General features: G+C 59.0%; 55 protein-coding genes (2 of these 55 running past the window's edge). 19 read left to right on the forward strand and 36 right to left on the reverse strand.

From position 1 onward, the window contains the following. The 3 genes from GYM47_RS12665 to GYM47_RS12675 form a co-directional block, all read left to right on the forward strand. Window positions 1-1,342, forward strand: partial view of a transglutaminase family protein gene (locus tag GYM47_RS12665; RefSeq protein ID WP_139526645.1) — the end only. Its footprint begins 2,009 nt before the window's first position; only the last 1,342 of its 3,351 coding nucleotides appear in the window; the start codon falls outside the window, past its left edge; it ends in the stop codon at window positions 1,340-1,342. Window positions 1,343-1,417: 75 nt separating this feature from the next. Beyond that, window positions 1,418-3,826, forward strand: coding sequence for a circularly permuted type 2 ATP-grasp protein (locus GYM47_RS12670; RefSeq protein WP_139526643.1), 2,409 nt, complete (start codon window positions 1,418-1,420; stop codon window positions 3,824-3,826). Then, window positions 3,823-4,701 carry a transglutaminase family protein gene (locus GYM47_RS12675; protein WP_044629241.1) on the forward strand — a complete coding sequence of 293 codons (879 nt, stop codon included), beginning with the start codon at window positions 3,823-3,825 and terminating at the stop codon, window positions 4,699-4,701. The genes GYM47_RS12670 and GYM47_RS12675 overlap by 4 nt, the downstream gene beginning before the upstream one ends. Window positions 4,702-4,719: 18 nt before the next feature. On the opposite strand, the gene GYM47_RS12680 is transcribed toward GYM47_RS12675, so the two are convergent. The 4 genes from GYM47_RS12680 to GYM47_RS12695 all read right to left on the reverse strand — a co-directional run bounded on the left by GYM47_RS12680 (window position 4,720) and on the right by GYM47_RS12695 (window position 8,385). Then, window positions 4,720-5,985, reverse strand: coding sequence for a TRAP transporter large permease (locus GYM47_RS12680; RefSeq protein ID WP_137093494.1), 1,266 nt, complete (start codon window positions 5,983-5,985; stop codon window positions 4,720-4,722). Next, a complete protein-coding gene (locus tag GYM47_RS12685; RefSeq protein WP_137093496.1) occupies window positions 5,982-6,518 on the reverse strand; it encodes a TRAP transporter small permease in 537 nt (178 codons plus the stop codon). Before GYM47_RS12685 ends, GYM47_RS12680 begins: the two co-directional genes overlap by 4 nt. 24 nt (window positions 6,519-6,542) lie before the next feature. Further along, entirely contained in the window at window positions 6,543-7,529 is a 987-nt protein-coding gene (locus tag GYM47_RS12690; RefSeq protein ID WP_044629244.1) for a TRAP transporter substrate-binding protein, read from the reverse strand. 148 nt (window positions 7,530-7,677) lie between these two features. Then, complete coding sequence (locus tag GYM47_RS12695) at window positions 7,678-8,385, reverse strand: DUF3581 family protein (RefSeq protein ID WP_044629245.1); 708 nt, start codon at window positions 8,383-8,385, stop codon at window positions 7,678-7,680. A 107-nt stretch (window positions 8,386-8,492) separates the two neighbouring features. Here GYM47_RS12695 and GYM47_RS12700 point away from each other — a divergent pair, with 107 nt between their 5' ends. Continuing rightward, entirely contained in the window at window positions 8,493-11,444 is a 2,952-nt protein-coding gene (locus GYM47_RS12700) for a translocation/assembly module TamB domain-containing protein (protein ID WP_153842676.1), read from the forward strand. On the opposite strand, the gene GYM47_RS12705 is transcribed toward GYM47_RS12700, so the two are convergent. Continuing rightward, window positions 11,441-12,154, reverse strand: a complete 714-nt coding sequence (locus tag GYM47_RS12705; protein ID WP_153842727.1) for a trimeric intracellular cation channel family protein — start codon at window positions 12,152-12,154, stop codon at window positions 11,441-11,443. The two genes, GYM47_RS12700 and GYM47_RS12705, sit on opposite strands and share 4 nt — an antisense overlap. 234 nt (window positions 12,155-12,388) lie before the next feature. Between GYM47_RS12705 and GYM47_RS12710 the strand changes: the two genes are divergently transcribed. The 5 genes from GYM47_RS12710 to GYM47_RS12730 all read left to right on the forward strand — a co-directional run bounded on the left by GYM47_RS12710 (window position 12,389) and on the right by GYM47_RS12730 (window position 18,102). Further along, on the forward strand, window positions 12,389-14,461 hold the full coding sequence (locus GYM47_RS12710; protein WP_153842675.1) for a type VI secretion system Vgr family protein: 2,073 nt from the start codon (window positions 12,389-12,391) through the stop codon (window positions 14,459-14,461). Next, on the forward strand, window positions 14,458-15,321 hold the full coding sequence (locus tag GYM47_RS12715; protein WP_153842674.1) for a DUF4123 domain-containing protein: 864 nt from the start codon (window positions 14,458-14,460) through the stop codon (window positions 15,319-15,321). The genes GYM47_RS12710 and GYM47_RS12715 overlap by 4 nt, the downstream gene beginning before the upstream one ends. Before the next feature lie 92 nt (window positions 15,322-15,413). Continuing rightward, complete coding sequence (locus GYM47_RS12720; RefSeq protein WP_231125569.1) at window positions 15,414-15,791, forward strand: DUF3304 domain-containing protein; 378 nt, start codon at window positions 15,414-15,416, stop codon at window positions 15,789-15,791. A gap of 63 nt (window positions 15,792-15,854) precedes the next feature. Beyond that, window positions 15,855-16,316, forward strand: a complete 462-nt coding sequence (locus GYM47_RS12725) for a DUF3304 domain-containing protein (RefSeq protein ID WP_153842672.1) — start codon at window positions 15,855-15,857, stop codon at window positions 16,314-16,316. Next, window positions 16,309-18,102, forward strand: a complete 1,794-nt coding sequence (locus tag GYM47_RS12730; protein ID WP_153842671.1) for a DUF2235 domain-containing protein — start codon at window positions 16,309-16,311, stop codon at window positions 18,100-18,102. The genes GYM47_RS12725 and GYM47_RS12730 overlap by 8 nt, the downstream gene beginning before the upstream one ends. A gap of 9 nt (window positions 18,103-18,111) precedes the next feature. Here GYM47_RS12730 and copM read toward each other — a convergent pair whose 3' ends face one another. After that, window positions 18,112-18,327: a CopM family metallochaperone gene (gene copM / locus GYM47_RS18595; protein WP_399464973.1), complete on the reverse strand. Its 216-nt coding sequence runs from the start codon at window positions 18,325-18,327 to the stop codon at window positions 18,112-18,114. 380 nt (window positions 18,328-18,707) lie between these two features. Here copM and GYM47_RS12740 point away from each other — a divergent pair, with 380 nt between their 5' ends. Next, on the forward strand, window positions 18,708-19,202 hold the full coding sequence (locus GYM47_RS12740) for a nodulation efficiency, NfeD-like protein (RefSeq protein WP_153842669.1): 495 nt from the start codon (window positions 18,708-18,710) through the stop codon (window positions 19,200-19,202). Window position 19,203: 1 nt separating this feature from the next. Continuing rightward, window positions 19,204-20,253, forward strand: a complete 1,050-nt coding sequence (locus tag GYM47_RS12745) for an SPFH domain-containing protein (protein WP_044629248.1) — start codon at window positions 19,204-19,206, stop codon at window positions 20,251-20,253. A gap of 39 nt (window positions 20,254-20,292) precedes the next feature. Here GYM47_RS12745 and GYM47_RS12750 read toward each other — a convergent pair whose 3' ends face one another. The 3 genes from GYM47_RS12750 to GYM47_RS12760 form a co-directional block, all read right to left on the reverse strand. Then, complete coding sequence (locus tag GYM47_RS12750; protein WP_153842668.1) at window positions 20,293-21,621, reverse strand: DUF2252 domain-containing protein; 1,329 nt, start codon at window positions 21,619-21,621, stop codon at window positions 20,293-20,295. A gap of 64 nt (window positions 21,622-21,685) precedes the next feature. After that, the gene (locus GYM47_RS12755; RefSeq protein ID WP_153842667.1) at window positions 21,686-23,176 is read right to left on the reverse strand and encodes a sodium:solute symporter family protein; all 1,491 of its coding nucleotides are present in this window, start codon (window positions 23,174-23,176) and stop codon (window positions 21,686-21,688) included. Further along, window positions 23,169-23,396 carry a hypothetical protein gene (locus GYM47_RS12760; protein ID WP_139526622.1) on the reverse strand — a complete coding sequence of 76 codons (228 nt, stop codon included), beginning with the start codon at window positions 23,394-23,396 and terminating at the stop codon, window positions 23,169-23,171. Before GYM47_RS12760 ends, GYM47_RS12755 begins: the two co-directional genes overlap by 8 nt. A 103-nt stretch (window positions 23,397-23,499) precedes the next feature. Between GYM47_RS12760 and GYM47_RS12765 the strand changes: the two genes are divergently transcribed. Continuing rightward, window positions 23,500-24,678, forward strand: a complete 1,179-nt coding sequence (locus tag GYM47_RS12765) for a glycosyltransferase (RefSeq protein WP_231125563.1) — start codon at window positions 23,500-23,502, stop codon at window positions 24,676-24,678. 12 nt (window positions 24,679-24,690) lie between these two features. Here GYM47_RS12765 and GYM47_RS12770 read toward each other — a convergent pair whose 3' ends face one another. The 8 genes from GYM47_RS12770 to GYM47_RS12805 form a co-directional block, all read right to left on the reverse strand. Next, window positions 24,691-25,719 (reverse strand): methionine synthase, encoded by a 1,029-nt coding sequence (locus tag GYM47_RS12770; protein ID WP_153842666.1) that lies wholly within the window; start codon window positions 25,717-25,719, stop codon window positions 24,691-24,693. Between the two features lie 25 nt (window positions 25,720-25,744). Further along, window positions 25,745-26,722 (reverse strand): DUF1852 domain-containing protein, encoded by a 978-nt coding sequence (locus tag GYM47_RS12775; RefSeq protein WP_153842665.1) that lies wholly within the window; start codon window positions 26,720-26,722, stop codon window positions 25,745-25,747. Between the two features lie 246 nt (window positions 26,723-26,968). Continuing rightward, window positions 26,969-27,394, reverse strand: coding sequence for a GNAT family N-acetyltransferase (locus tag GYM47_RS12780; RefSeq protein WP_139526618.1), 426 nt, complete (start codon window positions 27,392-27,394; stop codon window positions 26,969-26,971). Between the two features lie 49 nt (window positions 27,395-27,443). Further along, window positions 27,444-28,793, reverse strand: coding sequence for an N-succinylarginine dihydrolase (gene astB, locus GYM47_RS12785; RefSeq protein WP_153842664.1), 1,350 nt, complete (start codon window positions 28,791-28,793; stop codon window positions 27,444-27,446). Further along, window positions 28,790-30,262, reverse strand: a complete 1,473-nt coding sequence (gene astD, locus GYM47_RS12790; RefSeq protein WP_153842725.1) for a succinylglutamate-semialdehyde dehydrogenase — start codon at window positions 30,260-30,262, stop codon at window positions 28,790-28,792. The genes astB and astD overlap by 4 nt, the downstream gene beginning before the upstream one ends. Window positions 30,263-30,343: 81 nt before the next feature. Next, window positions 30,344-31,375 (reverse strand): arginine N-succinyltransferase, encoded by a 1,032-nt coding sequence (gene astA, locus GYM47_RS12795; RefSeq protein ID WP_153842663.1) that lies wholly within the window; start codon window positions 31,373-31,375, stop codon window positions 30,344-30,346. After that, window positions 31,375-32,439, reverse strand: coding sequence for an arginine N-succinyltransferase (locus GYM47_RS12800; RefSeq protein ID WP_153842662.1), 1,065 nt, complete (start codon window positions 32,437-32,439; stop codon window positions 31,375-31,377). Before GYM47_RS12800 ends, astA begins: the two co-directional genes overlap by 1 nt. Window positions 32,440-32,474: 35 nt before the next feature. Beyond that, entirely contained in the window at window positions 32,475-33,689 is a 1,215-nt protein-coding gene (locus GYM47_RS12805; protein WP_153842661.1) for an aspartate aminotransferase family protein, read from the reverse strand. 218 nt (window positions 33,690-33,907) lie between these two features. Between GYM47_RS12805 and GYM47_RS12810 the strand changes: the two genes are divergently transcribed. Next, window positions 33,908-34,702 carry an SDR family NAD(P)-dependent oxidoreductase gene (locus GYM47_RS12810; RefSeq protein WP_153842660.1) on the forward strand — a complete coding sequence of 265 codons (795 nt, stop codon included), beginning with the start codon at window positions 33,908-33,910 and terminating at the stop codon, window positions 34,700-34,702. Window positions 34,703-34,706: 4 nt separating this feature from the next. On the opposite strand, the gene GYM47_RS12815 is transcribed toward GYM47_RS12810, so the two are convergent. The 5 genes from GYM47_RS12815 to fabV all read right to left on the reverse strand — a co-directional run bounded on the left by GYM47_RS12815 (window position 34,707) and on the right by fabV (window position 38,484). Then, window positions 34,707-35,678, reverse strand: coding sequence for a GlxA family transcriptional regulator (locus GYM47_RS12815; RefSeq protein WP_176558231.1), 972 nt, complete (start codon window positions 35,676-35,678; stop codon window positions 34,707-34,709). A 155-nt stretch (window positions 35,679-35,833) separates the two neighbouring features. Next, window positions 35,834-36,391, reverse strand: a complete 558-nt coding sequence (locus GYM47_RS12820; RefSeq protein ID WP_231125562.1) for a PRC-barrel domain-containing protein — start codon at window positions 36,389-36,391, stop codon at window positions 35,834-35,836. Between the two features lie 39 nt (window positions 36,392-36,430). After that, complete coding sequence (locus GYM47_RS18385) at window positions 36,431-36,688, reverse strand: hypothetical protein (protein WP_231125561.1); 258 nt, start codon at window positions 36,686-36,688, stop codon at window positions 36,431-36,433. A 307-nt stretch (window positions 36,689-36,995) separates the two neighbouring features. After that, window positions 36,996-37,211 (reverse strand): hypothetical protein, encoded by a 216-nt coding sequence (locus GYM47_RS12825; RefSeq protein ID WP_139526611.1) that lies wholly within the window; start codon window positions 37,209-37,211, stop codon window positions 36,996-36,998. Between the two features lie 67 nt (window positions 37,212-37,278). Then, window positions 37,279-38,484 carry an enoyl-ACP reductase FabV gene (gene fabV, locus GYM47_RS12830; RefSeq protein ID WP_153842659.1) on the reverse strand — a complete coding sequence of 402 codons (1,206 nt, stop codon included), beginning with the start codon at window positions 38,482-38,484 and terminating at the stop codon, window positions 37,279-37,281. 161 nt (window positions 38,485-38,645) lie between these two features. On the opposite strand from fabV, the gene GYM47_RS12835 reads away from it, so the two are divergent. Continuing rightward, entirely contained in the window at window positions 38,646-39,029 is a 384-nt protein-coding gene (locus GYM47_RS12835) for a DUF7079 family protein (protein WP_153842658.1), read from the forward strand. A gap of 2 nt (window positions 39,030-39,031) precedes the next feature. On the opposite strand, the gene GYM47_RS12840 is transcribed toward GYM47_RS12835, so the two are convergent. Next, window positions 39,032-39,517 carry a glutathione peroxidase gene (locus GYM47_RS12840; protein WP_139526608.1) on the reverse strand — a complete coding sequence of 162 codons (486 nt, stop codon included), beginning with the start codon at window positions 39,515-39,517 and terminating at the stop codon, window positions 39,032-39,034. Window positions 39,518-39,593: 76 nt separating this feature from the next. After that, window positions 39,594-40,211 carry a LysE family translocator gene (locus GYM47_RS12845; protein WP_139526607.1) on the reverse strand — a complete coding sequence of 206 codons (618 nt, stop codon included), beginning with the start codon at window positions 40,209-40,211 and terminating at the stop codon, window positions 39,594-39,596. Window positions 40,212-40,450: 239 nt separating this feature from the next. On the opposite strand from GYM47_RS12845, the gene GYM47_RS12850 reads away from it, so the two are divergent. Next, the gene (locus tag GYM47_RS12850) at window positions 40,451-41,182 is read left to right on the forward strand and encodes a YebC/PmpR family DNA-binding transcriptional regulator (protein ID WP_139526911.1); all 732 of its coding nucleotides are present in this window, start codon (window positions 40,451-40,453) and stop codon (window positions 41,180-41,182) included. A 4-nt stretch (window positions 41,183-41,186) separates the two neighbouring features. On the opposite strand, the gene GYM47_RS12855 is transcribed toward GYM47_RS12850, so the two are convergent. From GYM47_RS12855 to GYM47_RS12865, 3 genes are read right to left on the reverse strand one after another with little or no spacing between them, the layout of a single operon-like run. Beyond that, on the reverse strand, window positions 41,187-41,942 hold the full coding sequence (locus tag GYM47_RS12855; RefSeq protein ID WP_168444467.1) for a DUF429 domain-containing protein: 756 nt from the start codon (window positions 41,940-41,942) through the stop codon (window positions 41,187-41,189). Beyond that, entirely contained in the window at window positions 41,942-42,772 is an 831-nt protein-coding gene (locus GYM47_RS12860) for a mechanosensitive ion channel family protein (protein ID WP_153842657.1), read from the reverse strand. The genes GYM47_RS12855 and GYM47_RS12860 overlap by 1 nt, the downstream gene beginning before the upstream one ends. A 9-nt stretch (window positions 42,773-42,781) precedes the next feature. Further along, entirely contained in the window at window positions 42,782-43,960 is a 1,179-nt protein-coding gene (locus GYM47_RS12865) for a hypothetical protein (RefSeq protein ID WP_153842656.1), read from the reverse strand. A gap of 137 nt (window positions 43,961-44,097) precedes the next feature. Between GYM47_RS12865 and GYM47_RS12870 the strand changes: the two genes are divergently transcribed. Then, on the forward strand, window positions 44,098-44,364 hold the full coding sequence (locus GYM47_RS12870) for a hypothetical protein (protein WP_139526604.1): 267 nt from the start codon (window positions 44,098-44,100) through the stop codon (window positions 44,362-44,364). A gap of 121 nt (window positions 44,365-44,485) precedes the next feature. Here the strand turns inward: GYM47_RS12870 and GYM47_RS12875 are convergent, their stop codons facing one another. The 6 genes from GYM47_RS12875 to ybaK form a co-directional block, all read right to left on the reverse strand. Further along, window positions 44,486-45,493, reverse strand: coding sequence for a zinc-dependent alcohol dehydrogenase family protein (locus GYM47_RS12875; protein WP_153842655.1), 1,008 nt, complete (start codon window positions 45,491-45,493; stop codon window positions 44,486-44,488). Window positions 45,494-45,538: 45 nt separating this feature from the next. Next, window positions 45,539-47,431, reverse strand: a complete 1,893-nt coding sequence (locus tag GYM47_RS12880) for an ABC transporter ATP-binding protein (RefSeq protein WP_139526602.1) — start codon at window positions 47,429-47,431, stop codon at window positions 45,539-45,541. A 68-nt stretch (window positions 47,432-47,499) separates the two neighbouring features. Beyond that, window positions 47,500-48,543 (reverse strand): AbrB family transcriptional regulator, encoded by a 1,044-nt coding sequence (locus tag GYM47_RS12885; RefSeq protein WP_153842654.1) that lies wholly within the window; start codon window positions 48,541-48,543, stop codon window positions 47,500-47,502. A 99-nt stretch (window positions 48,544-48,642) separates the two neighbouring features. Beyond that, on the reverse strand, window positions 48,643-49,500 hold the full coding sequence (locus GYM47_RS12890; RefSeq protein WP_153842653.1) for a PA4780 family RIO1-like protein kinase: 858 nt from the start codon (window positions 49,498-49,500) through the stop codon (window positions 48,643-48,645). Between the two features lie 48 nt (window positions 49,501-49,548). Next, window positions 49,549-50,940, reverse strand: a complete 1,392-nt coding sequence (dbpA, locus tag GYM47_RS12895) for an ATP-dependent RNA helicase DbpA (RefSeq protein WP_044629268.1) — start codon at window positions 50,938-50,940, stop codon at window positions 49,549-49,551. A 109-nt stretch (window positions 50,941-51,049) separates the two neighbouring features. Continuing rightward, the gene (ybaK, locus tag GYM47_RS12900; protein ID WP_153842652.1) at window positions 51,050-51,517 is read right to left on the reverse strand and encodes a Cys-tRNA(Pro) deacylase; all 468 of its coding nucleotides are present in this window, start codon (window positions 51,515-51,517) and stop codon (window positions 51,050-51,052) included. A gap of 107 nt (window positions 51,518-51,624) precedes the next feature. Between ybaK and GYM47_RS12905 the strand changes: the two genes are divergently transcribed. After that, a complete protein-coding gene (locus tag GYM47_RS12905; protein WP_139526597.1) occupies window positions 51,625-51,813 on the forward strand; it encodes a DUF3008 family protein in 189 nt (62 codons plus the stop codon). Between the two features lie 57 nt (window positions 51,814-51,870). On the opposite strand, the gene GYM47_RS12910 is transcribed toward GYM47_RS12905, so the two are convergent. Together GYM47_RS12910 and GYM47_RS12915 are read right to left on the reverse strand one after the other, a co-directional pair. Next, a complete protein-coding gene (locus GYM47_RS12910; RefSeq protein WP_153842651.1) occupies window positions 51,871-52,140 on the reverse strand; it encodes a hypothetical protein in 270 nt (89 codons plus the stop codon). A gap of 104 nt (window positions 52,141-52,244) precedes the next feature. Continuing rightward, on the reverse strand, window positions 52,245-53,108 hold the full coding sequence (locus GYM47_RS12915) for a cation diffusion facilitator family transporter (protein ID WP_089675650.1): 864 nt from the start codon (window positions 53,106-53,108) through the stop codon (window positions 52,245-52,247). 125 nt (window positions 53,109-53,233) lie between these two features. Between GYM47_RS12915 and GYM47_RS12920 the strand changes: the two genes are divergently transcribed. Then, window positions 53,234-54,103 (forward strand): LysR family transcriptional regulator, encoded by an 870-nt coding sequence (locus GYM47_RS12920; RefSeq protein WP_153842650.1) that lies wholly within the window; start codon window positions 53,234-53,236, stop codon window positions 54,101-54,103. Between the two features lie 211 nt (window positions 54,104-54,314). Further along, window positions 54,315-55,724: a PhoH family protein gene (locus GYM47_RS12925; RefSeq protein WP_139526593.1), complete on the forward strand. Its 1,410-nt coding sequence runs from the start codon at window positions 54,315-54,317 to the stop codon at window positions 55,722-55,724. A gap of 46 nt (window positions 55,725-55,770) precedes the next feature. On the opposite strand, the gene GYM47_RS12930 is transcribed toward GYM47_RS12925, so the two are convergent. After that, window positions 55,771-56,525, reverse strand: partial view of a YihY/virulence factor BrkB family protein gene (locus GYM47_RS12930; RefSeq protein ID WP_231125560.1) — the 3' portion only. It continues 271 nt past the right edge of the window; only the last 755 of its 1,026 coding nucleotides appear in the window; its start codon lies off the right edge, out of view — the gene reads right to left on this strand; it ends in the stop codon at window positions 55,771-55,773.

The following is a 56,525-nucleotide window of genomic DNA, read 5'->3' on the forward strand; positions in this document are numbered from 1 at the left end:
TCCGCGGCTGGAAAGTTTCCAGATCACTCCCGACCCAGGCGTCATCGAAGTCAACATCATGCCTGCCGCCAGTTGGCAAACTCTGGTGGCACAAACCGAGCGTCTCTACGATGAAGCACGCCAAGCGCGGTTAGGCACCGAAAAGTTCATGCTGGACGGTCGCCATACCGGTACCGGCGGCGGCAACCACGTCACTTTGGGCGGGATCACGCCGGACGATTCGCCGTTCTTGCGTCGCCCCGACCTGTTGGCCAGTCTGGTCACCTACTGGCAGCATCATCCCAGCCTGTCGTATCTTTTCTCGGGGCTGTTCATTGGCCCTACCAGCCAAGCACCGCGCGTCGATGAAGCGCGCCACGAAGCGCTCTACGAGCTGGAAATCGCTCTGCAGCAAATGCCCGAAGGCGAAGTAGTGCAACCCTGGCTGGTCGACCGCCTGCTGCGTCACTTGCTGACCGACTTGACCGGCAATACACACCGTGCCGAGTTCTGTATCGATAAACTCTACTCGCCGGACAGCGACAGCGGACGCCTGGGCCTATTGGAGCTGCGCGGCTTCGAAATGCCTCCCCACGCGCGAATGGGCTTAATGCAGATGCTGCTGATTCGCGCGCTGGTCGCCCGCTGTTGGAAAACGCCCTACCGTGGCAAGCCGGTGCGCTGGGGAAGCGCGCTACAAGACCGCTGGATGCTGCCCCACTACTTGTGGGAAGACCTGAACGACGTGCTCAGCGACCTGCGTCATCACGGATTCGACTTCGAGCTAGACTGGTTTGCGCCGTTCTTGGAGTTCCGATTCCCGGTGCACGGCCGTTTGCATACGCCGATGCTCTCGATCGAGCTTCGCCAAGCCATCGAGCCCTGGCACGTCCTCGGCGAAGAAGCGACTGCAGGCGGCACCGCGCGCTACGTCGACTCCTCGGTAGAGCGCTTGGAAGTCAAAGTCAGCGGCATGAGCGGTGATCGTTACGTCGTCACCTGTAACGGCCGCCCCGTGCCACTTACCGCCACCGGGCGTAATGGCGAAGCCGTGGCCGGCGTTCGTTATCGCGCCTGGCAGCCACCCTCGGCGCTGCACCCGCAAATCCCCATTCACGCACCACTAGTGTTCGATGTCATCGACACCTGGAACCAACGTTCAGTAGCCGGCTGCACTTACTATGTGGTACACCCCACAGGACGTAGCTTCGAGACCTTCCCTGTCAATGCGTTCGAAGCCGAAGCCCGCCGTTTGGGACGCTTCAGCGACAGTGGCCACCGCCATGGCTTTCAGGCCCCCGTACCGGAAAGGGCGAGCCAGGAGCTGCCTTGCACGCTCGATTTGCGCTGGAGCCCACGCTGATGGATGAAGAGTGCTTCCTTATCTGCGCTAGCTACAGGATAATCCGCCCCCTACTCGCTTAGGACAATCAGGATCATGACCGCCCCTGTCTCTCCCTCACTGCTCGGGCTCGGCGCTGCCGGGCTGGTTGAGGACTACACGAATCAGCTAGGCAAGGGACAGCCCGGCACGTTTGATGCGATGCTCGACCGACAGGGGCAGTTGCGCCCCGGCTGGCAGAGCCTGCTCTGTGCCTTGGAAGCACTCGGCGCGGATGGCCGTTATCAGCAGCATGAAGAGATTCAGCGCCTGCTGGCAGAGAACGGCGTGATCTTTAACATGCACGAAGACACTCAGGGCCGCTCTTGGCGGCTCGATCCGCTTCCCTGGGTGATCGATCAGGTGCAGTGGCAAGCACTAGAGGTCGGCTTGACCCAGCGCACGCGCCTGTTCAATGCGCTCTACGACGATATTTATGGCCCGCGCACACTGTTCGATGCAGGGCTTCTTCCTACGCAGGCCATTCTCGCTTCGCCCCACTTTTTACTGCCTTGCCATGGCTCGCAACCCAGCGACCGTCCATCGATCAGCTTTCACGGTATCGATGTCATTCAAGATATCGATGGGCGTTGGCGGGTGATGGGCGATCGCCTACAGGCGCCGTCTGGCACTGGCTTCGCGCTGGAGAACCGCATACTCATGGCCCGCGCGCTGCCGGAAATGTATCGAAACGCCCCACTCAAGCGGCTGGCGGGCTTTTTGGACAAATATCACCGTACGTTGACCGCGCTGGCCTACCAGCACCGTGACAATCCCACGATCGTGCTGCTCACCCCCGGCCCAGGCAGCCCACGCTACTTCGAGCACGCCTATTTGGCGAACTATCTCAATATCGATCTCGCCGAAGGCCAGGACATGGTGGTACGCGATAGCCAGTTATGGCTACGTACCTTAGGAGGCCTGCAACCCGTGGATGTGGTGCTGCGCCACTGCGACGACGCTTACTGCGATCCGCTCGAACTACGCGGCGACTCTCAACTCGGCGTGCCTGGATTGCTACAAGCCACTCGCGCCAGCGGCGTGGCCATGTCGAATGCACTCGGCGTTGGCGTGTTGGAAATGGCCGAGCTGGCCGACTATCTCCCTGCCTTATGCCAGCATCTACTCGGTGAGGAATTGCTGCTGCCTAGTGCCGATGCCAGTACCCAACCAGCATCGGCCCCAGTGTTCGATGCCAACATGCAGCGGTTATCCCCCGCAACGCTGAACTTACGCTGCTTCGTTACACGAATGCCTGGCAGCATCGCGACCCAACGTCCGCAGCCTAGTGACTATCATGTCATGCCCGGCGGCCTGGCGTGGGTTGGCTCCCCGGGCTCACCATCGTTAAGCAGCCCGATCGTCAAAGATGTCTGGGTCACCGCGAATACGCCCCAACCCCATGTCAGCCAGCTACGCCAAGCGCGTGGCCCGGTGGTCGCCACCCGCGATGGCACCGACTTGCCCAGTCGGGTGGCCGAAAGTCTATTTTGGCTGGGACGCTACGGCGAACGGTTGGATGCCCGCGCCCGCTTGCTGCGCGAAGCGCTGCTGCGTTTAATGGAGTACGACCAGGACGAGATCGCGGATCAACTGCTAGATGAGCTGCTGCTAGCCCTCGATATCACCACGCTCGACCATGAAGGGAAGAGCACCAAGCCGCCCCTAGTGGGCTTTGCGCAAAAGCGCACGGCGCTGCTGACCCAGTTCGATGAGCGCGACGCTCAAGCCCTGCAGCCACTGTTCGCCCAAATGCTGCGTAACGCTCGCAGCGTGCGCGAACATCTGGGAGATGACTCCTGGCGAGTGGTACACCAACTGCGACAGCGGGTAGACACGTTCAACCCGAGCCTGGGTGCCAGCGCGGCGCGGCGTGCCTGCGAAGGGCTGTCGGCGCAAATTGCCGCCTTTTTTGGCTTGTGCAACGAAACCATGCCCCACCATTACGGCTGGCGTTTCATGGACATTGGCCGCTTCCTGGATCGCGTGTTAGGCCTGCTGTCGCTGCTCAAACTCACTCTCAACGCTCCCCACTCACCGGGGCTGGCGCTATGGGAGGTGGTGCTCGCCACCACCGATAACTTTACGGCCTACCGGCGACGCTACCGAAGCGAGCTGCACCCCGAAGCGATTCTTGACCTGCTGCTCTTCGACGAAACCAACCCGCGCTCGGTGGGCTACATGCTCAAACGTCTGGAACGGCAGATGGATCGGCTGCCCGGCAGCTCGTCGCCCTACCGAAATGCCGAGCGACGTTTGCTCATTCAAGCCAACGCCGCTCTGCATCTCGCCGACATCGACCGAATTAGCCACTTGGCCGATACTCCAGATGCGCAGGCCGCGCTGGAGCAACTGTTGGACGAGCTGATTGCGCCGCTCAATGCGCTCTCTGATGCCATTAGCCACAGCCACTTCAGCCACGTGGAACGGCCGCGCCAACTTGTCAGCATGGAGCCCGACGAATGAACTACACCTTGCGGCACACCACACGCTACCACTACAGCGCACCGGTGACGCTCTGTCATAGCGAGGCCCGGGTACTGCCACGTAAAACCCAGCACCAGCAGTGTGGTGCCTCGGAACTGACGATCAGCCCAATGCCTCAGGTGCAGGCCGAGCGCCGCGATGTGTTTGGCAATCGAGTGCTCTACTTCGCACTGGAAGACGTGCACCAAACGCTGGATGTGACCGTCGTGACGCCGCTCAACACTCAACCGCTCGGGCCATTGCCGAGCAGCTCTCCGGCGTGGGAGCGTGTAGCCGAGCAGTTGCGCAACGACAGCCGCTTCGATATGCAGCTCTACCGGCTCGACTCGCCGTTCATTCGTCGTAACGATGAGCTGGCGGCCTTTGCGCGCAGCTGTTTCACTCCCGGCCGACCGCTGGTCGATGCCGCGCTAGCGCTCAATCAGTCGATTTACGACACCTTCGAGTACGACCCCAGCTTTACCACGTTGGCCACACCATTGAGTGAGGTGCTGGCTAACCGACGGGGGGTCTGCCAAGATTTTGCCCACCTCGCCATTGGCGCACTGCGCTCGGTGGGCTTGGCGGCACGCTATGTAAGCGGCTACTTGGAGACTCAGCCGCCACCTGGCCAACCACGACTCATTGGCGCCGATGCCTCCCACGCGTGGCTAGCCGCGTGGATTCCGGACTGGGGGTGGCTAGCGCTGGATCCAACCAACGGTACGGTAGCCGGTGAACAGCACCCAGTGCTGGCTTGGGGGCGAGATTATGCGGACGTGGCACCACTCAAAGGCGTGATGAATGGCGGCGGCGACCACCAGCTCGAGGTGGAGGTAGACGTAATGCCCCTCACGGACAACAGCGCGGCCTAAACCGCGCGTGCGAGACGATCACCGTTGAATCAATCCGTTAGTCAACCATGGCAACCACGCCAGCAGGACCAGCGTGACCAGGGTGGCCAGTAAAAAGGGCAGCAACGCTCGGAAGATTTTTAGCGGCGGTGCGCCGGTCATGGAAGAGGCAATGAACAGCCCAGCTCCCACCGGGGGCGTCAGCAAGCCCATTACCAAGGTTAAGCAGACCACCACGCCAAACTGATAAGGGCTAATCGCAAACTGGCTCTGGGCGATAGGCATCAAAATGGGCACTACCAAAATCAGCGCGGCAATCCCATCGATCACCATTCCCACTAGCAGCAGCGCCCCAATCACCAACAGCAAAAAAAGAAACGGACTACTGGTCAACGCAGCAATCCATTCAGCGGCCATTTGCGGCAGTTGCTCGTAGATCACTACCCAGCCAAACACACCCGCTGCGGCAATCAGCATGATGACAAGACCGGCATTGATCGCCGTGCGTGTGAGTACCATGGGAAGCTGCGTCAAACGCAGATCACCATACACGAAGCGCCCCATCAGCAGCGCCGCCAGCGAGGCCAGTGCCGCCGATTCCGTGGGCGTGGCGATACCCAACAAAATGCCGCCGATGATAATCACGGGAATCAGCAGTGCGGGCAACCCCCATAACGCATCATGCAGCGCTTGTTGACGGCTCGGCCACTGCCCTTTCGGGTACTGCTGCACCAGCCCCACCAAAGCGATGACCACAAAAAAACTTGCGCCCAACAAAAGCCCTGGTAACAGCCCTGCAATAAACATCTCTGCAATGGGCACCTGAGCCATGACCCCAAATAGCACGAACAGCATGGAGGGCGGGATGATCGGCGATAGCAGGCCCCCTGCGGCGGTGATCGCCGCGCTGTAGGGGGTATCGTAACCTTCCTGCTCCATTGCAGGCACCATGGCGCGAGACATGATGGCGATTTGTGACGCCGCCGAACCAATGATCGCCGCCATCATCATGTTGGCCACCAAGTTGATATAGGCCAAGCCGCCGCGAAAGCCTCCCACCAAAATGCGCGCCAGAGCAATCAATCGCTTGGTCAACCCGCCCTCGTTCATCAACTCCCCGGCCAGCATGAACAACGGAATCGCCAACAGCCCATAGCTTTCGATGGCGCTAAACAGCTGCTGCGGGTAGGAGTCGAATAGCACCGTATTGCCGGAGGCTTGGATATACCACATCGCCGTGAGCGCCAGTACCAACGCAATGGGCACGGCGCCCAGAAGCAGCAGCAGAAACACCACGACCGTCATACACGTCCCCTCATGGCCGTTAGCGATTGCACTAGATTCGACACGCCGTGCAGGCTCAGCGAGATTGCAAACCAAGGCACGATCAGCCATGCCCAAAATTTTTTAATGCCCAGGGTGGAGGTATTTTCCGCATAGATGAAATTGAACGTCTGGCCCTGGAACGCCCGTATATCGAAGCCGGTTTGAGCCAGCGTCAGCGGCTGATACCACCGCCAGCAGAGCCACACCAGCATCAGGGCAAACAGCAGCACCATCGTATCTACCGCGACGATGACCCACTTTCTTCCTGCAGACGGCAGCAGGTCGCTCACGAGTGTCACCGCGATGCCGTGGCGACGTTTCAGCACCGCCCCAGCAATCAAGAAGGTCATCCAGATCATGGCGTAGATCGCCAGTTCACTGACCCAGTAAAGTGGGCTGCCCAGCGCGCGAAAGGCGATATTCGTGAGGATCAAACACGTCACCGCCGCTGCCAAGGCAGCGGCGGTGATCTCTTCACAACGGGCAAGCCCGTTGGACAGGCGTTGCAGCATGATGATTATTAGCCTTTATTGACACTACTCGTCGCGCAAGCGATCCGCTTCCGCACGCAGGGTTTCCAGCATGGGCGCTTTGGGTGCCCAGATACGCTCCCACTCGGCAATCGCCTCAGAGAAAAACTCAGCGTCGGCTTCGACGATATTGATGTCCAACCCGCGAATCTCCTCTTCCTGAGCGGCGTCCATCTCTTCGAACCCCGTCAGCACGTTCTCCAGATGTTCGGCCATGGCGGTATCGATCAGCTCGCGATCCTCTTCAGAGAGCTCGCGCCAAACGCGCCCAGACACCACCCCCACCATGGGGAACATCATATGATTGGAGATCAGCAGGTTGTTCGCCTGCTCGTAGAATTTCAGAATCAAAATCGAGTCGAAGTCCATATCGATGGCGTCGACTTGGCCATTGGCCAGCGCATCGTAAACTTCCAGTAGCGGCATGGGGGCCGGTGCTGCACCGGTAGCCGTATAGAAATCGCGAATGGGCTCGAAGGGCGTGATACGTAGCCGCTGGCCTTGCAGATCGTCAGCGCTTTCGATAGGACTGCGGCTCAATACTTGGCGCATGCCCACCATGCCGTAACCCACACCGACCAAGCCAACACCTTCCGGCATCAGATCCAGCAACTCTCCGGCGGCATCGGAACGCAGCAGACGCGCGGCATGGTTCACGTCATCCACCAAATAAGGGGCGTAGAGCGCGCCAAAATCAGGAATGCGGTTGGAGATTTCAGCAATGGTCAGAAACGCCATGTCCAGCGCGCCGGTTTGCAGTTGCTGCACCATCTGCGCTTCGTTGCCTAGCTGCTGAGCTGGAAACACGCTAACGCTATGCTCACCGCCTGAGCGCTCGCTCAGCGTTTGGGCAAACGCTTCGGCTTCGGTAGACCACAAGTGCTGGGCGGGCGTAATCAGCCCTAGACGAAAATCACGTGCCTGGGCGCTGATAGAGGTAACGGCCAGGGTCACTGCGGCACAGGCAAGCGTCAGCGTTTTCATTCGGTTCATGCAAAGCCTCATTGTCCAGCCAAAGTGCCGGTCGGCGCTTTGGGTATTTTTTTAATTAGTCGGCTTTGAGAATACCTGAGCGGTAGCGTTAATGGCACCCGCCATTGCGCTAACGCAGCGTCGCAATGACGGGTAGGCATCCACTGCCCTAGGCGGCTTCGTAGGCCGCTTTCAAGCGGTAAAACTCGTCGACGATGGCCGCCATTTCGGTAGCATCGTAGTCGCACAGACCGCTCACCACGAGCTTCTTTGAGCCCACACCGACCGCTTCACCAGCCGATTCGATGGAAAACTCCAGCAGCGCGTCGGCACGCTTTCCCTGTACGTCCAACGAGGATTGTGTAAGCGCCAAATGAGGCGAAAAGCCATCCAAGCGATCCAGGCAGAACCCCATGCTGTCGTAGATCACTAACGGACGCTTGGGATTGAACATCACCCCATGCTGCTCCATGAGCGGCTTGAGATAGTGGGGAAAATTCTTACCCGAGAAGGCGACGTAGCAGCGGGCAAAGCCTTCGACCACCGCCTCATCACGCGTCATATCGCCGCTGCGGACGACCTGTAAATAGCATTTACCGCTGTCGTCACAAACGTGAATATCCCCGTCAACGGTTTCACTAAACTTGATCGGTGTGTCGGCACCCACCATATTGGTGAAGCGAAATTCCATTTGTCGCGACAGCCCAAACTTCACCAGCACCAGCGTAAACAGCAGGTCGCCGGGCACGCAGAAACGCCGCGCATCCGGGTTGTGAATCGGGTTGTAGTCGCCAGCCACGCTTTTAGCGAAGCGGCTGGCCTGCTCCGCGGAGATCACCACATACTCTCCGCGCTGCGCGTAAAAATCCTTGAACATGGCTTTGCTGCCTGCCTAGCGTTGAAATCGAAAACCCATAACTGCCCCACGTCGCGCATAATGCCATAAAACACGCGCCAACAGGAGTCATCTGCTAGGAAGCCCGTATGTCCCGTGACACGCCCGCTGCACCACGTCGTTTTCGCCCACTGATCGTCCTGCTGTTTGGCGCGCTAGCCCTCGTGCTGATCTGGCTAGTAGGCAGCCACTGGCTGCTTAACAGCCAATGGCTACCGCAACGACTCTCCACCATCGAAGGGGTCGAGGTACGCTGGACGAACGCCCAGAGCCTTCACCCTGGCCGTTGGGAAGTCGACAACCTCTACCTAGCCCGAGAAGACGAGGCGCTACCGATTACCGTCGAGGCCAGCCAAGCCACCCTGTCGCTATCGCTGCTTGCCCTGCTGCGCGGAGAGCTACATATTCAAGCACTGGAAGCGAACGGCATTCGCCGCTTTACCATCGGGGACATTGCCCTGGAAGCAGAGGGCCAGCTGAAGGTCGAGGATACCCAGTTCAGCCAAGAGACCCTCAGCGTGCCTTATGTAGGCTTGGATATTACCCAGGGCCGCCTCGTCCGCTTGAGCGATCAAACCACGCTGGTGCAGGACATTCAGCTACGCAGTACGGCGTCACTGGACTCACTGTCCACCCAGCAAAGTAACGATGCGCTGACGGAGGCGCTGCTCGACGCCCTCACCGCCCAGCTTGCCATCACGGCTCAAGCCGACGCTTGGGATGTGTTCATGCCTTACTTAGAGGCACTGCCCTGGCTAAGCTTGGCAGGCAGCGGCGTGTTGGAAGGCGAGCTTGCGCTCGCCGAGGGCCAACTGCAGCCGGACAGCGAACTGACGTTAGCAGCCCCCGAGCTGGCCCTCTCGATGGATGAGCAGCGCTTGAGAAGTACCGATAACACGCGCCGCTGGCTGGTAGCGGATGACACACCGCCGCCGCCGCATACCGCCACGGGCCAGGGGCGCGTCAGACTCGCCGTGGAAGAGGGTCAACTGCGCTTCACGACCCAGTTGGAAAACGTCACGCTAGCCGATACGCATCCCTACGCGACGAATACCCAGCTCGCCCTCGCTACCCACATTCCCAATCAGCGCCTGGATCAGCTCGACTTGCCCACCCGTGCGTCATTTGAGCTATCGGGCGAAGTGACACGACTCGACATGCTCGACCGCTATCTCGCAACGGCTTTCGATGGCCAAGGGGTTCGGCTTTCCGGCCAGGGGAGCATCACCGCCAGCGCGACGCTCCAGGATGCACGCCTTTACGAAGCATCGCTAACCGTTCAAGCCCCCACGCTAGGCGCAGAGCTGCTCGAACTCACCGCGCAAGGCAGCGGTACCCTCGACGCGGCGCTCTCTACTAAGGAACAGATAACGGCAAAACTGGCCTTCACGGACGCCACGCTGCGCCATCAGGAGCGCACCTTGCTGGCAAACGCAGCGCTAACACTAGCGGCACAAAGCCCCCTCGACCCCGAGCAGGCCCAACAAAGTGCCACGGCGCAACTGAGCTGGGAAGACGCCACGCTGCCCAATATCCAAACGCTACAACCCTACCTTGCGTCGGTGTTGCCCAGCCCTTCTCCGCTTACGTTAAACAGTGGCACGGCCACCAGCCATGGGCAGCTAATCCTCACGACCGAGCAACTAAGCGGAGAGCTTCATCTAGCCGGCAACGCGCTGACCACCGGCTGGCAACGTAGCGGGCAGCGCGGCACCTTGGTGAGCAATACGCAGCTCACACTGGCGATTCGCCAAGCGGCGCTGGATGGCACGGAGATGGACATCAGCGGCTCGCGGCTGAGCTGGCAAGTCGCCGACCCGCAACATCCCAGCGAAGCGCTGGAGAGCACGCTGGTGCTGCGCAACGGCCGTTTCCAGCGCCGAAACGCTACGCCTAGCGGGCAGTTCACGCTGGAGGGCAGCGTGCAGCGGCTGGGATTTCTCAACACGTTTTTACCGGATGCCCACGGCGTAACGCTATCCGGCAACGGCCAGCTCTTTTTGCAGGGCGCGTTCATCGATGACGCGCTGCAAGCTCCGACGCGGCTGCGGATCAATGCTAACCAGTTAGAAGTGACGTTCCTCGACTATTTAGCCACCGGGCGCGGCGAGCTGACCGCCCAGCTCGACAGCCCCGAGCAGGCGCAGCTTTCGCTGGGGATTCCGCAGTTTGTCCTACGGCAGCAAGAGGACGACCGCGCGCATTTGGAAGGCCGCCATTTTGCGCTCACCACCCAAACCGACCGCTTTAGCGACGTGCTGGACTCACCCGCTCCCGAACACTTCACCACCCGCGTTGCGCTACCCATCACCGAGGTGCCGGACATTACCCGCTACAACCGCTACCTGCCAGAAGATGCGGGAGTCGAGCTTCTCTCCGGCAACGCCAGCCTGACAAGCGGATGGCTGCTGGAGGGGCTGCGTGCCCAAGGTGATATCACGCTGCGCGCTTTCGACACCGAGATGGCGCTACTGGAGCAGCGCCTGAGGGGCGACGTGACGCTGCATTTACAGCTTACCGAAGGCGATATCGAGACACGTCGGTTCACCGCCAACGACTCTTACCTGCGCTTGGAAAACGTCTTTCGTCGCAGCGACGATGGCACTCAGGATGCGGGCTGGTGGGTACAGCTCACCATGGAGGAGGCGCAACTGGAGTGGAGTGATCCGATTCAACTCACTAGCCAGCTACGTTTAGGGATGCGCGATACGGGGCTCTTGGCACGGCTCTTTCTCGCCCGCGCCCGGGAGAGCGACTGGCTGGGTAGGCTACTGAACGTGCATGACATCCATGGCAGTGCGGCACTGGCGATGAGCGGAGAGCAAATACGCCTGCATGATCTCAGGCTCACAGGCGGGCCGCTGCGACTGCTCTCCGATGTGACCCTAGCCAACGGCCAAGCCAATGGCGCCCTCTATGCCCGGCTTGGTGCCGTGGGCCTTGGCGTGGAGCTGAACGACAGCGAACCGGCCCTGCGTGTACTCCAGCCCAAGCGCTGGTTTGACCGCTGGCGCGACGCCCAGCGTTTTCCCAGGCCTTAGCGGCGCGTGCGCTCCCGACGAATCATACGTACACGCTCTTTGGCCTTTTGCGGTGTCGACAGCGGCGCGTTGGCGTCTTGGTGTTTAGGCGGCAGCGTGACCCAGGCAAACACCGGCAAAGCCAAGTGCCAATGAATTGCCGCTAAGCGCAGCCCCAGTGTCACACTGAGCGAGGCGGCAATGGCGATAGTCAGTGGCGCATCGAGCGCCTGCAGCGCGACATAGACAATTCCACCCGCCATGGCGGCGGTGGCGTAAATCTCTTCGCGCAGCACCATCGGCACCCGCTGGGCCAGCACATCACGAATCATGCCGCCCGCCACGCCGGTCATCATGCCCATCAGTACCGCGACGACGCCAGAGGTGCCCAGCAGCAGCGCTTTGTGCGTGCCGATGACGGTAAACAAGGCCAGCCCAAAGGCATCCGCCACCGGTAAAAAGCCCCGAGAGAGCCGGTGAATATAGTGAAACCCCACCAGCGACACGCCCACCGTGGCCAAGATCACCCACAAGTAGGTAGGGTCGGTCACCCAGAACACCGGCCGCACACCCAGCACCAAATCTCGCAGCGTACCGCCCCCAATGCCCGTCACCGCCGCCAACACCAGCATACCGAACGGGTCCATCCGCGAGCGACAGGCCAAAATCACGCCCGACAGGGCAAACACGATCACCCCCGCCATATCCAACCCATAAATCACACCCGACACGCGGCTCTCCTTTTCATCGCCATCAGAGGCGAAGATTACCACTTCTTGCCAGCCCCACCCTGCCATATCTGCTCATTTTTTAATCAATCAACGCGCATTTTGTAAGAGATTGCCGACACGGCTTGTAAGACATTGCCGCTTTGTCGCCTTGGCGGGTTGCAGTATCGATTCTGATGATTAACCTGAGCGTTTCTCATTTGTACTCATGAGCATTGAAACTTCCCAGGAGGGGGCATGGCACTCAGCACCGGACTGCACTTTACCGTGACGCTACCCGGCGTTGACGACGTGGCCGTGATCGACTTCACCCACCGTGAAGCCCTCTCCCAACCCTTCGAGCTAACGCTGAACCTGGCCAGCCGCGACGGCAGCCTCGATGCCGCCGAGTTACTCGACCGCGAGGCCAGCCTCACGATTTGGCAGGATGGCGAGCCACTGCGCCGGGTACACGGCATCGTCAGCGAGTTTGGCCGGGGCGACCGCGGCCACCGCCGCACGTTTTACTCGCTGGTACTACGCCCCGCTCTATGGCGACTCTCGCTGCGCCACAACTCGCGCATCTTCCAAAAGGTCGACCCGCTGACCATCATCAATACCCTGTGCGACGAGCGGGGCATTACCGACGTAGCTTTTGCCGTGAACCGCGAACTGCCGGAGCGCGAGTACTGCGTGCAGTATCGCGAGACCGACCTGGCATTCATCGAGCGCCTAGCCGCCGAAGAGGGGCTCTTCTACTTCCACGAATTCGAGGAGAGCGCTCACCGTCTGGTGTTTGCCGATGATCCGCAGGTGCTCGCTAACCTGGGCGCACGCAGTTACCACAACCGCGCTGGGGGAACGGCCCCCAATCGCCATGTTCGCAAACTCAGCCACACGGCAAGAGTTGCCGCGGCCATCGCCACGCTAAAAGACTACAGTTTTAAAAAGCCTGCTTACGCACAACGACATGAACACCTGGGTCGCGATGTAGAAAACCATGGGCAGCAAGTCGATTACGAACACTACGACTACCCCGGCCGCTACAAGCAGGATGCCTCCGGTAAGCCCTTCAGCCGCATTCGCTTGGAACAGCTGCGCCGCGAGGCGATCGTCGCCAGTGCCGAAAGCGACCTCCCCGAACTCGCTCCCGGCCTGCGTTTCACACTGACAGATCACGATACCGACAGCCTCAACCGCGACTGGCAGGCCATTGACGTCCATCACGTCGGTGAGCAACCCCAAGCGCTGGAAGAGGATGGAGTGACCCAGGGCGATGCCAACGGCATGACCCGCTATTACAACCACGTCACGCTAATCCCTGGCGATACCCCCTGGCGCGCCACACCCAACCCCAAACCTCGTGTCGATGGCCCGCAAGTCGCCTTCGTGGTGGGCCCAGAAGGTGAAGAGATCCACTGCGACGAACACGGCCGTGTCAAGGTCCAGTTCCCCTGGGATCGCTACGCCGAACCCAACGACACCGCGAGCTGTTGGGTACGCGTGGCCCAGGGCTGGGCAGGCGGCGGTTACGGCAGTATCGCCATTCCCCGCATTGGCCACGAGGTGGTCGTATCGTTTTTAGAGGGCGACCCGGACCAACCGCTGGTCACCGGACGCATCTACCACGCCGTGAACACCGCCCCGTACCCGCTGCCGGAGCACAAGACCCGCACGGTACTGCGCACCCAGAGCCACAAGGCCGACGGCTTCAACGAACTGCGCTTCGAAGACGAAGCGGGCGAAGAGCAAATCTGGCTCCACGCCCAGAAAGACCTGGAGCTGCTCACCCTTAACGACCGCACCGAAGAAATCCGCCACGACAGCTTCTTGAAAGTTCAGAACGACCGCATCAGCGAGATCGACAACGACGACCATCACACGGTGCACGGCAATCGCTTTGAGCACACCGAGGGCCAGCAGCACCTCACGGTACAGGGCACGCTGCACGTCAAGGCAGGTCAAGCGTGGCTTAGCGAAAGTGGCCGAGAGCTGCACATCAAGGCAGGCCACAAGGTGGTGCTGGAAGCCGGTAACGAACTCACCCTGAACGCCGGGGGCAGTTTTCTCAAGCTGGACGGCGGCGGCGTGACGATGGTCGGCCCGAAGGTGCGGGTCAACGCAGGCGGCAGCCCTGGTAATGGTTCAGGGCAGGCGGTTGAAGGCCCGCTGCTGCCGGGGCGGGCAGTGACGGAAACACATGAACGGGTTAATGCGCTATCCCAAGAGGCACTGCTGACGACACAGCTCAAGGTGCCGGAAGTATGTGAAGAGTGTTGGCTGAAAGCGCTCTCTGAAGGCCAGAGTGCTATCCCTGGGGAGCCATCATGAAAGCGAATGCTCTTTTCCCCTGGCAACATGGTGAATCAGAACAGGCAGCGGAGGTATCAAGCTATGTTCTGGTTGAATTAGCGCCTCTACCGGTAATCTGCCGTTCGACACTCTTCAACGACATGGCTCAAGATAGCCGGTACTGGTCGCTCATCAAGGATGAAAGCCAACCTCACTTGCAACGCGAAGGCCCATGGTTACTGCAGTTAAAGCAAAACAAACTCGAGGCACTGTCCACGCTGGATGGTATCGATTGTGCGTTACAGAGTTGGATCGAAAGCCCTCTGTCTGGGGCGGAATTGGCTATTCACATGGCTCCGGCAATGGTGATGGAAAACTTGAACAAGCAGCGTTCTCTGCTGCGTTTTTACCTGCCTGATGTCATCACTCAACTGCATCGAGATGCTCAAGGTAATCCAGAGAACCTCCTGTTCGCAGGTGTAAATCGCTGGTGGTATCGCAACGAAACGTCAGGTTGGACGGCTCTGGAAGGTCGCGCCCCGCTCGCTAAGCATACACCTTGGCGCTTGTTAGTCGATGACGCACGTTGGCGTTCATTACACGGTGACCCAGAGGTAATGCAGCTGACCAGCGAGTTGGTCGATTTTTCGCCTGCCTTGTTCACTGGGATATGTGGTTGCGAACGTCCACGGCATGTTGCCAAGGCACTAGTTCAAGCGGACAGCCATGGATTGACTGCCACTGCCGACCGGCGAACATATGTGTACATACAGCTAAGCGAGGGAGAAGGTGCCTGGGCTGCCGAAGAGATGAAAGCTCTTTTACAGCGAGCAGCTAAAAGCGAAGCCCCCTTGGCTGATTTGTTGGTGGCTGCTCATCAGCAGGCTGAAGAATGTTAGTTCGTTGGGCAATAAGCCGCTATATGCGTCTGATACCTGTTTGGCTTCAGGTAGTGTTGGCCACTTTGGTTATTGTATGGCTTGCATGGAGTATGCTGTTGAGTCCATCAATAAGTGGCTCTTTAATAGGACATAATCATACGGACAGGCCCATTGGCAGCTTCTGGCTAGATGGCAATTGGGGCGGAAATCTATCCGCTTACTCTGGCGGTTTGTATACAGGGGGTGGTACTACCTGCTGCTGGTCTTTTAAAGGAGATTTTGTTGAGGCTGCATGGATTCTAAGTATGACGGGAGAGCAGAAGCGTCAGGGAATTGAGGAAGAGAGACATAGCGTAATCCTCCCCCTGCCAGCGTATAGCCGAGAAGATCAGTATTTGCATGTCCACTTTCTCTCTGACAATCAAGTCGAACTTGCTTGGAGTCCAAACTTACAATCTCCGCTTTCTGAGCGACTCCGAGACAAGTAATTTATCTAGAATCGACAGTCAGCACTGTTCGGAATTTATTATGAAAAAAAGGAATCAATTACCATGTTAGTTCGCTGGGCAATAAGCCGTTATATGCGTTTAATCCCTCTATGGCTTCAGGTGGTATTAGCTGGAATAGTCATGATATGGCTAGCCTGGAGCATGCTTTCTAATACGTCTAAGAAAGGAAGTTTGGTTGGATACAACCATACTGATCGTCCCCTAGGTAGATACTTTGTAGATGGTAACTATGGCGGTAATGGAGGAACAACCTGCTGCTGGTCTTTTAAGGGGGATACTGTCGAGGTGGAATGGATTTTGAGCGTGACGGGTGAACAGAAAAGGCAGGGCTTAGAGCAAGAAATCCATAGAGTCACTATGCCTATGCCCGAACATAATAAAACAGACCAGTATTTGCATGTTCATTTCCTGTCGAATAATAAAGTTGACTTGATTTGGAGCTCTAACATCAGGTCTCCAAAGCTAGACCAGTACCGTAGTGAGGAGGAAAGACGCGATGAATGAAGAAACATTAGAAAACCTTCAGGCGTTCAATTCTCGTAACAAAGGTAATAATTACATCGAATTTGGAGCTGATTGCCGTAAATTCTTAGATATGGGGTTTTTCTTTGATGGAATAAACCGAAACATTTCTGATGATGTTTTAACTGGTAAAGTTAGTAATATATCAGCGATGTTTGAAGCCCATTTGCGTGAGCAGGATGATCACGTAGGCAATGCTTTCCGTAAGCATTATTACTCCGGTCTTGGAACGTCTTTCGACTCCAGCCTATCAGATGATGTGGTGGGTGCTGCGCACCGCTTTCCTGGCGAAGCCGTCGGAACGGGCGCAGGACAGCTACGTTCCAGTGGCGCAGATGCCGCAAAAGAAGTTCTCTCTGGTGGTGGTTCGGGGCGCTGGTACGAGGTTTTTGGGCGTTCATTTAAAGTATCCATCACTCAACCCTGGAACTGGATAAAATCGGCTCGGGATGCCGCTATTCGCACGGGTATTGAAGCCGCTGCACCTATCAGGGACACTTCCATTGCCGCTAACCTGTTGATGAGCGGGAGTCACACCCGCCTCTCCTCCGCTGTTCGCGATTTCCACAACAGCGTTGCTGATGTTAAGCAACACAGTGAGCTACCGTTGGCCCGAATACGCGTCTCTGTCTTTGGCTTCGATTTTGGTGCCGCCATGGCTAAAGCATTTGTACGGCGGCTTCTGGATGAAGTGTGCGATCAGGATGGCGAACGTTTTGTTTATCAGGACAGCGATGTGGAGGTCGTATTTGTAGGCTTGTTGGACTGTGTGGACCGTACACATGCCGAGATGGGGCCGTTGGATTGGTTTCACCCGTTGACCCCGGTGCTTGATGATGGTGGTGAGCTTCACCCAGGCTGCCAGCGGGCACTGCATTTGATCGCCGCTCACGAGCGCCGTTTTTATCGCCGCTGCCGTCCGCTCGGAGTGGAAAATTCGCAGTGGCATGAAGAACTGTGCCCCGGCATTAGCGAAGATATTGGCGGTGGCCTAGTAGCCGACGAACAGAAAGCTAGCGCAGAATTATCGCGTGCCGCCCTGCACCGCATGTATCGCCGTGCCACTATTGCTGGCGTGCCTTTTCCGCCGCTGGACACGCTGAGAGAACAGAACGAATTTACTGCTCAACTGTTTGAGCTAAATGATGAAATCGAAGGCTATTCATTACCCGCTTTGGCCCGCCACTATCAACGATATACCAATTCTCGACGCAGTCCTACAGGTGAAAACTTTCGCTTCCATACCCTGGTTTATCTGGCCTGGCTAGCGCAACGTTACCGCGACTATCAGGACACACTGGCTGCTCTAGAAGCACGCGAAGATGCGCTGCCTAACCGTTATTACCATCGCACCATTGGCTCACTGGTGGCGTCTATCTCAGGAGAGCAAGAAGAGTGGTCACTTCAGAGGGCGGAGCAAGCCGAGATTGATGCAGCTATAGACTCATTAAAGCAGTCTTGGAGCTGGCTCGAAGATGTTGACAGCGAGGCGAGGGATATACGTCGGCGCGAACGTTCATCAGACAGGAATACCTATTTGCATGCGCGAGCGACGCTTCGTCACCACTCGCAATTAGCTAACAGGTGGTATCAGTGGACAAGGGAAGAATCGCCACCTGAGCTACCCGAGCCAGTAGGGCTGCTGTTTGCTTATGGATTGCATGACAAGCAGCCCGAAGAGATGACTTATCGAAATCGACAACCCTCACAGCTTGTTGGTGGTTACAGGTTTATAACGTGGCGAGGGATTGATCAACCTGAAGAATAAAGTCGACAATTAATACCCTTTCCTAGCCAACCACGCTTTCAAGAAAGCAATTTCACTCTCTTGGGCGGCAATAATGTCCTCGGCCAGTTGACGAATTTCGTCATCTTCGCCGTGCGCCAGCACAATTTCTGCCATGGCGATAGCGCCCTCATGGTGTGGAATCATGCCCTGCGCAAAGTCCACGTCGGGTTGGCCGGTAAACGCCATATTCATATCGTTGTGCATGCGATCATTTGCGGCTCGATAAGCGATAACAGCAGGGTTGTCGCTATGGGTAGCGCTGTGCTCTCCCCCATGCTGCTGATGGCCGCCATGCCCCTCTTCTGTGTGATGGTGCGCATAGCTATTCGAGGAGATTAAAAAAGCCTGACAGCAAACAAAGGCTCAGTACCGGCATCACACGTGGCTTTGCAGACACCGCCCGAAGTGCAACATAACGAGACATAGACTTCTCCTGATGAAGGAACGCGTGATCGCGTGTCACAACCATTAACACTTACCAATAAAGCCGAACGAAGTGTAAAACCTATAGGCAGCCCACAGGTCAATATGGGCTAAGTGCGTTACTCTGTTAAACAATCTTTTTCGTCATTCATGGAGTCAATATGGATTGGAACCCTGCTTACAGCTGGCTGGTGCTCGCCTTGCTGTTGAGTCTTGCCGAACTGACCTCGGGCGCCATGGTGCTGCTGGCGCTCGGCATCGCGGCGGCGCTGACCGCCGCCGTCACGGCATTGGGGCTATCGCTGCCCTGGCAGTTGCTCAGCATGGGCATCTTTGCCGGCGTGATGGTGCCGGTGGGCGTGATGGTGATTCGGCCACGCTTCTCCCCCAAAGGGGTTGCCTACGGCACCACCGGTACCGGCGTCGAAAAAGGCAACCGCTATACCACGCTTTTACGCGAGTATGATCAGGCCACCGGCATTAAAGTAAACGGCGATTTTTTCCGTTTACGTGTGCTCGAAAGTGGCCAAACCGAGCTGCCCGAAGGCACGCAGGTCGTGTTCAAACGCTTTGAAGGCACGACCGCGCTGGTCACCTTAACGCCATCCGACACGGATGATCGTTCACGCGCCACCCCCAACACCCAGGAGTCTTGACATGGATTTACCGATAAGCCCCGGCCTACTGATTAGCCTGATCATCGTCGTCATCGGCATTTTGATCATTTCGAAAGGCTTGGTGATCGTTCGCCAATCGGAAGTGATGGTGATCGAGCGTCTCGGCTCTTTTCACCGCGTGCTGGAGAGCGGTATCAACATCATCATTCCGTTCATCGAACAGCCCCGCGCCATCACTATGCTGCGCTATCGCAAAATGGGCGAGGAGTACACCGCCATCACCACCGATGAGACCCGCATCGACCGCCGCGAGACGGTGATGGATTTCCCCGGCCAGCCCGTGGTGACCACGGACAACGTCACCGTGCGCATCAATGGCGCGCTGTATTACCAAATCATCGATCCCAAGCGGGCGGTCTATGAAGTCGAAAACATGAGCCAAGCCGTCGAGGTATTGGCGAAAACCACGCTCCGTTCGGTGGTCGGTAAGATGGAGCTGGATAAACTGTTCGAGTCCCGCGCGGAGGTCAACAACGAGATTCAGGCGGCGATGGAAGAGCCTGCCTCCAAGTGGGGCGTCAAGATCTCCCGGGTGGAAGTGCAGGATATCGCCATGCCGGAAGAGGTCGAGTCGGCCATGCGCCTACAGATGGCCGCCGAGCGGAAGCGTCGCGCCACCGTGACCGAAGCCGAGGGTGAAAAATCGGCCGCCATTGCCATGGCCCAAGGCCAGCGTGAATCCGCCATCTTGAATGCCCAGGGCGATAAAGAGTCTGCCATTCTGCGCGCCCAGGGTGAGCAGGAGTCCATCAAGCTGGTGCTGAGCGCTATTGGCGATAGCGAAGAGAACAAGCGCACGGTGGTAGGTTACCTGCTTGGCCAAAGCTATATCAAAGTGTTGCCCACCATGGCGAAAGACGGCGAGCGCGTGTTCGTGCCGTATGAGTCTTCGGCTCTGCTGGGCTCCATGGGCATGTTCCGGGAAATGGCAGGCTCCCCAGAAGACACCGTGTCTCATCATTTAAAAAGCCGCTCCGGTCAGGAAAGCGGCTTGAGAAGTGGCATCGTCGGTGGTGCCAGTAGCAGCTAACGCGTTACGTATTAAGCCACTGGCACGGCACTACTCAACCTATAATGCCGTGTCGTTGGCTTGAAAATGCTCCATGAACACTTGGTAGTCTTGAGTAACACAGTCGGCATAGGCCTTAGCAAGCGTTGCGACCACGCCAATAAACTGCTCCTCACGCCCTTCTAATCGCTGGCATACCGCGTTGGCAAACGGTGCGGCTTTGCCTCGGTTAAGCGCCTGCGCGCCGCGCAGGTGTTCCCGGGCCAGAATCTCACCCCACTGCCGTGCCAGCTTGCGGTAGGCTTTACCGCCAGAAAGATTATGGGTGGGATAGTCTTTTTTGAACGGTGATCGCTCGCGTACCGAAAACACCTTGCCGTTCATGGTCAACCAGCCAAGGTAGGCATCCGGGTGTTCGGCAATGGCATGGAACGCCGCGGCATGGCGAATGCCTTCATTGGGAAATAGCTTGCGCCACGCCTGCTGCTGCGCTTTGTCCATCAGGCGGTAGGCTTCTGGCGTGACCTGCTCTTTGATGTCTAGGATCACATCGTCGTGCTCGTGATCTGCCCCGCCTTCGATCAGCACGTAGTATCGCTCGACGCCCAGCGACCCGGTGCCGGCATCCAAACGCCGTGCGGTGTCTTTGACGAAGAAGTGCTGCGGGTCGCTCTCCTTGATGGGGTGCTGCAGCGTTTGCTGGTACTCCTGCTCGATGATGCGGCGTAGCTGGCTTGCTACATCGGCAGGCAGATTGGCGAGCTTGCCGGGGCGCTCGGCAAAGTGACGTCCTTTGTCGGGGTCAAGAGTCGTCCACTTCTCCAGCATGCGCGCCCGGCTTTGTTTATCGGCTACTTTACCCATAAAGGATTTGAGCGGGTCTTTCGCGCTGTCGAGCGTTACCGCATAAATCGGCCGCTCTTCATCACGGTACGCACTCAGCGTCTCTATGTAGCCTTCCAGCAATTTTTTGAGCGCTTTATCCACCGCTTTGGAGCTTAACTCAGCGTTCTCACAGGCATCCAACACGAGACTGATAGCCAGCCGCCACACGTCGTACTGATAATCCCCAATGAGCGCATCATCGAAGTCATCCATGCCGTAGCGTACTTGGTCATCGTGATGGCCGTAAGCGCCAAAGTTGTAGGCATGGGCATCGCCTTGTAGCCATGTTTGAGTATTGGGCCAGCCGCCGAACAGCGCGAAGCGCCAGTCGTGCCAAACATCCTGCCAATACAGATGGTTGGAACCGCGAAAGAAACGATAAGGAGAGGCTGCCATTTTGGCGTATTTCGCCTGCCGATGCGCCGCGCTCAGCGACGCATTCGCCTGTTGAATGGCCTCGATGACCTGTTGAGGGCGGTTATGTCCAGTCAATGCATGGCTCATTGCAGTGCCTTTGTCAGTGCATTAAAACGCTCTGAGATAAGCGTAGACGATGGACGTTAACAGATTAAGACACCCGTCTGCCCAAACGCGTCAGTCCGCGAGGGGCTGAAATGCGAAAGAAACGCTCGACCACCTCTTCACGCGTAGCAGGCGTCACCAGCGACACCAGCACGAACAGCGGCAAGTTGACCATGAGCCCCCAAAAACCGGCATGAATGCCGAGCGGGTGTCGCCATAGCGTGGTGAATGCCACCGTCACTACAAAACCGCCCAAAATGCCCGCCATAACGCCCAACCTAGAGGCGCGAGGCCAAAAGAACATACCAATGAACGCAGGCAACACCTGCGACGCAAAACCAAGCCCTACCAGCAGGATCATTACTAGGCTACCCGGCTCGGCAATCGCCAGCGGCGCAATCAGCAAGAACATGATGGGTAGAATCAAAAGCCGCGCCAACTGGGCGGTGTCACCCTCCGAGAGCTTCAAAAGCGGCTGCAGCACGTCTTTGCTCACCGAGAGAGAAACCGAGTGAATGAATGGCTCGCTGGAGGACATGGAAGCCGCCAGGGTACCCGCGCCCAGCAGCCCCACCAGCACCACGGGCAAGTGCTGCATGGCGTATTCCAGCACCACGGTATCTGCCCGCGCCAGCTCCGGCAGAGAGAAAATACCGATGAAACCCACCACCACCATGGGCAGAATCACCACGTAATAGGTAGGCAGCCACGTTGCGCTACGACGCAGGGTGCGCGCTGATGAAGCGCTCATCCACTGCGTCCACACTGGGGGCATGAACGACAGCATCGACACGATAATCGATGTGGTCCAGAAGCTAACACTCATATCGCCACCTGCGCCGGGTAGGGTCAAAAACTCAGGGTGCTCGGCAGCGATACGTTCGAACACCCCGGCAACACTCAGCCCGCCGGTGGCGCTGTGTACGGCCCACAGGCCTACCGCCCAGGCCACCGCCAGCATCAGCACACCCTGGAACGCGTTAGTGCGGCCTATCGCCCGCTGCCCGCTGGCGTAGAGATACACGGCTATACAAGTCAGCACCAACAGCACGCCTAGCCAAACGGGTATCAACCCGCCGCTCATAACAAACAGGATATAAGCGGAACCAATGGTTTGTAGCACTGCGTAGGCCACCGAGCCCACCGCCATCACCAGCGCGGAGAGCGCCCCTAGCGCAGGGCTTTGATAACGGTCGGCAATGGCGCTTGCTTGGGTCACATGGCCAAACTGCTCGCCGAACTGCCACACCTTCGGCCCGAAGTACCACGCCACCAGCGCTAAATAGGCCAAATAAACCGCCACATAAAATACCGCCACGCCCTTGGAGTAGGCCCAGCCCGGTGCGCCCATGAAGGTGTAAGCACTCACACTGCCCGCCGCGATCAGTAAGTAGAGGGTCACTGGACCCATACTGCGCCCAGCCACGCCCCACTCTTCTAGCGTATTCATAGAGCGCCCCGCCCGTGCGCGAAGGCCGATCAACATCGCGGTGGCCACGTATAACAGCGTGATCACTAACGGCCAGGCACTATTCATGATCGTCTCGCTCTACAATGCGATTGCCCACCAGCATGACCGCTACGCAGGAGAGGATGATCACATAGCTCCACACCACCATCAGCGGCAGCCCCATTACCAGCGTAGCCCGATTGACCAGGCCGATCACCGGCCATGTGCCTGCTAGCACCAGCATCATAAAGGCAATGAAAAGCCCCCAGCCCGCCCAGGACGTGGGCAGCACAAAAATACGTCGCATGTCATATCCATCATGATGAAAAGAAGTCGACACCACCACAGCTGTCATGGCGGTGTCACGGCGCGTTGCCATACTGGCAGCCACCCTAGCCGTTAAGTCGTTCATGATGAAGATTTTAATGCTTTCCGACGTCTATTTCCCGCGGGTGAACGGCGTGTCGACGTCGATCGAAAGCTTTCGGGGGGCGCTGGAACGCCAGGGACATCAGGTGAACCTCATTTGCCCTCGCTACACCGACCACGACGAGGCGGGGCCTCAGATTTGGCGCATCGACTCGCGCGGGGTGCTCGGCGACCCGGAAGACCGCATGATGCGCTACCGCGCCATCATGGCGCTGGCGACGAGACTGCAAGCCAACGAATTTGACCTAATTCATATCCACACGCCCTTCGTGGCCCACTACGCGGGCGTGGCACTGAGCAAACGGCTTGGGATCCCTGTGATCGGCACCTACCACACGCTGTTCGAAGAGTATTTGCACCACTATTTGCCGTGGCTACCCCGCCGCTGCCTGCGTTTTGCCGCTAGGCGCTTTTCGGTACACCAGTGCCAGCAACTCGCGACCGTCGTGGCGCCGTCATCGGCCATGGCTGCCGCACTGAATGCCTATGGCGTTCGTACGTCCGTCGCCACCATCGCCACGGGTTTATCGCTTACCCGCTTTACCACGCAAACCGTGGGCGCCCACTTTCGTGAGCGCCACGGCCTTCCGAAGCACGGTCGACTACTGCTCTTCGTGGGGCGTGCGGCACACGAGAAGAACATCGGTTTTTTGATCGATATGCTGCCCGAAGTGCATCGGCACCACCCAGAGACCCACTTGGCGGTCGTGGGCGAGGGCCCTGCCTTGGCATCGCTCAAGCAGCAGGCCGAATACGCGGGGCTTTTAAATTCCGTTCACTTCCTAGGCTACCTGCCACGCGATGGCGCGCTACAGGACGCCTATCGAGCAGCCGACGTCTTCGTGTTTGCCTCGCGTACCGAAACTCAAGGCTTGGTGTTACTGGAAGCTTTGGCGCTGGGCACCCCCGTCGTCTCGACCGCCATCATGGGCACCCAGGATGTTCTACAGCAGGACGAGGGCTGCCTAATTGCCGAAGAACACCGTAGCCACTTCGCCGAACAGATCAACCGGCTGCTCGACGATGACGCCCTTCGCACACGCCTCGCCCAGCGAGGCCGCATCTACGCCCAGCGCTGGAACGAGGATACCCAAGCGGAAATGCTAGTCAGCCTGTATCACTCTCTGTGTCCCAATGCATGGGGGTCATCACCCGCCTAATGGCCAAGCCGACTATCGAGAAATCTCCTGCCGCACGATCGCTGCGCCAGCGCTCAGCGCCTGCAGCTTACCCTGGGCGACTTCACGAGGCAGGGGCGTCATACCGCAGTTGGTGCAGGGGTAGAGCTTGTCGGCATCGACGAACTGCAGCGCCTTGCGCAGCGTGTCGGCGACCTCTTCCGGCGTCTCGATGGCGTGGGTAGCCACGTCGATGGCCCCGACCATCACCTTCTTGCCGCGAATCAGCTCGATCAGCTCCATCGGCACGTGGGAGTTCTGGCACTCCAGCGAAACGATGTCGATGTTCGACGCCTGCAGCTTGGGGAAGATCTCTTCGTACTGGCGCCACTCCGACCCGAGGGTCTTCTTCCAATCGGTGTTGGCCTTGATGCCGTAGCCGTAGCAGATATGCACGGCGGTCTCGCACTCGACCCCTGCGATAGCTTTCTCCAGGGCGGCGATGCCCCAGTCGTTCACCTCATCGAAGAAAACGTTGAAGGCGGGCTCATCGAACTGAATGATGTCCACGCCCGCCGCTGCCAGGTCACGGGCTTCCTGGTTGAGGATCTTGGCGAACTCCCAGGCCAGCTTTTCGCGGCTCTTGTAGTGGCCGTCATAGAGCGTGTCGACCATGGTCATGGGCCCGGGGAGCGCCCACTTGATGGGCTGGTCGGTCTGCTGGCGCAGGAACTTGGCATCCTCGACGAAGACCGGTTTTTCCCGCGATACGGGACCCAATACCGAGGGCACGCTGGCGTCGTAGCGGTCGCGGATCTTGACGATCTCGCGCTGCTCGAAATCGACGCCGTTCAAGTGCTCGATGAAGGTGGTGACGAAGTGCTGGCGAGTCTGCTCACCGTCGCTGACGATGTCGATGCCCGCCAAGCGCTGATCGTGCAGCGATACCCGCAGTGCATCCTGCTTGCCTTGGGTCAGCTCCTCGCCCTGCAGCTTCCAGTCCGACCAGAGTTTTTCGGGTTCGGCCAGCCAAGCGGGCTTGGGCAGGCTTCCGGCCGTCGATGTGGGCAGCAATGTCTTCATAGCAATATCCTTGGTAAACAGTGAATCAAAGGGCGACATCGGCCGACCAGCGCTCGAGCACGTGACGGAAAGGTTCGATGAAGTAGCGCTCGGCAAACTTGCCCTGCTCGACGGCCAGCTGGCTGCGCTCTTCGCGGTCGTACTCGATGCGGGTCAACGAGTAGTCCTGATGGGTCAGGTGCGGTTGATAGACCTTACCCGCCGCCGAGTTAGCGTTGTAAATTTCTGGACGATAGATCTTCTGGAACGTCTCCATGGTGCTGATGGCGCTGATCAGTTCGAGATCGCTGTAATCGGCCAGCAGATCGCCGGAAAAGTAGAACGCCAGCGGTGCCACGCTATGGGGCGGCATGAAATAACGCACCTGCAGGCCCATCTTGGCGAAATAGAAATCCGTGAGTGACGATGTGTCGTTCACGTATTCGACGCCCAGCACCGGGTGGCGATTTTCCGTCTGGCGATACACCTTGTTGCTGGAAACGCTGAGACAGATCACCGGCGCCTTGCTGGCAACGGATCGATACGCCTCGGAGTCGACGAAACGCTTGAACAGCTTGCCGTGAAGATCGCCAAACCCCTCCGGAATACCAAATTCCGACCGCTCCTTGTTGTGCTCCGAGAGCCACACGCTGAAGTCGTAGTCGCGGACGTAGGAGGAGAAGTTATTTCCCGTCATGCCCTCGATGCGTTTGTCGAGATGCCGATCGATGATGGTCGTCTTCAACATCTCGATCGCCGGGAAGGTAGTGCCTTCAGCCGCCACGCTCAGCTCACCGGTAATGATCTCCAGCTCGACGGCATAACGATCTCCCTTGGGGTTATCCCAATGGGCCAGGGTATTGAAGCGATTGCCGATCATGGTCAGCGCGTTACGCAGGTTTTCCTGGCAGCGCTCCCCCCTGGCGAGGTTAGCGAAGTTGGTCGTGGTACGCGTGCTCTCGGCAGGACGGTAGTGTTCGTCGAACCGGACGCGCTTGATGTCGAAGGTAAAGTCGTAGCTCATCGCGAACAGGCACCCTGTTGGTCGAGATTGGCGACGGCGCTGCCAGTGAACGTTCAGCTCCCGTCGAAACGAATGCGCCCTTTATGCCAGACCACACAGATGAATGAAAAGCGATATCGACTCAACTAAAAATGAATAAAATTCATATAAAGGAAAGCGCTTGCCCTGACAGGGAGGATGTTGCCCAACAGGCGTCCATCGAGGGCAGCCGTCAGGACACAGAGATGACCGACGGGAGACGGTGATTTAACGCAGTGTTCGCTGCATGGTGATGACATCGCCGTCGGTTCGACACACTCGAAACCCCAGGCGCTGATAGAGATGGCGGGCAGGGTTGATACGAAACACGCGCAGACGCAGTGAGGCGACGTCGGCCTGCCGAGCGAGATCCTCGACGTAATGGATGGCCGCCGTACCTAACCCTCGCCGCTGCCATGGAGGATCGATCTGCAATTCGCGAATGTCGTAAGCAGTGTCGTCGCGATAAAGACACAGCAGCCCGACGCGCGAGGTGTTCACGCAGAGTTCGATGCTGTCCATCTCGCCCCACTGCTTAGCGAACAGTTGGGTATCCCAGTGCCATCCCAACCGTTCGTAGTAAGCCGTCATGTTGCGACGAATGAGCGTTTCAGCAAAGGTCCTATCGTTCGTCGCGCGGAATACCGGCGTCATAGCTTCTCGCTCTATCGCCGACAAAAGGTGGATGAAGGACCTGCAACCGTTACCCCAACTGGAAGGGATACACCGAGCCAATGTTCAGCAGCTGCGTCAGCTCATCCAGCGCGGTGAGCACCTCCGTCGCGAGCTGCGGATCGGCCAGGTCGTCGGTGGCGAGGCGGTCGCGGTAGTGGCGGCTCACCCAGGCGGTGAGGTCGTCGTAAAGCGCATCATCGAGCAGTACCCGACCGCTGAGGGCAGCCCGCTCGGCCTCGCTGAGCACCACGCGCAAACGCAGGCAGGCGGGGCCACCGCCGTTGCGCATGCTCTGCTTCACGTCCTTGACGATCACTTCGCCAATGGGGTTATTGCCTGCCAGGATGAAGTCCTTCAGCGTGCGCCACACGGATTCCCGCTCCTGGCACTCGCTGGGCACCACTAGGGTCATGGTGCCATCCGGGTTGGAGAGCAGTTGCGAGTTGAACAGGTACGACGCTACCGCGTCTTCCATGCTCACCGCTTCCACCGGCACCCGGACAGGAATCAGCGGCGTGCTCATCTTGGCGCGCAGCTCGTTAAGCGTGTGCTCTTCATCAAGAAATGCCATTTCGTGGTAGAGCAGCACCGGGCCGTTGCCCACGGCAATCACATCGTTGTGGAACACCCCGGCATCGATGGCCTCGGGATGCTGCTGAGCAAATACGGTCTGGGCGTCGCTCAGCCCGTGCTGGCGGGCCACCGCCTGGCTGGCTTCCAGCGTTTGCCGGGCCGGATAACGCTTGGGCTCGTTCCGCCCGCCGCCAAACGCCTGTCGGCCATACACGAACAGGTGCACGCCGGGCTCGCCATACTCACCGCACAGCCGGGTGTGGTTGGCCGCCCCTTCATCGGAAAACGCGGGGGTGGCGGGCAGCACCGGGTGGTGGGCGAAGTGCTGCTCATCGCGGAAAATCGCCTGGAGCACGCGCCCCGTGGTGCGCGGCTCCAGGTAGCGGTGGAAACTCGACTGCAGGTTGGCCGGGGTAATGTGCATCCGACCATCGGGTGCATCCACGCTAGGCGTAATGGTGCCCGCGTTGGCGGTCCACATGCTGGACGCCGAGCACACGGCTCGCAAAAGTTGAGGGTCTTGTGTCGCGGCACGTGCCAGCATCTCACGGTCGCTGCCGCTGAAGCCCAAGTCGCGCAGCGCGCCCAAATCGGGGCGCTGCTGCGGCGGCAAAACACCCTGGGCGTAGCCCGCGTCCATCAGCGATTTCATCTTGGCCAGCCCCTGCAGCGCACCCTCTTTGGGGTTCGAAACCAAGCCGCCGTGGCTCATGGAGGCCACGTTGCCGTGGGCAAGCCCCGAGTAGTTGTGGGTAAGCCCTACCAAGCCATCGAAGTTGACTTCCCGGATGCTGTTCAGGCTCATAGATGGACTCCCGGTGGCAGGGTTTCGGGCATTTCCAGGCTTTCGGCCTCCATGGAGGCGACCGGGTAAGCGCAGTAGTCTGCGGCGTAGTAGGCACTGGGGCGGTGGTTGCCGCTGTCGCCCACGCCGCCGAAGGGCGCATCGCCCGAGGCACCGGTGGTCTGGCGGTTCCAGTTGACGATACCGGCGCGGATACGCAGCAGGAAGTCGTCCCAATCCGCCTGCTCGCCCCCGATCAACCCAGCCGACAGGCCATAGCGGGTGTCGTTGGCCAGGGCAAGCGCCTCATCCCAATCCGTATAGCGATGGACTTTCAGCAGCGGGCCGAAGTGCTCCTCGTCGGGCACGTTCAACCCCGTCACGTCGATCAGCGCGGGGCTGAGCAAGCTAGTGCCCTCTTTGAGGCGCTGCATACGATTGATCACCGTGCCGCCCATGGCTTCCAGTTCATCCTGCGCCTTGAGCAGGCCATCGGCGGCGACAACGCTGACCAAGCCGCCATAAAACGGCGCTGGCTCCTCGTCGAACTGCCCCGCCACGTGCAGCTTGGCGATGGCATCCGAAAGCGCATCGATGAGGCGGTCGCCCACCTCGCCTTGGGGCAACATCAAGCGGCGGGCGCAAGTGCAGCGCTGCCCCCCTGAGAGAAACGCCGACTGGAGAATCGTCAGCACGGCAGCGCGCTCATCCTCCACATCCTTCACCACCAGCGGATTGTTGCCGCCTAATTCCAGCGCGAGGATTTTATCCAGCTGCCCGGCAAACTGCTGCTGCAGCATGCCACCCACTTTGGCACTGCCGGTAAACAGCAGACCGTCGATACCGGGGTGGGCAGAGAGCGCCTGTCCCACGGCCACACCGCCCTGCACGAGGTTGATCACCCCAGCAGGCAGCCCGGCTTCTATCCAGCACTGCAGGGTGAGATCCGCGGTGAGCGGGGTTTGGTCGCTGGGCTTGAACACCACGGTGTTACCCGCCAACAGGGCGGGCACCATATGGCCATTGGGCAGGTGGCCAGGGAAGTTATAGGGGCCAAATACTGCCATGACGCCGTGGGGGCGATGACGAAGGACCGCTTTGGCACTGCCGACGGCTTTTTCACGCTCCCCGGTGCGCTCGTGGTACGCCTTGATAGAGAGCGCGATCTTGCCAATCATCGCACCTGCTTCGGTACGAGCTTCCCACAGCGGTTTGCCGGTTTCCGAGGCAATGGCAATAGCTAAGTCTTCTCGTCGAGCGGTGACGACCTCGGCAAACCGCTCCACCAGCGACTGACGCTCTGCAAAGGGCGTGCGCGCCCAGGTCGGGAATGCCGCTCGCGCCGCCTCCACCGCAGCGCCGACTTGGCTGCTGGAAGCTGCCGCTCCTTGCCAAAGCAGCATACCCGCCACCGGATCATGCTTGGTAAAAGACTCGGCGTTGCCGACGACCCAAGTGCCGTTGATCAGTTGTTGCTGCTGGGCATGCATGTTCTCGGTGTGCATCATGCTCTCCTTTACTGAATTTTTGTCGTCATTCGCGCGGGTAGAGGGACGTTCCAGGCGTTCATGTTAGGTTTCCAGCAGGCGAACGGCGTCGCCGGTGGAAACCCCTAGCCGATCGGCCTCATCGGGGGTGAGCACGATCGTGCTACTGTCGGCAGGGCCACGGCCGATCCAGCTCGCGGTAAAGTTCAGCATCTGGGTAGATGCCGCCAACCAGCGGCTAACGCTCTCTTGCGGCGCGTTAGAGGAGACTTCCACCTGATAAAGCTGCGAGTTGCGAATCGCCCGCACGTCATCGATGTAGGCCTCCACTGTGGGGCCACCATCGAAAATGTCGATATAGCCTTCCCAGCGCAGCCCCTCTTTTTTAAGCATCTCCAGCGCTGGCCGGGTGTGACGGTGCACCTGCCCGATACACGCCCGCGCCTCTTCCGACATGAAGGTGGTGTAGATCGGGAACTTGGGCATCAGCTCACCGATGAAGCTCTTCTGGCCCAGGCCGGTCAAGCGGTCGGCTTCGTTGAAATCCATGGGGAAGAAGTGTTTCCCCAGGCTCTCCCAGAAGGGACTAACGTTGTTCTCGTCGAACACGCCGCGCATCTCGGCCAGCACTTTCTGCGGGAAGCGGTCGCGAAACTGGGCAATAAACAGCCAGCGCGCTTTGGAAAGCAGCGCCCCGTTACGCAGGTGTTTGTTGGCCTCGCCGCGATACTCGGGGCGCAGAAACAGCGAACACACTTCGGCGTCGCCGGTGTGGTCGGAGCTCAAGAATAGCGTGTCGATGGTGCGATGCAGATCGAGCTGTACCGACGAGTGCGCCAGCGTACCCAACCGGTAGTTATAGAACGGCACTTCCCGCCCTACTTGGCCCTCAATGGCACAGCAGCCCGCCAGTTCACCATTAGTCTCATCTTCCAATACGAAGAAGTAGAGACGGTCGTCTACCGGCGTGCGCTCTTCGAAGGCGCGGGCGGCGGACTCGATTTTACCGGCCAAAAACTCGCGGTTATCCGGCAAGGAGGTAAAACCAACGCCTGCCTGCTGCGCAAGTGCCTGGAGCCCATCCAGATCATCACGGGCAATGGGTCGAATGCGCATTACATCTCTCCTTCATCGAGCGCGTCCACGGCGCTGGGCAGACTCAGCGGCGCGGCCAGCACCGCCCGTCCCTCTTCGACGCCCAAACGCGCGGCATGCTGCGGCGAGAGCATCAGCTGCCCCGTGGGCGAGAGCGCGTAGCGCGCGACGATGCATCGGAAATCACTCAGCGTTTGGTTGGCAATCATCGCCGGTTCGGCATCGGGTAGCGCGTGCTCGGGGCGTATCCGTACCGGGTGCCAGGCGGCGCGGCGGAAGGTTTCCAGGCGCTCGCGCTCGGCTTTGACGATGGGGCCTGCATCGAAAATATCCACGTGTCGGGAGCGCACGAACCCTTCGGCCAGCATTTCGCCCAGCGCCTCTTCATGGGCAGGATGCTCGCGGCCAATGGCAGCACGGGCCTGGGGCGTGAGCAGTGGCAAATAGAGCGGAAACTGCGGCATCACCTCGGCAATGAAGCTCTTTGAGCGCACGCCCGCTATGTGATTCATTTCTTGGAAGCTGCGGGCAAAAAAGTGGCGGCCCACGCTCTCCCAAAATGGAGATTCATTCTGGCTATCCAAAAAGCCGGGAAAAGCCACCGCCAGAATCCGTGAGAAGCGCTCCGGATACTGGGCGATGAACATCAGCCGCGCTCGGCGCAGAAGGCTCTCGGCGCTGGTGCCCTTGTAGCGCGGGTCGAGCGACAGTGCACAGAGCAGTGTGGCATCCGAGGCTTCATGAGAGAGCGCCAGTGTTTGCACCTCACGACGCACGTTGAGCTGCTGCGATGCGTGAATCAGCGTCTCTTGGCGGTAGGTGTAGTAGGCCTCGGCAGCCCCCGCCTGGGCGCGGATGGTGGCCGTCCCCAGCACCTCGTTGCGGCTATCGTCCGCCAGCACGAACATATAGTGCTCGTTACCGGGGTACTCGATCTCGCTCTCGAATGCTTCTTGGGAGCGCACGATGCGCTCCTCGAGGCGATCCCGATTGGCGGGCAGGTTGGTAAGCCGAGGCACCGCATGCTCTGCCAATTGCTCCAAGGCGGGAAGGTCAGCCAGCGTGACCGGTCGGATTACCAACATAGTTAACGCCCCCTCTTGTGTGACTTGCGCCTGACTCATGCGCTAGCGACAAGTCGCTCGATGGCACGCTCGAGACGCGCCATGCCCTCGGCGATGTCTTCCTCGGGAATCACCAGCGAGGGCGCCATACGCAGCACGTTGGGGCCTGCAATCAGCGCCATCACGCCCTCTTCGATCGCCAACGGCAGAATATCTTTGGCGCGGCCTTCGAAAGCGTCCGACATCTGGGCCCCCATCAGCATGCCCATGCCGCGGATCTCTTTGAAAACGCCGTGTTTGCGGTTGATGGTTTCCAGATGCTCGCGGAACAGATCGTGACGATGTTTGACCCCCTGCAGCACCTCGGTCGTATCGATGAACTCGACCGCCGCCAGCGCCACCGCAGAGGCCAGCGCGTTGCCGCCGTAGGTAGAGCCGTGGGTACCGATGGCCAGCGACTTGGCGATGGCATCGGTGGTCAGCGTGGCGCCAATCGGGAAGCCGCCGCCCAGCGATTTAGCGCTGGTAAGAATATCCGGGGTGATGCCGAAATTTTTATAAGCATACAGCTCGCCGCTACGGCCAACGCCAGTTTGCACTTCATCGAAAATCAGCAGCGCATTGTGCTCGTCACACAGATTGCGCAGGCCCTGCAAGAATTCCTGAGTGGCGGGTACGATGCCGCCTTCGCCCTGCATCGGCTCGACCATGATGGCGCAGGTATCGTCGCCCACGAGCTTGCGCACGCTCTCCAGGTCGTTGAAGTTGGCGTGCAGAATGCCGCCCGGTACTGGGCCAAAGCCTTGGGAGTACTTGGGCTGGCCGCCGACACTGACGGTAAAGAAGGTGCGGCCATGGAACGATTGGTAGAACGAGATGATTTTGTCTTTGTGCTCACCGTAGTGGTCGACCGCCCAGCGGCGGGCCAGCTTTAATGCGGCTTCGTTGGCTTCACCGCCAGAGGAGCACAGGAACACTTTATCGGCGAACGTGCGCTCGGTGAGAGTTTTGGCCAGCTTTAACGCCGGTTCGTTGGTGAATACGTTGGAAAGATGCCAAAGCTTTTCGCCCTGCTCTTTTAACGCGTTGACCAGCACCGGATGGCAGTGACCCAGGGAGTTCACCGCAATACCGCCAGCGAAATCGATGTACTCGCGGCCTTCTTGGTCCCACAAGCGGCTGCCTTCACCACGTACCGGAATAATCTGCTGCGGCGCGTAGTTGGGCGCCATGTAGTGGTCGAAGTCTTGACGGTTCGGGGTGTGGCTCATGGAACGATACCTCCAGTGGAGTAAACAGTGGATTCAGTATACGGGGGGCAATGGGCGCCCTGCTTTCAGTATTGGGACGGTAAATTACGAATAGCGACGTGCGCCTGCCGTTGATCGTATCACCTTGAAGAATGGCCGAAGCCCCCCATAGTAAGTAAAGGGTAATGACCTGCGCTTTATGGCGCAGTACGGATATTTTTGACCCAAGGAGCGTAATCATGAAGATCGATCTGAGCGGCAAACGTGCCATTATCACGGGATCCACCGCTGGTATCGGCTATGCCATTGCAGAAGGATTGGCTCACGCAGGGGCCGACATCGTCATTACTGGGCGAACGCAGCAACGGGTGGATGACGCCATCGAGGCGGTCAAAAAGCGCTACCCACAAGCTCGCGTCACCGGGGTGGCTGCCGATTTGGGTACTGCAGAAGGGTGTCAGACGTTGATCGACCAGCAGCCCGATACCGACATCCTCATTAACAACGTCGGGATATTCGGCCCGCAAGACTTTTTCGACGTGGATGACGCCACTTGGCAACAGTTTTTCGATGTTAACATCATGAGCGCCGTTCGCTTGTCACGCCATTACGCCAAAGGCATGCGCGAGCGCGATTGGGGACGCATTCAGTTCGTATCAAGCGAATCTGGTATCAACATTCCCAGCGAAATGGTCCACTACGGCATGACGAAGTCTGCATTGCTGTCCATTTCACGCGGCCTGGCGAAAGTATTGAGCGGCTCTCAGGTGACGGTCAATGCCATTCTGCCAGGGCCCACACGCTCGGAGGGTGTATTGAACATGCTCAGCGATATCGCTCAGCAAGAGGGCACCTCACAACAGGATGTCGAAGCGCGTTTCGTTCGAGAGAACCGTCCGTCGTCGATCATTCAGCGTTTGGCCACTCCTGAAGAAGTCGCCCATATGAGCGTCTATGCTGCTTCGCCCCAGGCAAGTGCCACGACCGGCGCCGCACTGCGTGTCGAGGGCGGCATTGTGGACACCCTGACATAGTGCGTTACCCAAGACGCTCTTCTCGGGGTGTCATGCCAAAGTGGTGTCGATAAGCCGTCGAGAAGTGTGCACCCGACGAAAATCCGGTGGCAAAGGCAATCTCGCCCACCGCCCGGTCGCTCTCACGCAGCTGCTTGCGTGCTTCCTGTAAACGTAAATCCAGGTAGTAGCGGCTGGGCACTGCCTGTAAGTACTTCTTGAATAGCCGCTCTAACTGCCGCCTGGAAATTCCCAGATGCTCAGAGAGTTCCAACGTCGAGAGCGGCTCTTCGATATTGGCCTCCATTAGCGTCACCGCATCCACGAGGCTTTGTGGCGCGTGCCCCAAGCGGCTGCGCAAAGGTACGTGCTGGCGCTCATCGGCCAGTCGAATACGGTCGCAGACGAACTGTTCGGAGACCTGCTCGGCCAAGCGCGGACCGTGATGCTTACCAATCAGCGTAAGCATCATGTCCATCGCGGCGGTGCCGCCTGCGCAGGTCAGGCGGTCGCGATCGATTTCGAACAGCTGCTGTGAGAGTGTGACTTGAGGGTACGCCTGGGCAAAGGCGTCAAAACGCTGCCAAGGAAGCGTCGCGCGGTAGCCCTCAAGCAGACCACAACGGGCCAATACTTCGGTGCCGCCCGCCAGCCCCCCAAAGGCGACGCCTCGCCCTTGGTGACTACGCAGCCACTCATTCAGCTTTGCGGGTAGTGCGTAGGGAAGTGGCGTCGGTGCACATATGAAAAGCAGATCCATCGGCCCAAGGGGTGCGCTCAGCGTGTGCTGCGCCAGGAGCGAAAGCTGCGCGCCGCTGCGCACGGGCTCGTCATCCAAACTGAGGGTCACGGTATGATAGAGCATGTGACCGCTAAGCTGATTTGCCATCTGTAGCGGTTCGATAGCGCTGGCGTGAGCCAACAGAGAAAACCCGGGAAGCAACACAAACGCCACCCGCCTGCGGTGGCTAGGTGGCGTTAACGTATTGGAATGCATGTGACTTCGCTATGCTGCCTATCGCGCTGCATGAAAACCGCCGCTGGCTAACTGGGTCGTGGGTGTAAACGACATCTTACCCAATTGTGCCAATGAAGGCAGCGCCTGCTGTCGCTATCTAAAAAAAGGCGTCGCAGGGGTGTAGCGAAGTCACGTTAGGCATTCTCTTCGGCGTCTGAGAGCGCCGTCTGGTTATCGATGATTTGGTAATCGCTTTCGCGATATTCGTCCGCAGAGGCCTCGATCTCCTCGCTACCATAATCGGTATTGACGACCAGTTGGTCCTCTTCACGCTGCATCTCTTTGACGGGAAGCGCGACATCACTTGCACCAAAACCCCAAAAACCGCCAATCGCGACAATCGCGAATAGCTCACCGCTCTCTTGATGACGCGCAATGTGCTGGATGTCACCCACTTCGTCTCCCTGCTGGTTAACGACGGTCATGCCCTCCAGATCACGTGCGCGCTCCGACATCAGCGAATGACCCTGCTCGTCCTGCTGAACGTCTTCTCGCACTACTTGTTGGCTTTGATTTTGGTTTTGCTGAGCTGACTGCTGTGAGCCATCACGCTCGTCCTCGGCCCGGTTTACCTCTACCTCAGCATTATCGGCCTGCTCGATGGAGACATCGGGCTCGCCCTGCTGCTCGACCGTCACGTTCGGCTCTGCTTCTTCGACCGTCACGTCTGGTTCCGGCTGCTCGATGGTCACTTCAGGTTTAGGCTGCTCGATAGTGACATCGGGCTTGGACTACTCCACTTTGATGTTGGGAGACTCCTGCTGAACCTGCACGTCCGCTGGCGCTTGATCGACCGTGACGTCCATCGTTTCGCTGCCATCTTGGGTCTGGCCATCTCGACGCTGCTGCTCGGCCACCTCGTTCTGTCGCTGTTGCGACATGTCCCTGGCGGTCGATGGGTCTGTTTGGTCATCATTTTGTGCCAAGGCGACGCCTGAGAAGCTGGCACATACCATTCCAATGGCGACTGCGAGTGCTGTCCGTTTCATACCTTTGCTCCTTTCGCTGAAGTACCTAATTTCCTAAAGCACTTTTCCCAAAGCACTTCTGTACTGAAGTACACTTTGCAAACTAGTGAACCAGCGCGCATAAATGCAAAGCAAAAAGGCAAAAATCGACAACGTTGTACTTAAATTAACGGTCTTTTAGCAGGAGATAGGCGCAAAAGATTACAAACATCAAATTGACATGTTTACTCTGGCCATCCTCAGCGCGTCACGCCAGAGGCTCAAACGCAAATCGCCGGGCCATGTAGCCCGGCGATGTCTTTCACAATATTTCACAATAGCGTAGCCGTTAGCCGCCGCTGTTGCCCAACCCCAACAGCACGATACCCGCGACGATGATACCCATCACCACGATGACCAATGGCAGCATCTTATGGAGACCATTGGCGGGTTTTCTCGCTTCGGGCTGCTGCTGGGGTTGAGAGGTTTCGAAGTCCTCGGGGACGCGTTCGCTCAGCACGTGCTCTTTCTCTTCTTCCGGGGTTTTGCTTTCTCGGGTATCCATACAGCACCTCATCCAGTCCGGTCGATGATTCATAGCGCGTCGGCGTGCGCTGCCCGTCGCGCTGCGCTTATAGCGTTACGACATCGAACTCGACCTCGGGGTTCACATCGGCATCGTAGTCCACGTCGTCACGCTCGAAGCCAAACAGCTTCAAAAACTCATGCTTATAACCAGCATAGTCGGTAATGTCGAAGAGGTTGTCCGTCGTGACTTCCGGCCAGAGGTCTTGGCAGGCTTTTTGAACGTCCTTGCGCAGTTCCCAGTCGTCCAACCGCAAGCGCCCCTGATCGTCAGTGACCATGTCGCCCGGCTCACCGGAATAAAGACGCTCGCCGAACAGGCGGTTCAACTGGTCGATGGTGCCTTCGTGCAGGCCCTGCTCTTTCATGATGCGGTAAACCATGGCGATATACAGCGGCATCACCGGGATCGCAGCACTGGCCTGAGTGACCACGGACTTCAGAACGGCGACGTTGGCACCGCCCCCGCTCTCTTTGAGTTTGGCATCGATGGCCGCTGCCGCGCGATCCAGGTCCTCTTTGGCTTTACCCAGAGCACCGTGCCAGTAAATCGGCCATGTGATTTCGGTACCGATATAGCTAAACGCCACGCTGCGCGCGCCTTTGGCCAACACGCCCGCATCATCTAGCGCACTCATCCAAAGTTCCCAATCTTCGCCACCCATGACGGTAATGGTGTCGTCGATCTCCTCCTGAGTCGCCGGTTCTACTTCGGCTTCGATGATAGCGTCCTTGTTGGTGTCGATCGCCGTGGCGCGGTAAGTCTCGCCAATCGGCTTCAGGCTAGAGCGCTTCAGCTCGCCGCTGTCGGGCAGCTTGCGCACTGGGGAGGCCAATGAGTAGACCACGAGATCGATTTCGCCCATATCCTGCTTGATCAGCTCGATGGCTTTGTCGCGCGCTTCATGGGAGAACGCGTCACCGTTGATGGATTTGCTGTACAGGCCTTCCTGCTTGGCAAACTTGTCGAACGCGGCGCTGTTGTACCAGCCTGCGGTGCCCGGCTTCTTCTCGGTGCCCGGCTTTTCGAAAAACACGCCCAAGGTATCGGCGCCGTAACCAAAGGCGGCGGTGATACGTGCCGCTAGGCCGTAGCCGCTAGAGGCACCGATTACGAGCACTTTCTTCGGGCCTTGGCGTTTATCCAAACCACGGGCGCGGGTCGCCTCGATTTGCTCGAGCACGTTCTGCTCGCAGCCTTTCGGATGGGTGGTGGTGCAGATAAAGCCGCGCACTTTCGGTTTAATGATCACGTTGGACCCCTTCATCAGATGAGTATCGCATTCGGCACGGCGGGTGCCGAGTTACCAATGAGGGTATTCTAGCGGTCTCGGCGCGCCCTGTCCGCTCTTGAGCTTATCCGCCATTCGGGGCACGATAGCGCCCTGCCCACCACTTGCCGACGGGATCTTGGATGAATGCACAGCAGCTAGTCGATGAGCGAGGCGATTTATGGCTGGCCCTTGCCCCTCTCTGGCTCGATCGTGAGCCCAGCGAGCGCGACTACGCCCATATGATCGAAGTGATCGAACAGCACGCGATGTCACTCAAGGAGCTGGAATGGGTGCTGCGCCTGGAGCTAGCACCCGTCATGTCACGTCACCAGCTTTCCGTCGCCAGCGAGTGGCGAAAGTTCGACGATTACAAGCTGATGAAGCAGCTCGTGAACCACAACATGAAACTCACTGGTTGGCGGCGCAAAAGCTGGGCGCTCTTTTCGGGGCTGACGACCATGATGGTACGCCACCGTTGGAACGAACTGATGCAGCGTCTCATGGTCGTTCGCGGGGACGTCTAGGCCTACTCTTTGTCGAGGGCAGCCTCAAGGGCCAAACGTAGCGTGAGACCGCGATCCCTAGGACCAAAACGAGCAATTACTTTGCCATCTCGGCCAACGAGGAACTTGGTAAAGTTCCACTTTACGGCCTTGGTACCCAATACCCCCGGCGCTTCTTGCTTGAGCTGTGCGAACAGCGGGTGGGCATCGGCGCCGTTGACCTTCACTTTCTCCATGAGCGGGAAACTCACGCCAAACTGCTGCTCTCCGAAGGCACAAAACGCCTCGGCGCTCTCTGGTGACTGGCGGCCAAACTGGTTACAGGGGAAGCCCAACACGGTAAATCCACGATCCCGGTAACGCTGGTACAGCCCCTCGAGCTCTTTCAACTGCGGCGTAAAACCGCACTGGCTGGCCACATTGACCACCAATAATACCTGCCCACGCAAAGCGCGCAGATTGAAGGGCTTACCTTGATGGGTATAACAATCCTGCTCGTAAATCGTCATCGCCAGGCCTCTAAAATGCCTTTGCCAGCATACGCTTTACCTTGCCACGGCAACGTTGGCGACACCAGCCTCGTGATCAAAGGATCGGCCCCGCCGCCACCCGCAGCGCCAGCGCGATCAGCAATACGCCAGTCATCCGATTGATCCAGTGCGCGTGGCGTTGCAGCCAGGGCAATACCCGTGAGTGAGACAGCCCAACGGCGACCAGCACGTACCAGCCACCATCGATGATAATCGCCGTGGCCACGATGATCGCCTTGGCAAGCAAGGACATCTCCGGCGTCACGAACTGGCTCAATAGCGCGACGAAAAAGATGATCAGCTTGGGATTGCCCAGGGCCACCAGTACGGCTTCCTTGGCGGCTTGCTGCGGCGTCGTGGCCACGGCACTCGGCGAGAGCGCACCGCTACGGCCAGCGCGCAGCGCCTTGATACCCAGCCACGCCAAATACGCTGCGCCGCACCATGTAATCAACTGAAACAATTCGGGAAAACGCACCACCAGCGCGCCTAACCCCAATACCGTCAGCAGCGCGTAGACACCAACGCCGAAGGCATGAAAAATAGCCGCCGTGATGCCTGGCACGCGGCCACCGCCCAAGGTATGACGCAGCACCAACGCCAAGCTCGGCCCAGGCGACATGGCCCCCATCGCACAAATAGCGGCCAATGAAAGCCATAGTGTCAGCGGCATGGTCTCCTCCCTGAAGAATTCGTGGAACACTCGATGAGCCGCCAGTATACGCCAGACAGAAGAGGTATAGCGCCTATCTTGATCTTAGCGGTCGTCGTAACGTCTCGACGCACCGCATTAACGTCTCGCACGCTTAAATAACGCTGTTAGCATGGTACGCTGTTGGGTAGAATTTTCTCCTTTTTGAACACGATGACGCCTGCCATGCAGGCGTTTCATGGCTAATGAAGGACTTCAATATGGGTAGGGCGTTTCAAAACCGTAAGGAATCCATGGCCAAAACGGCCGCTGCGAAAACCAAGGTTTACAGCAAGTATGGACGTGAAATTTACGTCTGTGCCAAAGCGGGCGGTACGGATCCCAATGGCAACCTTGCGCTGCGCGGTTTGATGGAGCGCGCCAAGAAAGACCAGGTGCCCTCTCACGTGATCGACAAGGCCCTGGACAAAGCCAGCGGCGCAGGCGGTGAGGATTTTTCACCGGCGCGCTACGAAGGCTTTGGCCCTGGCAACGCCATGGTGATCGTCGACTGCCTGACCGACAATCCCAACCGTACCTTTGGCGATGTGCGCGGCTGCTTCACCAAAACCAAAAGCAAGATCGGCACGCCAGGCAGCGTCAGCCACATGTTCGACCACTGCGCTATTTTCTCCTTCAACGGCAGTGATGAAGAAGCCGTCCTGGAGGCGCTAATGGAAGCCGACGTGGACGTGACCGATATCGAGCAGGAAGAAGGTCGTATTACGGTGTTTGCTCCCCATACCGATTACGCCAAAGCCAAGCAGGCCTTGCTGGATGCGTTCGGCGAGATCGACTTCGAGGTCGACGAGATTCAGTTCCTGCCGCAAACCACCACGCCCATCGAAGGCGATGACGTGGCGATGTTCGAGAAATTTCTCAACATGCTCAACGAGCTGGACGACGTACAGAACGTCTTCCATAACGCGGAGCTACCGGAAGAGAGCGCTTGAGCCGTTAGGCGCTTAACGCATCTTTGGGTACGAAGATCCACCCTTCCGCCGCTGGCATCTCTGCTGGCGGCCAAGCCACACTCCCTTTGGCATGCTCCAAGCTCCACGCCAGTAGTGCACAGTGCCAGGCATCCTGGATATCCTGCTGCTTCGGCGTTGGTTGATGAAGCATGGCGTGCAGCCCTTCAGTCATGCACACGCGCCGACGCAGCGCTGCAAATTCAGCCGATCGTTTAGCGGGCGAGGGATACCCCTCCACCACACACAGCTCGCCCCCCTTCGATTGCCACTGCCCGCAGGCCGCGACGTGTGGGGCAAAGCGAGCTAGAAAGTGCATGCCTTTCGTGGCTTGACTGCCGATCATGTCTTTGATGGGAGACAGCGGCGTGATCCCCCGAGCGAACAGCCAGCGCTCGGTTTCCCGATACAGGTAAGGATTTTCTTGGGAGCGGCCCAGTCTATCCACCGCCTCTCCACGTGCGAGCGCTAGGAGCGCCTGAGGGAGTGCCAACGGCGTATCGATGGCCATGACCACCCGCTCATCGCCGCTGGCCACGTGCTGGCAAAGCGCCAGCAGCCGATGGATCACATCACGACTCGAGGTCGCCTCGTTCAGCGTCTCACGGAGGTTGTCTCGCCAAGGCTTGCCGATCACATGGAGTGCGTCATCCAACACCACCAACGCATCGCGGCTGGCGGGATTGTGGTCGCAATTCCAACCGCCCACGTCCCACCCAATATAGAGCGTCGAAGCCGTCATTATCGACTCTCCGCGCCGTGGGCATCGAGCGCTGCATCCGGGGGTAAGAGCGCGGGCGTGACGCCTGCCTCGCTCAGCACCGCCTTGCCACGCACCGTCAAATCGGTGATGAAGAGAAATTGCTGACGCGGATCCACCGGATACGCGCGGATGCGATAGTGAGTGCCCCAAGGTTTTTCTTCGGCCACCACGATGATCGGTTCATCGAATTTTAAATAAGCGCTGGTCAGCGCCACGTCACGAAGCGCCTTGCGTACCCAGCCCGCCTCGTGCTCGGGGTGAAGATAAAAACTCGCCACGCACTGCAGGCTAGTGCCACCATTATTGGCGTTGTAAATCGCGGTGTCCCAGAGCTTCAAATGCGGCACGGCGACCAGATCGTCATCAGGAGTTTGTACTTCTACCGTACGCATGCCCACGTGTTTCACTTCACCATAAGTCTCTTCGATCCGGACCCAGTCCCCTGGGCGGTATGGCAACTCGACCGCTGAGACGACGCCAGCAATCAGGCTACTCACATAATCTTTCATCGCAAAACCAATGGCCAAGCCAATGGCACCTAGCAGCGTCACCATATTACGCAACGACGGCTCGACGATGATCGGCACAGCGATGGCCAGTGCCACGATGAGGATGATCAGGCGGGTTAGCGGTACCAACGCAAAGACGCGAAAGCGCACCTGACCATGCAGCCGATTGGCCAGCCAGTTGAGACCGCGCTGGCTGGCAATGATCAATACGATGGCACTGCCCACCACAATGCCTAGCGTGATTAGCGCTTGGCTATCGAGCTCATTAAATAACTTGGCATACTGCCCTTGATCGTCCATCGACGCTCCTTAAAGCGGATCTACCAAATAATTACGCGACGCCAGCAATTGTCGTACGCTGGCGTAGCACAGCGGCGCCACCTGCCAACGCCCCTCCTGACCGCTCAGAATGCCGCGTTGCGCCAAGGAGAATCGTGCGTTCAACGCTTCATGATCGGAAAACGGCAGCACGTACCTCAACGCTTGGTCATCGAGCCCGCCGTGTATGAGCAGCGTATGAAGCAGCAGGGTAGCGACTTCGCCGGTATCCGCCGGTAGCTCGGCATCGGCCAACGCATCAAGGAGCCACAGCTCTTGCATGTCGCTGCGCGTCTCTTGGCCGTCATCCGATGCATTCTCCTCCGATGGCTCTCGCAGCCGCTCGCGCCAGTAGTGCCAGGCAATGCCCAAATGTCCGCGACAGTGCGCGGTCAATCGCTGCAGTTCGCTGTAAACCGCCTTATCGTCGCTTTCGCTCATGAGCACCGGCCTCCCCGTGCGTGTGCTGTACACCGTTGGGCACACCTGCACCGTTCGATCCACGTGGTGGGCAAAATAGTGGGCCAGCTGCTCACCTTCGAGCCCTTGGAGGGTGAGCACCGGCACGCCCTCAAGGCCTACGGCGTGCTGTAAGTAGGCATACGTCCAGCTATCGCAGCCAATCACGCTTTGCCCCATTCGGCCGCTCAGGGAGCGCTCGACCAGCTCACGCACGCCCTGCAAGCCGTTGGTGTGACGCAGAAAGTGGCGCTCGAGGGCGGGGATGGCCCAGCGCTTGCGCGGGGCTACATGATCGAGCCATACGGTACTTCCCTCGAGCAGCTCGGGAAGCGTAGGAGGAGTAAGGCACTCCACGCTTCGCTGCGCGGCCCAGTGCCGCACCACTGCTGCATGTCCACCATGAGGTGGCGAAACGAACATCACCATGGGCGCTTCATCATAGGCTTGCAGTGACTGGGCCAAACCACGCGCGGCGGGTGTCCAGTCGATACTGGGCGCCCAGTGGGCCAATTTGACCTCCGGCAGCGCGCGTAGCTCGCTCTCTTGTTTGGCTTGGCGTTCGGAAGCTTCGCGGCCAACCATCCAAGTGGTAGCTGCTCGAAAGCTGCGCCGCCACTGGCTTGCCTGGGTGCGTTCAGGGGTGTGAAAGCTATCCAATGACACTACTTTCCATGGCGATAACGCCGCGTTCGTTGAGCTCTGCGCCATCGTCTGCCTCGGTTAGGTAAAGTAGATTAAGGTTAGCATGCCTGAGACTCCTCCTAAGGGGCCAGTCGAACTTATCGTCTAGAATAAAGTCGTTATTGCCAAGTAACTCACTTTTGAGCGATGCGCAGGAGGCAACGATGAGCGTGGTGAATGTCACGATGGCTGAACTACACGAGAAGCTTGCGAAGTGCATTGCAGGCGAGCGGGTGCTCATTGAGCAGGAGGGCAATCGATTCAGCGGCCGCATCCAACATGTGGGTGTCATGGGGGTGAAGATCATCCCCGAAACCGTCATCAAAAACAGTACCGGCGACCCTGGGGACGTGGATGGCGTCACCGTACCCTATGACGATATCTGGGAGTTGGAAGTCAAAGGCGTGGTCTACAGTCGGTTAGGAGAGTAATGTCTCTGCCCTTGTACGACCTTCCTCCGGCTGGCCAATAAAAAAGCGCGTCCGCCCATGGCAGACGCGCTTTTCTCACTCTTTACGCAACGTGCATTTTACGCAAAGTGCATCGCGTCGCTCAGAACGTCAGGCAAATTTTACCAAAGTGCTTGCCCGATTCTTGATGACGAAACGCCTCGGCAATCTCGCTAAGCGGGAACTCACGATCGATGATCGGTTTCAAATTCGCCGCTTCGATCGCGTCGATCATCTCGATCTGGTGGCGACGGCTACCGACGATCAATCCCTGCAGCTTGGCCTGCTTGGCCATGAGTTTTGCAGTGGGAATGTCTCCCTCGCGGCCGGTCAGCACGCCAATCAGCGAAATGTGTCCACCAATCTTCACGGCATCGATGGATTGCGGCAGCGTACCGGGGCCGCCTACCTCGACGACGTGATCCACGCCTTTGCCGTCGGTCAACGCTTTGACCGCTTTTCCCCACTCGGGTGTCTCGCGGTAGTTGATGGTGTGCTCCGCGCCGAGGCTACGCAGGCGCTCCAGCTTCTCATTGGAAGAGGAGGTCGCGATCACTCGAGCCCCCATCAGCTTGGCGAACTGCAGTGCAAAGATCGACACCCCGCCGGTACCCAGTACCAGCACGGTATCGCCCGCTTTCAAGCCGCCATCCACCACCAGCGCGCGCCAAGCGGTCAATCCCGCAGTGGTCAGCGTGGCGGATTCTGCATGGCTGTAGCCGATCGGCTGGTGAGTGAACCATGTGGCCGGTCGAATTACCTGCTCCCGGGCATAGCCATCGACGCCATCACCGGGGGTAGTGGTGAAGTCGCCTACCCGTGCCGGGCCTTCCAGCCAGTAGGGAAAGAACGTCGAGACGACCGCGTCGCCCACGGCAAACTCCTCAACGCCTTCGCCCACGGCCTCCACCACGCCCGCGCCGTCGGACATCGGGATGCGCTTGTCGTCGGTGGGGATCATCCCCGCCACCACCGCGTAATCGTGAAAGTTCAGCGAGCTGGCGTGCAGGCGCACTTTGATCTCGCCAGGGCCAGGCTCGCCGGGCGCGGCCGTGTCGACGACGTTCAATTTATCTAAACCGCCGGGTTGTTGAAGCTCAATCGTTTGCATCTCTACCTCCTGTTGAAGCGCCTTCACTAGGCGACCGGTCTAGTCTCAAATGAGGGCGTTGTTATCAGGATCAAGGTCGTTACCCAAAAAGCCGCCCGACTGCCGCTGCCAAAGACCGGCATAGATACCATTGCGGGCGAGCAATTCCTGATGGGTGCCGCTCTCCACCATGCGCCCTTCGTCCACCACGATCAAACGATCCAGCATGGCGATGGTAGAGAGCCGGTGGGCAATGGCGATGACCGTTTTGCCCTCCATCAACGCATCCAATTGCTCTTGAATCGCCGCCTCGACTTCGGAATCCAGCGCCGAAGTGGCTTCGTCCAACACCAGAATCGGGGCGTCCTTGAGCAGCACTCGGGCAATGGCAATGCGCTGGCGCTGACCGCCGGAGAGTTTGACGCCCCGCTCTCCCACGTGGGCATCCAGACCACGCCGACCTTTGGGATCGACCAGATCATTGATGAACGTGTCGGCATGGGCGCGGCACACCGCCTGCCAGACGTCCTCATCGCTGGCGTTAGGGCTGCCGTAGCGGATGTTGTCCCGCAGCGAGCGGTGCAACAGCGAGGTATCTTGGGTCACCATGCCGATCTGGTGGCGTAGCGAGGTTTGGGAGACCTCGGCGATGTTTTGACCATCGATCAGAATGCGTCCGCCCTGCAGGTCGTAAAAGCGCAGCAGCAGGTTTGCCAGGGTCGATTTCCCGGCCCCAGAGCGGCCAATCAGGCCAATTTTCTCGCCGGGCTTGATGGTCAGGCTCAGACCATCGAACACGTTTTTGCTCTCCCCTTTTGCCTGGGCATATTGGAAACGCAACGCGTCGAAGACGATCTCGCCGTTGGGCACGCACAATGCTTTGGCATTAGGAGCATCTTTGACAGTCGGTTCCTGGGCGATGGTGTTCATGCCATCCTGCACCGTGCCGATGTTTTCGAACAGCCCGGCAACCTCCCACAAAATCCAGTCGGACATGAAGCGAATCCGCATTACCAGGGCAATGGCAATGGCCAGTACGCCCAACGAGATCGCCTCCATGTACCAAGCGGCGATGGCCATGCCGGCGGTGCCGACCAATAGTAGCGTGTTGAGTAGCGTCAAGCAGACGCTCATCACGGTCACCAGCCGCATCTGGCGATGCACGGTAGTCATGAAGCCTTCCATGGCATCTTTGGCATAGCGCTCTTCGCGCTGGGTATCGGCAAACAGCTTGATGGTTTGGATGTTGCTGTAGCTATCCACCACGCGACCGGTCATTTGCGCACGCGCATCCGCCTGGGCCATGGAAACGTCCCGCAGACGCGGCACGAAAAAACGCATGATGCCCAAATAGCCGACCAGCCAAAGCCCCAGCGGCAGCAGCAGCCATGGGTCGGCGCGGCCCAGCAAGATGGCCGCCCCGGTAAAATAGACGATGGCGTACACCAGTAGATCCATCACTTTGGTGACGGTTTCCCGCACGGCCAGCGCGGTTTGCATCACTTTTTGCGATACCCGCCCGGCAAACTCATCCTGATAAAATGCCAGGCTCTGGCTGAGCATATGGCGATGCGATAGCCAGCGGCCAATCATCGGGTAATTGCCGAAAATGCTCTGATGCGTCACCAGCGACTGCAGCAACACCAGCAGCGGCAATCCCACCACCACCAACACCGCCACACCCGCCAGCCAGAGACCGTGGCTCGACCAAAAGTCGGCGCGCTCGACGCCGCCCAGCCAATCCACCAAATCCCCCATGTAGCTAAAGAACACGACCTCGGCGGCGGACACCACCGCCGTGATCAGCGACATCACCAGCAGCCACGGCCATACCGGGCGGGAAAAGTGCCAAATGAACGGCAACAGCCCTTTGGGCGGTGTGGTGACCTCACCCTCTGGGTAGGGGTTGACGCGCGCCTCGAAAAAGCGGAACAGCGGCGAGAGCAAACGTGACAGCATGGACATTCCTTACAAGACGCAATAAAAGAAAGGACGGCGTAAGAACGCTTAGAAGCATGATCGCGACGTCAAGCGTCAGGATGATGACGCATGAGCCAACGGGCCCAAAAAGGAGCGACGACCATGAGTGTGACCATGCGCAGCAGGTGATGAAACGCCACGAACACCGGGTCGATGTTGAGCGCGACGGCGAGTATCGCCATTTCACCAATGCCGCCTGGGGCCAGCGCCAAGAGCGCCACATCGCGCCCTACCCCCACGGTTTGGTGGATGAGTTCGGCAAACAGTGCCAGAACCACCAGCGCAAGCAACGTCGCCACCCCCGATTGCCAAAGATAGCGCCCGAGTAGCCGCCGCGTCATACCTTGAAAGCGCGAGCCGATGGCGCTACCAAGCACCCAGAGCATCACGTTCATGCCCCAGCTTGGCAGGGCGAGACTCGCCATATCCAGCCCGGAGAGCAGCGCGGTGGCTAACAAGGGAGCGAGCAGCGCAGGGCTTGGCAGGCGCAACCACTTACCCAACGGAAGTAAAAGAGGGATGGTGAGCAGTAGCCAGCCATCCGTGAGTGACGACGCCGCCGGACCCAGCGTGCCCTCTCCGCCCTCGAAAGCCCAAAATAGAGGCGGTAGGAAGAGAATCACCAGCACGATACGCAGCGACTGTGCAATGGCAATGCGCTGCGGGTCGCCGCCGCACCGTTCACCGAGCAGGATCATCGCGGTCATGGCGCCCGGTGATGCGCCAAACCAGGCGCTGACGGGGTCGAAGCCGCAGCGGCGATACCAGGCAGACGCCACGGCGGTCGACGCGGCCACGCCTGCAAGCAGAAGCATGGCCGAGATGGGCCAATCAAGCACCCGCTGGGCCAGCTCAGGGGTGACCTGGCTGCCCAGTACCATGCCCATGACGGCTAGGAACACACTGCGCAGCGACTCGGGCACCGCTACGCTCAGCCCTCTGGCAGACACCAGCAAATTCGCCACTAGAGGGCCCAACATCCAGGCTAGCGGCAGCCCGGTCACATGAAACAGCGTGCCGCCTGCGGCGCCAACACCGAGTGATAAGACAAGCGCCTTGGCTCTCCCTGCACTGTAACGGCTGCCCTTCACACTCCCCTCCCATGATCTCTCAGGCGATGCGGTATGGCAGAGTCGTCTCGTTCAACTACTTACTCTGCTAAGCGTTGCCTCAGTTTATCACTATTGGGGTCAATCCTCGTCGTCGTCATCGCGCAGGCGCGCTTGGCGCTCGGCCTCCTCCTCTTTGACGTCGTCGATCACTTCCATCAGCTCGTCCACATTGGCAATGTGGTCATCGAACTCGAAGTGGCCGGTCAGCTGGCTATCGGGATGCAGCTTCCCCGCTTCATACAGCGCCCACATCTCTTTACCGTAATGGGTAGCGAGCAGCTCGGGCGCAAAACGGCCAAAATAGGCACGCATGTTGTTCACATCGCGCTCCAGCATGGCAGCAGCGCTGTTATTGCCCGCCGCATCCACCGCCTGAGGTAAATCGATGATGACCGGGCCCTCGGCGTCGACGAGCACGTTGAATTCCGATAAATCACCGTGGATCAAGCCTGCACAGAGCATGCGCACCACGTCTTGGATCACTTTGGCGTGATAGCGCAGCGCCTGCTCTTCGGTCAGGGTGACATCGTCCAAGCGCGGTGCCACATCCCCCTCGGCATCGGTGATCATCTCCATCAGCAGTACGCCATCCACGAAACCATAGGGCTTGGGCACACGCACCTCGGCCGCGGCCAAGCGGTACAACGCATCCACCTCGGCGGTCAGCCACGCCTGCTCCTGCTCTTTCTGGCCGTAGCGGGTCTTCTTGGCCATGGCGCGGGCGCGGCGGCTGTTGCGCTCTTTACGCCCTTCCTGGTACTGCACCGCCTGCTTGAAGCTACGCTGTTTGGCCTCTTTGAAGACTTTGGCACAGCGCGTGTCGTCGCCACAGCGCACTATGTACACCTGCGCTTCCTTGCCGCTCATCAACTGCATCAGCACCTCATCGATCAGGCCATCGTCGACCAGGGGCTGTAATCGTTTGGGTGTTTTCATAACTTGCTGCGAAGGCTCCTTATGATAGCGACCACGTCATTGGGATCGTTAATGGCGAATGCGTCGCACGCGGAAAGCGCGCCCTTTGAGTTTATCCCGCTCCAGCTTGGCCTGAGCTTTCTGGACAGCGCTGCGCGCCACCGCGACGTAAGCGCTTCGAGCCAACACCTTGATCTTACCCACCTGATCACCGCGCAGACCGCCTTCGCTGGTCAATGCTCCCAGAATGTCGCCAGGGCGCAGCTTATCTTTCTTGCCACCCGCCAACTGTAGCGTGGCCATGGGGGGCTCGAACGGCGAACCGTTGGTGGCTTTCGGCAGCGGCTCGGTCGCGAGCGGCTCGCCCAACAGCTCAGCGAGGCGTTCGAGTCGATAATCTTCTTGCGGTGTGACCAGGGTACAGGCGATACCGCTGGCTCCTGCGCGCCCCGTGCGGCCGACGCGATGAACGTGGACGTCCAGCTCGCGGGCGATTTGGTAATTGAAAACGGCGTCTAGTTGAGCAATGTCGAGCCCGCGGGCGGCCACATCGGTGGCGACCAAAATCGATGCGCTCTGATTGGCAAACAGCACCAGCAGCCGGTCGCGGTCTTTCTGCTCGAGATCGCCGTGCAAGGCGACGGCGCTAAACCCCGCATCGACCAAGCCATCGGCCACGGCCTGGGTTTCCCGCTTGGTATTACAGAACACCACGCTAGTGGTAGGTCGCGTGGCAAGCAGCAGCTCGATCAACGCAGCAAAACGGTCGTCGTCATGGGACACACGGTAAAAGTGCTGCTCGATGGTCGTGGCATCGTGGGTCTCTGCCACCTTGACACTGACCGGGTCGCGCAGCACGCCGCGGGTCATGGCTGCCAGCCCCTCCCGCTCATCGGGAAACGTCGCGCTGAACAGCAGCGTTTGTCGGTCAGTGGGGGTATCGGCGATGATGTCGTCGATGGTGACCTGAAAGCCCATGTCCAGCATACGGTCGGCTTCGTCCAGCACCAGCACGGCCAGCGACCCAAGCGTGAGCGAGCCTTTGCGCAAGTGCTCGTCCACCCGCCCCGGCGTGCCCACCACGATATGCGCACCGTGCTCCAGCGAGGCGAGCTGCGGCCCAAAGGGCGCGCCGCCACACAGTGTGAGTACTTTGACGTTGGGCATGCCCCGCGCCAGGCGTCGCAGCTCCTCGGCGACCTGATCGGCCAGTTCGCGGGTGGGGCACAGCACCAAGCCCTGTACGCTGAAGGCTTCTACACGCAGCTGTGACAACAGCGCCAAACCAAACGCGGCGGTTTTACCCGAGCCCGTTTTGGCCTGCGCCATCACATCGCGCCCCACCAGCATGGGCGGCAGGCTCTGCGCCTGAACGGGCGTCATGTCGTGATAGCCCAGAGAGTCGAGCGTGCTCAGCAGCGCGGGCGAGAGGGCAAGGGAGGCAAAAGAGGTATCTGACACAAAAAATTCCTGAAGGGGCGGCGGTGCCCAGCGATCCGATTGATGGAAGCACCATACCAGAAAGCGCCCTCTCCTGCTTTGCCAGGCACTTAACCCGATGCGTATCGTTCTATGCAGAGAGCGCTGCGAAACGGCCCTGGCTGAGTGCAGCGAGGTCCTCCGGCGAGAGTTCGATTTCTAATCCTCGCCGACCAGCACTCACGTAAAGCGTCGACCACGCTTGTGCCGAGGCATCAATGAACGTCGGCAGGCGCTTTTTCTGGCCTAGCGGGCTCACTCCTCCTAGCACGTAGCCGGTGGTACGTTCGACGATATCCGGCGCGGCCATCGCGGCCTTTTTAGCGCCGGCCGCTTTGGCGATCTGCTTCAGCCCCAACAGGCTATTCACGGGGACGATACCCACGGCCAACTGCTTGCCATCCAAGCTAACGACGAGGGTTTTGAAGACCTGTTCGGCGGTAACGCCAAGTTTGTCGGCCGCTTCCAGCCCGTAGGACGGGGCGGTGGCATCGTGCTGATATTCATGGAGCTGAAACGCAATACCTGCGTGCCTTGCGCTGTTGATTGCCGGTGTCATGGAGGTCTCTTAAGTTAAACGCGCCAGACTATCTGAAAACATCACTTCCCACTGCTAGGCTTAATAGCGTGCCCACCTCATGGAAGTCAACTGACAGGAGTCGTTAAATGAAAGCCACGTCGAAAGCCCAGCAAAAAGCCGCTGGCGCCGCCCTTTCCGCCAAACGCGGCGAGACCAAGCCCAGCGAGCTGTATGACGCCTCGAAAGAGATGTACGACTCGATGAGCGAAGAGGAATTGGAAGAGATGGCGGGTACCCAACGTAAAGGCAAACCGCAAAAGAAAGAGGACGATTGAGCGAGGCTGCGCCAGCGGCTTGCGCTGGCGCAGCTTGCGTGAGCCTATGTCAGCCAATTATTGGCAAGGCACCACGCGGCGCAGCGTATCTTTCGCCCACAGCGTTTGGCCATCGGGCGTGCGGCCATGTTCGTTCCAGCGCTCGGTGGTTTCCAGGCAGAACGAACCGGCGTTTTCGGTACGCGGTTCCGCACTGACGGGGCGATCTCCGCCGATCCGCATGACGTCCGGATTTTCAGTGGTGTAACGTGGGGCAATGGTAGAACTTGCGCAGCCAGCCACCAAAGCGGTGACCAGCAGCACGGGCAAACAGCGGCGCAGTGGCATGTTTTTGCAACCCTCAAAAGTGCAGTGTTAGGCCGACACCCGTTGTCGGTAGCGCTTGATATCACCACACCTTCGATAGCGTCAACACTTTTTCAATGCACGCATTACGTGACCAGCGTAATGCTCGTCACCGGTCGTAAATTACGCAGCTTACAGTGCTGCTCGACGCTCTCGACGATCTCTTCCGCGTCATCGATTTGCTGCTTATCGAGCTGAATGTCGACCATCAGGAAGCTGCCTACCTGCGCAAGGCGTACATCGTCGTCGGCGATATCGAACTCCGCCACTTCTTGTACCACTTCCTGGCGCACGCTGCCGACCGGTTCGCCGAACATCAACTCGCGCAGCGCGCCTTTGACCATACGAATGGGCATGGGCAGGAAGTAACCGGCAATGATAAGAACCATCACCGGGTCCGCAAAACGCGCCAAGTGTTCCCAAGGCGAGAGGGTTAACCCCCAGGTAAGGGCAAAGCCCAGCATGACGGCGGCACTTAGCCAGGTATCCATCTGCCACTGGCGAAGCTCTGCAGCCAGTAGCGAGGACTGCGCGACCTTGGCGTAGCGGTTCAACCACCCCCAGGTGAGCAAACAGCCGCTCACGTTGACCACGCCAAACATCAGCGCCAAGTCCAGCGTGACCAAACGTCCTCCCTGCGCCAAGCTCCACAGAGCAGAGACCAGGGAGAACAGGCACACCAGCGCAATCACCACGCCTTTGAGCAGCACGGCCAGCGGCTCGACCGTCAGCCGCCCAAAGGGGTAGTGATCATCCGCCGGTTTGCGGGCCTGCTGAAGCGCAAACAGAGAGAGCGATGCCAGCACTAAACTTAATAGCGAATAGCCACTATCGAAGAGTATCGTTATCGAGCCACTCGCAAGGCCCAAGGCAAGTCCGGTAAAGGCAAACAGACTAGCGGAGATGGCGGAAAATCTGAGCGCACGGCGCTCGGCGACAAAGGGGGTCACGCGGGTTGCTCCAGTAGAAGGGGAGATAAGAGCAAGCCATCATAGTGAGTAAAACAACGCTACACTAGTCGCTCAGCGCCAACTATATTGGCGCTCGAAAGCTTTTACTTTATGAGGTGGTTTGCATGCGCGCGGAACAGGTCCAAGCGTTCATCGATGTCACGGAGCACGGCTCGTTTGCCGCCGCCGCACGGCACACCGGCATGAAGCGCAGCACCCTGAGCGCCGCCGTCAATGCACTGGAAGATAGCCTGGGCGTGGCACTCTTCGAGCGGTCGGGGAACAGCCTTCAGCTCACGGCCGTGGGGGAAAGCGTGCTACCCGACTGCTACCGCCTGCTGACCAGTGCCAACCGCATCAACAAGCACTGCCAGCAACACTTACAAGGCGTAGAGAGTCAGCTCTGCATCGCGCGGGACGACGCGCTGCCCGAAGCGTTTTGGCGACAGGTCATGCACGACCTGAAGCAGCGCTACCCGCTCACGGCCATTTCGGTATACCTGCTCCCACCTCAGGAGCATGCCCAGTTCGTGCTGCGCCAAACGGTGGATATTGCCTTTGGGCTGTATACCGCCGAAGGAGCCGCGGTGAATGCCAGCAACCTTGCCCCAGTGAGCATGAGTCTCGTGGCGGCACCTGGGCATCCACTCAGTCGCCTGCCCAACGTCACCAAAGATGATTTGGCACAGTACACCCAGGTATGCCTGACCTTCGACCAAGGCGACAAATTGGTGAGCGAGGCGCTGTTCTCCACCAACTATCTGGGCCTGACCATGTTCGAGGTGATTCGTGATGCGGTGATCAATGGCACCGGCTGGGCCTTGCTGCCTTACCCGCTCGTCAAAGACGCTTTGGCCAGCCACAGTCTGTGTGCGCTCAATCACGACCTGCTGCTGGAAAGCCATTACTACCGTTACGTGGAAGGCGAGAGCCTCGGGGTGGTCGCCACGGCGCTGCTGACCAACGTCATCCGTTTCTTGGGTACCACACGCTGAGGCCCCCTCTCAGTCGGAAAGCCGAGCACGGCGCATGAGTAACGTTGAAATTTAGCAGTGGCGAAAAAAGCGATTGCCCACCACGCTGTAAAAAAAGCCATTGAAGGAGCCCAAAGGACACGCTAGAGAACCGACACAGGCACGTGTCATCTAAGCGTAAAGTGCATCTGCCAGTGTCGATGTTGCCGTCAACCAAGGAGTAGTTTCCGCGATGGTACGACTCGATAAGAAAGCGACTAGGCTGTATGTCCTAGACACGAATGTCCTGATCCACGACCCCGCCGCGCTCTACCATTTCGATGAGCATGATGTGGTCATCCCCATGACCGTGCTCGAAGAGCTGGACAAGCATAAGAACGGTATCCGCGAAATCGCCCGAACGGCACGGCAAATCAGCCGCACGCTGTCCGATCTCACCAGCCAGGTGACGTTCGACGAAATTCAGCAAGGTATCCCCATTCCCCGCATCAGCGGAGAGTCTGGCCGCCTACACTTTCTGTGCTACAACGATCTCAAGCCCTTCGACGCGCTAGACGATAGCCCCGACAACCGTATTCTGGCAGAAACCTGCCGGTTGCGTGACGAACGCCCGGATGCGTCGGTCATTCTCATCACGAAAGACATCAATCTGCGGGTAAAAGCCGCCGCGCTAAAAGTCCCGGTGGAGGATTACCTTAACGACCGCGCCTTCTCCGATAGCGATGCGATGATCGAAGGCGCGCAGGTATATACCCAGGCAGGCCAGAATGGCGCATCGCTCTGGGAAGCGCTGAATGTCGATGTCACGGTCGAACGCGTGGATCATCACACCTTTTATCAATTAAGCGGCACTATGCCCCGCGACTGGCACGTGGGTATGCTGGTGTCCGATAGCGAAAACGGCGCCGAATTCGAAGCCATCGTGCGCGAGCTTTCCCCCAGCTCGGCGCGGCTGCAGCTGCTCACCAACTATCGCCACCACGCGGGCGTATGGGGCGTGCACGCCCACGACAGTCGCCAAAATTTTACCCTCAACCTACTGATGGACCCCGAGATCGATCTCGTCACCATTGCCGGTAACGCAGGCACCGGTAAAACCTTCATGACCCTTGCGGCTGCGTTTCAACAAACCCTGGATGCCAAACGTTTCGAGCGCATCGTCTTTACCCGCGCGCCGATTCCCATGGGCGAGGACATTGGCTTCTTGCCGGGCACCGAAGAGGAGAAAATGTCACCGTGGATGGGCGCCTTCCACGACAACATGGATAACCTGCTGCGCAACGACGAGGGGGAGTCGAGCTGGGACAACGGCGCCACGCGACAGCTGATCGGCTCTAGGGTACAAATCCGCTCGCCCAGCTTCATGCGCGGGCGCACCCTGAACGACACCTTTTTGATCATCGACGAGGCGCAAAACTTCACACCCAAGCAACTGAAATCGCTGGTCACCCGCGCCGGGCGCAACACCAAAATCGTTTGCCTGGGCAACGTCGGGCAGATCGACACGCCCTACCTGACCGCCAACACCTGCGGCATGGCCGCTGTGGTCGAACGGTTCCGAGACTGGCCCCACGCTGGGCATATCACTCTAAAAAGCGTCGAGCGCTCCCGCTTGGCACTGGCCGCCGAGGAGCTGCTGTAGCGCTCTTTGCCCCCGAACGTCTACACCGCCCAGTTCACTGGGCGGTTCACTCTTGACCTCCATCGCACGGCGGCCGCTGTCTCGCGGCACGGTCGCTATTCCAGGGGTTTTCGATGCCGATGGTATCGGCAGCAAACGCCTCGCGCTCGCCTAACGGGCGCGCCTCGCCCACGGTGGTGTCGTGGCAGGTTTGACGCTCCATTTCACAGTTGAGCTCCGCTCCGAACAACACGACGAAGGCCGAGAGCCAAAACCACAGCATCAGGGCCACCACGGCACCTATCGAGCCGTACAGTTCGCTAAAGGTCGAAAAGTAGCGCACGTAGAGTGACAACCCTCCCGAGCCCAGCAGCCACATAAGCGTCGCAAACAGCGTGCCGTAACTCAGCCAACGCCACTGCGGTGAGCGGCGATAAGGTGCAAAGCGGTAGAGCAGTGCGATCAGTAGGCTCATCAATACCAGCAGCGCCGGCCAGCGCAGCCACTGCAGCACTCGATCCATAGGAGGCTCGATCATCAATCGGTCCACTAGCGCTGGCACGATGGCGATGAATCCCAGGGAGACCAGCGTCATGCAAATCAAGCCAAAGGTCAGCGAAACGAGGACCACCCCTCGATAGAGCAGTGAACGCTGCTCTTGCTCGCCATATACCGCGTTGAGACCAATGACCAGCACCGAGACTGCTTTCGAGGCAATGAACATGGCAATGAGCAGCCCCGCCAACGCGGTCAGGACATTACCCGACTCGGTGCTCTCGACCACGTCTTGCGCCTGCTGATCGATCAAGTTGGCCGCGTCCG

The organism is Vreelandella piezotolerans (assembly GCF_012427705.1).
In the GTDB taxonomy this organism is placed as follows: Bacteria; Pseudomonadota; Gammaproteobacteria; order Pseudomonadales; family Halomonadaceae; genus Vreelandella; species Vreelandella piezotolerans.

Coding starts and splice junctions, on each gene's coding strand:
- GYM47_RS12850 (WP_139526911.1), top strand. CDS start 40,451: ATGGGTAGGGCGTTTCAAAACCGTAAGGAATCCATGGCCAAAACGGCC.
- GYM47_RS12670 (WP_139526643.1), top strand. CDS start 1,418: ATGACCGCCCCTGTCTCTCCCTCACTGCTCGGGCTCGGCGCTGCCGGG.
- GYM47_RS12865 (WP_153842656.1), bottom strand. CDS start 43,960: ATGGCGCAGAGCTCAACGAACGCGGCGTTATCGCCATGGAAAGTAGTG.
- copM (WP_399464973.1), bottom strand. CDS start 18,327: ATGCACAACGATATGAATATGGCGTTTACCGGCCAACCCGACGTGGAC.
- GYM47_RS12835 (WP_153842658.1), top strand. CDS start 38,646: ATGAATGCACAGCAGCTAGTCGATGAGCGAGGCGATTTATGGCTGGCC.
- GYM47_RS12800 (WP_153842662.1), bottom strand. CDS start 32,439: ATGTTGGTAATCCGACCGGTCACGCTGGCTGACCTTCCCGCCTTGGAG.
- GYM47_RS12840 (WP_139526608.1), bottom strand. CDS start 39,517: ATGACGATTTACGAGCAGGATTGTTATACCCATCAAGGTAAGCCCTTC.
- GYM47_RS12805 (WP_153842661.1), bottom strand. CDS start 33,689: ATGAGCCACACCCCGAACCGTCAAGACTTCGACCACTACATGGCGCCC.
- astD (WP_153842725.1), bottom strand. CDS start 30,262: ATGCATGCCCAGCAGCAACAACTGATCAACGGCACTTGGGTCGTCGGC.
- GYM47_RS12685 (WP_137093496.1), bottom strand. CDS start 6,518: ATGCTGCAACGCCTGTCCAACGGGCTTGCCCGTTGTGAAGAGATCACC.
- GYM47_RS12750 (WP_153842668.1), bottom strand. CDS start 21,621: ATGAGCCATGCATTGACTGGACATAACCGCCCTCAACAGGTCATCGAG.
- GYM47_RS12910 (WP_153842651.1), bottom strand. CDS start 52,140: ATGCCACTGCGCCGCTGTTTGCCCGTGCTGCTGGTCACCGCTTTGGTG.
- GYM47_RS12870 (WP_139526604.1), top strand. CDS start 44,098: ATGAGCGTGGTGAATGTCACGATGGCTGAACTACACGAGAAGCTTGCG.
- GYM47_RS12730 (WP_153842671.1), top strand. CDS start 16,309: ATGAATGAAGAAACATTAGAAAACCTTCAGGCGTTCAATTCTCGTAAC.
- GYM47_RS18385 (WP_231125561.1), bottom strand. CDS start 36,688: ATGAAACGGACAGCACTCGCAGTCGCCATTGGAATGGTATGTGCCAGC.
- GYM47_RS12860 (WP_153842657.1), bottom strand. CDS start 42,772: ATGGACGATCAAGGGCAGTATGCCAAGTTATTTAATGAGCTCGATAGC.
- GYM47_RS12765 (WP_231125563.1), top strand. CDS start 23,500: ATGATGAAGATTTTAATGCTTTCCGACGTCTATTTCCCGCGGGTGAAC.
- GYM47_RS12710 (WP_153842675.1), top strand. CDS start 12,389: ATGGCACTCAGCACCGGACTGCACTTTACCGTGACGCTACCCGGCGTT.
- GYM47_RS12755 (WP_153842667.1), bottom strand. CDS start 23,176: ATGAATAGTGCCTGGCCGTTAGTGATCACGCTGTTATACGTGGCCACC.
- GYM47_RS12695 (WP_044629245.1), bottom strand. CDS start 8,385: ATGTTCAAGGATTTTTACGCGCAGCGCGGAGAGTATGTGGTGATCTCC.
- GYM47_RS12925 (WP_139526593.1), top strand. CDS start 54,315: ATGGTACGACTCGATAAGAAAGCGACTAGGCTGTATGTCCTAGACACG.
- GYM47_RS12825 (WP_139526611.1), bottom strand. CDS start 37,211: ATGGATACCCGAGAAAGCAAAACCCCGGAAGAAGAGAAAGAGCACGTG.
- GYM47_RS12760 (WP_139526622.1), bottom strand. CDS start 23,396: ATGCGACGTATTTTTGTGCTGCCCACGTCCTGGGCGGGCTGGGGGCTT.
- GYM47_RS12875 (WP_153842655.1), bottom strand. CDS start 45,493: ATGCAAACGATTGAGCTTCAACAACCCGGCGGTTTAGATAAATTGAAC.
- GYM47_RS12715 (WP_153842674.1), top strand. CDS start 14,458: ATGAAAGCGAATGCTCTTTTCCCCTGGCAACATGGTGAATCAGAACAG.
- ybaK (WP_153842652.1), bottom strand. CDS start 51,517: ATGACACCGGCAATCAACAGCGCAAGGCACGCAGGTATTGCGTTTCAG.
- GYM47_RS12740 (WP_153842669.1), top strand. CDS start 18,708: ATGGATTGGAACCCTGCTTACAGCTGGCTGGTGCTCGCCTTGCTGTTG.
- GYM47_RS12880 (WP_139526602.1), bottom strand. CDS start 47,431: ATGCTGTCACGTTTGCTCTCGCCGCTGTTCCGCTTTTTCGAGGCGCGC.
- GYM47_RS12680 (WP_137093494.1), bottom strand. CDS start 5,985: ATGACGGTCGTGGTGTTTCTGCTGCTGCTTCTGGGCGCCGTGCCCATT.
- GYM47_RS12780 (WP_139526618.1), bottom strand. CDS start 27,394: ATGACGCCGGTATTCCGCGCGACGAACGATAGGACCTTTGCTGAAACG.
- GYM47_RS12810 (WP_153842660.1), top strand. CDS start 33,908: ATGAAGATCGATCTGAGCGGCAAACGTGCCATTATCACGGGATCCACC.
- GYM47_RS12845 (WP_139526607.1), bottom strand. CDS start 40,211: ATGCCGCTGACACTATGGCTTTCATTGGCCGCTATTTGTGCGATGGGG.
- GYM47_RS12675 (WP_044629241.1), top strand. CDS start 3,823: ATGAACTACACCTTGCGGCACACCACACGCTACCACTACAGCGCACCG.
- GYM47_RS12770 (WP_153842666.1), bottom strand. CDS start 25,719: ATGAAGACATTGCTGCCCACATCGACGGCCGGAAGCCTGCCCAAGCCC.
- GYM47_RS12920 (WP_153842650.1), top strand. CDS start 53,234: ATGCGCGCGGAACAGGTCCAAGCGTTCATCGATGTCACGGAGCACGGC.
- astB (WP_153842664.1), bottom strand. CDS start 28,793: ATGAGCCTGAACAGCATCCGGGAAGTCAACTTCGATGGCTTGGTAGGG.
- GYM47_RS12815 (WP_176558231.1), bottom strand. CDS start 35,678: ATGCATTCCAATACGTTAACGCCACCTAGCCACCGCAGGCGGGTGGCG.
- GYM47_RS12745 (WP_044629248.1), top strand. CDS start 19,204: ATGGATTTACCGATAAGCCCCGGCCTACTGATTAGCCTGATCATCGTC.
- GYM47_RS12700 (WP_153842676.1), top strand. CDS start 8,493: ATGTCCCGTGACACGCCCGCTGCACCACGTCGTTTTCGCCCACTGATC.
- GYM47_RS12690 (WP_044629244.1), bottom strand. CDS start 7,529: ATGAACCGAATGAAAACGCTGACGCTTGCCTGTGCCGCAGTGACCCTG.
- GYM47_RS12855 (WP_168444467.1), bottom strand. CDS start 41,942: ATGACGGCTTCGACGCTCTATATTGGGTGGGACGTGGGCGGTTGGAAT.
- GYM47_RS12905 (WP_139526597.1), top strand. CDS start 51,625: ATGAAAGCCACGTCGAAAGCCCAGCAAAAAGCCGCTGGCGCCGCCCTT.
- GYM47_RS12890 (WP_153842653.1), bottom strand. CDS start 49,500: ATGAAAACACCCAAACGATTACAGCCCCTGGTCGACGATGGCCTGATC.
- astA (WP_153842663.1), bottom strand. CDS start 31,375: ATGCGCATTCGACCCATTGCCCGTGATGATCTGGATGGGCTCCAGGCA.
- GYM47_RS12720 (WP_231125569.1), top strand. CDS start 15,414: ATGCTGTTGAGTCCATCAATAAGTGGCTCTTTAATAGGACATAATCAT.
- GYM47_RS12775 (WP_153842665.1), bottom strand. CDS start 26,722: ATGAGCTACGACTTTACCTTCGACATCAAGCGCGTCCGGTTCGACGAA.
- GYM47_RS12725 (WP_153842672.1), top strand. CDS start 15,855: ATGTTAGTTCGCTGGGCAATAAGCCGTTATATGCGTTTAATCCCTCTA.